General features: G+C 60.2%; 52 protein-coding genes and 2 pseudogenes (2 of these 54 only partly in view). 33 read left to right on the forward strand and 21 right to left on the reverse strand.

All coding sequences use genetic code 11. From position 1 onward, the window contains the following. The 5 genes from sciP to GGR38_RS18515 form a co-directional block, all read left to right on the forward strand. Positions 1-287 carry the 3' portion of a CtrA inhibitor SciP gene (sciP, locus tag GGR38_RS18495; protein WP_168603328.1) on the forward strand. The gene continues 13 nt to the left of window position 1, outside the view, so 287 of the gene's 300 nt are visible here — the last part of the coding sequence; the start codon falls outside the window, past its left edge; the stop codon is at positions 285-287. 199 nt (positions 288-486) lie between these two features. Then, positions 487-1686, forward strand: a complete 1200-nt coding sequence (locus GGR38_RS18500; RefSeq protein WP_183627686.1) for an efflux RND transporter periplasmic adaptor subunit — start codon at positions 487-489, stop codon at positions 1684-1686. 14 nt (positions 1687-1700) lie between these two features. Continuing rightward, complete coding sequence (locus GGR38_RS18505) at positions 1701-4880, forward strand: efflux RND transporter permease subunit (RefSeq protein ID WP_183627629.1); 3180 nt, start codon at positions 1701-1703, stop codon at positions 4878-4880. 101 nt (positions 4881-4981) lie between these two features. After that, positions 4982-6157, forward strand: coding sequence for a DUF445 domain-containing protein (locus tag GGR38_RS18510; RefSeq protein WP_183627687.1), 1176 nt, complete (start codon positions 4982-4984; stop codon positions 6155-6157). A gap of 130 nt (positions 6158-6287) precedes the next feature. Next, positions 6288-6548: a hypothetical protein gene (locus GGR38_RS18515; protein WP_183627630.1), complete on the forward strand. Its 261-nt coding sequence runs from the start codon at positions 6288-6290 to the stop codon at positions 6546-6548. Between the two features lie 44 nt (positions 6549-6592). On the opposite strand, the gene GGR38_RS18520 is transcribed toward GGR38_RS18515, so the two are convergent. The 4 genes from GGR38_RS18520 to GGR38_RS18535 are packed head-to-tail and all read right to left on the reverse strand — an operon-like array spanning position 6593 to position 12735. Further along, the gene (locus GGR38_RS18520; protein WP_183627631.1) at positions 6593-8614 is read right to left on the reverse strand and encodes an acetyl-CoA carboxylase biotin carboxylase subunit; all 2022 of its coding nucleotides are present in this window, start codon (positions 8612-8614) and stop codon (positions 6593-6595) included. 5 nt (positions 8615-8619) lie between these two features. After that, positions 8620-10758 (reverse strand): methylmalonyl-CoA mutase, encoded by a 2139-nt coding sequence (scpA, locus tag GGR38_RS18525; RefSeq protein WP_183627632.1) that lies wholly within the window; start codon positions 10756-10758, stop codon positions 8620-8622. After that, positions 10745-11194 (reverse strand): methylmalonyl-CoA epimerase, encoded by a 450-nt coding sequence (gene mce / locus GGR38_RS18530; RefSeq protein WP_183627633.1) that lies wholly within the window; start codon positions 11192-11194, stop codon positions 10745-10747. Before mce ends, scpA begins: the two co-directional genes overlap by 14 nt. A gap of 14 nt (positions 11195-11208) precedes the next feature. Next, positions 11209-12735 carry an acyl-CoA carboxylase subunit beta gene (locus tag GGR38_RS18535; protein ID WP_183627634.1) on the reverse strand — a complete coding sequence of 509 codons (1527 nt, stop codon included), beginning with the start codon at positions 12733-12735 and terminating at the stop codon, positions 11209-11211. A 116-nt stretch (positions 12736-12851) separates the two neighbouring features. Here GGR38_RS18535 and GGR38_RS18540 point away from each other — a divergent pair, with 116 nt between their 5' ends. Beyond that, the gene (locus GGR38_RS18540) at positions 12852-14252 is read left to right on the forward strand and encodes a helix-turn-helix domain-containing protein (protein ID WP_183627635.1); all 1401 of its coding nucleotides are present in this window, start codon (positions 12852-12854) and stop codon (positions 14250-14252) included. On the opposite strand, the gene GGR38_RS18545 is transcribed toward GGR38_RS18540, so the two are convergent. Further along, positions 14249-14857 carry an NAD(P)-dependent oxidoreductase gene (locus tag GGR38_RS18545; RefSeq protein ID WP_183627636.1) on the reverse strand — a complete coding sequence of 203 codons (609 nt, stop codon included), beginning with the start codon at positions 14855-14857 and terminating at the stop codon, positions 14249-14251. The two genes, GGR38_RS18540 and GGR38_RS18545, sit on opposite strands and share 4 nt — an antisense overlap. A gap of 55 nt (positions 14858-14912) precedes the next feature. On the opposite strand from GGR38_RS18545, the gene GGR38_RS18550 reads away from it, so the two are divergent. Beyond that, positions 14913-15326: a winged helix-turn-helix transcriptional regulator gene (locus tag GGR38_RS18550; RefSeq protein WP_183627637.1), complete on the forward strand. Its 414-nt coding sequence runs from the start codon at positions 14913-14915 to the stop codon at positions 15324-15326. On the opposite strand, the gene GGR38_RS18555 is transcribed toward GGR38_RS18550, so the two are convergent. Together GGR38_RS18555 and sucC are read right to left on the reverse strand one after the other, a co-directional pair. Next, a complete protein-coding gene (locus GGR38_RS18555) occupies positions 15323-17098 on the reverse strand; it encodes a sensor domain-containing diguanylate cyclase (RefSeq protein WP_183627638.1) in 1776 nt (591 codons plus the stop codon). The two genes, GGR38_RS18550 and GGR38_RS18555, sit on opposite strands and share 4 nt — an antisense overlap. A gap of 147 nt (positions 17099-17245) precedes the next feature. Then, positions 17246-18445 carry an ADP-forming succinate--CoA ligase subunit beta gene (gene sucC, locus GGR38_RS18560; protein ID WP_183627639.1) on the reverse strand — a complete coding sequence of 400 codons (1200 nt, stop codon included), beginning with the start codon at positions 18443-18445 and terminating at the stop codon, positions 17246-17248. Between the two features lie 131 nt (positions 18446-18576). Between sucC and GGR38_RS18565 the strand changes: the two genes are divergently transcribed. Then, on the forward strand, positions 18577-19362 hold the full coding sequence (locus GGR38_RS18565) for a 3'(2'),5'-bisphosphate nucleotidase CysQ (RefSeq protein ID WP_183627640.1): 786 nt from the start codon (positions 18577-18579) through the stop codon (positions 19360-19362). Positions 19363-19423: 61 nt separating this feature from the next. Here the strand turns inward: GGR38_RS18565 and rpsI are convergent, their stop codons facing one another. The 4 genes from rpsI to GGR38_RS18585 form a co-directional block, all read right to left on the reverse strand. Then, a complete protein-coding gene (rpsI, locus tag GGR38_RS18570; protein ID WP_246404990.1) occupies positions 19424-19906 on the reverse strand; it encodes a 30S ribosomal protein S9 in 483 nt (160 codons plus the stop codon). Further along, positions 19906-20385, reverse strand: a complete 480-nt coding sequence (rplM, locus tag GGR38_RS18575; protein ID WP_172340123.1) for a 50S ribosomal protein L13 — start codon at positions 20383-20385, stop codon at positions 19906-19908. Before rplM ends, rpsI begins: the two co-directional genes overlap by 1 nt. A 137-nt stretch (positions 20386-20522) precedes the next feature. After that, on the reverse strand, positions 20523-20846 hold the full coding sequence (gene cutA / locus GGR38_RS18580; protein WP_343059170.1) for a divalent-cation tolerance protein CutA: 324 nt from the start codon (positions 20844-20846) through the stop codon (positions 20523-20525). Beyond that, positions 20843-21871, reverse strand: coding sequence for a COX15/CtaA family protein (locus tag GGR38_RS18585; protein ID WP_183627641.1), 1029 nt, complete (start codon positions 21869-21871; stop codon positions 20843-20845). The genes cutA and GGR38_RS18585 overlap by 4 nt, the downstream gene beginning before the upstream one ends. 171 nt (positions 21872-22042) lie before the next feature. Here GGR38_RS18585 and GGR38_RS18590 point away from each other — a divergent pair, with 171 nt between their 5' ends. The 3 genes from GGR38_RS18590 (at position 22043) to GGR38_RS18600 (ending at position 24087) form a co-directional block, all read left to right on the forward strand. Next, positions 22043-22417, forward strand: coding sequence for a MerC domain-containing protein (locus GGR38_RS18590; RefSeq protein ID WP_183627642.1), 375 nt, complete (start codon positions 22043-22045; stop codon positions 22415-22417). Between the two features lie 18 nt (positions 22418-22435). Further along, entirely contained in the window at positions 22436-23425 is a 990-nt protein-coding gene (thiS, locus tag GGR38_RS18595; RefSeq protein WP_183627643.1) for a sulfur carrier protein ThiS, read from the forward strand. A gap of 134 nt (positions 23426-23559) precedes the next feature. After that, positions 23560-24087: a hypothetical protein gene (locus GGR38_RS18600; protein ID WP_172340128.1), complete on the forward strand. Its 528-nt coding sequence runs from the start codon at positions 23560-23562 to the stop codon at positions 24085-24087. A 179-nt stretch (positions 24088-24266) separates the two neighbouring features. Here the strand turns inward: GGR38_RS18600 and galU are convergent, their stop codons facing one another. Next, positions 24267-25163 (reverse strand): UTP--glucose-1-phosphate uridylyltransferase GalU, encoded by an 897-nt coding sequence (gene galU, locus GGR38_RS18605; RefSeq protein WP_183627644.1) that lies wholly within the window; start codon positions 25161-25163, stop codon positions 24267-24269. Positions 25164-25374: 211 nt separating this feature from the next. On the opposite strand from galU, the gene murA reads away from it, so the two are divergent. After that, positions 25375-26658 (forward strand): UDP-N-acetylglucosamine 1-carboxyvinyltransferase, encoded by a 1284-nt coding sequence (gene murA, locus GGR38_RS18610; RefSeq protein ID WP_168603348.1) that lies wholly within the window; start codon positions 25375-25377, stop codon positions 26656-26658. Between the two features lie 43 nt (positions 26659-26701). Here murA and GGR38_RS18615 read toward each other — a convergent pair whose 3' ends face one another. From GGR38_RS18615 to GGR38_RS18640, 6 genes are all read right to left on the reverse strand, one after another. Then, positions 26702-26992 carry a hypothetical protein gene (locus GGR38_RS18615; RefSeq protein WP_183627645.1) on the reverse strand — a complete coding sequence of 97 codons (291 nt, stop codon included), beginning with the start codon at positions 26990-26992 and terminating at the stop codon, positions 26702-26704. Between the two features lie 94 nt (positions 26993-27086). Further along, positions 27087-27461: a glycine zipper 2TM domain-containing protein gene (locus tag GGR38_RS24265; RefSeq protein WP_183627646.1), complete on the reverse strand. Its 375-nt coding sequence runs from the start codon at positions 27459-27461 to the stop codon at positions 27087-27089. 89 nt (positions 27462-27550) lie between these two features. Then, on the reverse strand, positions 27551-27814 hold the full coding sequence (locus GGR38_RS18625; protein ID WP_183627647.1) for a ribbon-helix-helix domain-containing protein: 264 nt from the start codon (positions 27812-27814) through the stop codon (positions 27551-27553). A gap of 349 nt (positions 27815-28163) precedes the next feature. Further along, complete coding sequence (gene phbB, locus GGR38_RS18630; protein WP_168603351.1) at positions 28164-28886, reverse strand: acetoacetyl-CoA reductase; 723 nt, start codon at positions 28884-28886, stop codon at positions 28164-28166. Positions 28887-29151: 265 nt separating this feature from the next. Then, positions 29152-29925, reverse strand: coding sequence for a hypothetical protein (locus GGR38_RS18635; RefSeq protein ID WP_183627648.1), 774 nt, complete (start codon positions 29923-29925; stop codon positions 29152-29154). Positions 29926-30032: 107 nt separating this feature from the next. Then, the gene (locus tag GGR38_RS18640) at positions 30033-30230 is read right to left on the reverse strand and encodes a hypothetical protein (protein ID WP_183627649.1); all 198 of its coding nucleotides are present in this window, start codon (positions 30228-30230) and stop codon (positions 30033-30035) included. On the opposite strand from GGR38_RS18640, the gene GGR38_RS18645 reads away from it, so the two are divergent. The 9 genes and pseudogenes from GGR38_RS18645 to GGR38_RS18685 all read left to right on the forward strand — a co-directional run bounded on the left by GGR38_RS18645 (position 30217) and on the right by GGR38_RS18685 (position 40439). Continuing rightward, positions 30217-30726, forward strand: a complete 510-nt coding sequence (locus GGR38_RS18645) for a DUF3576 domain-containing protein (protein WP_246404991.1) — start codon at positions 30217-30219, stop codon at positions 30724-30726. The two genes, GGR38_RS18640 and GGR38_RS18645, sit on opposite strands and share 14 nt — an antisense overlap. An 81-nt stretch (positions 30727-30807) precedes the next feature. Next, the gene (gene leuS / locus GGR38_RS18650) at positions 30808-33324 is read left to right on the forward strand and encodes a leucine--tRNA ligase (protein ID WP_183627650.1); all 2517 of its coding nucleotides are present in this window, start codon (positions 30808-30810) and stop codon (positions 33322-33324) included. Between the two features lies 1 nt (position 33325). Then, positions 33326-33826 (forward strand): LPS assembly lipoprotein LptE, encoded by a 501-nt coding sequence (lptE, locus tag GGR38_RS18655; RefSeq protein ID WP_183627651.1) that lies wholly within the window; start codon positions 33326-33328, stop codon positions 33824-33826. Continuing rightward, positions 33823-34854, forward strand: coding sequence for a DNA polymerase III subunit delta (gene holA / locus GGR38_RS18660; protein WP_183627652.1), 1032 nt, complete (start codon positions 33823-33825; stop codon positions 34852-34854). Before lptE ends, holA begins: the two co-directional genes overlap by 4 nt. Before the next feature lie 314 nt (positions 34855-35168). Continuing rightward, positions 35169-36455: a sugar transferase gene (locus GGR38_RS18665; RefSeq protein ID WP_246404993.1), complete on the forward strand. Its 1287-nt coding sequence runs from the start codon at positions 35169-35171 to the stop codon at positions 36453-36455. Positions 36456-36759: 304 nt separating this feature from the next. Continuing rightward, positions 36760-37599 (forward strand): annotated as a pseudogene (locus GGR38_RS18670) (IS5 family transposase); the annotation flags it as partial. Between the two features lie 211 nt (positions 37600-37810). Continuing rightward, entirely contained in the window at positions 37811-38206 is a 396-nt protein-coding gene (locus tag GGR38_RS18675) for a hypothetical protein (RefSeq protein ID WP_183627654.1), read from the forward strand. Next, on the forward strand, positions 38203-38505 hold the full coding sequence (locus tag GGR38_RS18680) for a hypothetical protein (protein WP_183627655.1): 303 nt from the start codon (positions 38203-38205) through the stop codon (positions 38503-38505). Before GGR38_RS18675 ends, GGR38_RS18680 begins: the two co-directional genes overlap by 4 nt. 5 nt (positions 38506-38510) lie before the next feature. After that, positions 38511-40439, forward strand: coding sequence for an HAD-IIIC family phosphatase (locus tag GGR38_RS18685; protein WP_183627656.1), 1929 nt, complete (start codon positions 38511-38513; stop codon positions 40437-40439). A gap of 169 nt (positions 40440-40608) precedes the next feature. On the opposite strand, the gene GGR38_RS18690 is transcribed toward GGR38_RS18685, so the two are convergent. Together GGR38_RS18690 and GGR38_RS18695 are read right to left on the reverse strand one after the other, a co-directional pair. Next, on the reverse strand, positions 40609-41133 hold the full coding sequence (locus GGR38_RS18690) for a glycosyltransferase (protein ID WP_183627657.1): 525 nt from the start codon (positions 41131-41133) through the stop codon (positions 40609-40611). Beyond that, positions 41130-41621: a hypothetical protein gene (locus GGR38_RS18695; protein ID WP_221227153.1), complete on the reverse strand. Its 492-nt coding sequence runs from the start codon at positions 41619-41621 to the stop codon at positions 41130-41132. The genes GGR38_RS18690 and GGR38_RS18695 overlap by 4 nt, the downstream gene beginning before the upstream one ends. A 264-nt stretch (positions 41622-41885) precedes the next feature. Between GGR38_RS18695 and GGR38_RS18700 the strand changes: the two genes are divergently transcribed. Both GGR38_RS18700 and GGR38_RS18705 read left to right on the forward strand, forming a co-directional pair. Then, a complete protein-coding gene (locus GGR38_RS18700; protein WP_246404996.1) occupies positions 41886-42635 on the forward strand; it encodes a metallophosphoesterase family protein in 750 nt (249 codons plus the stop codon). A gap of 147 nt (positions 42636-42782) precedes the next feature. Then, positions 42783-43055 (forward strand): hypothetical protein, encoded by a 273-nt coding sequence (locus GGR38_RS18705; RefSeq protein ID WP_183627658.1) that lies wholly within the window; start codon positions 42783-42785, stop codon positions 43053-43055. A gap of 28 nt (positions 43056-43083) precedes the next feature. On the opposite strand, the gene GGR38_RS18710 is transcribed toward GGR38_RS18705, so the two are convergent. Beyond that, positions 43084-44115 carry a PDZ domain-containing protein gene (locus GGR38_RS18710; protein ID WP_183627659.1) on the reverse strand — a complete coding sequence of 344 codons (1032 nt, stop codon included), beginning with the start codon at positions 44113-44115 and terminating at the stop codon, positions 43084-43086. 85 nt (positions 44116-44200) lie between these two features. Here GGR38_RS18710 and GGR38_RS18715 point away from each other — a divergent pair, with 85 nt between their 5' ends. The 10 genes and pseudogenes from GGR38_RS18715 to GGR38_RS18760 all read left to right on the forward strand — a co-directional run. Next, complete coding sequence (locus GGR38_RS18715) at positions 44201-46747, forward strand: O-antigen ligase family protein (RefSeq protein ID WP_183627660.1); 2547 nt, start codon at positions 44201-44203, stop codon at positions 46745-46747. 59 nt (positions 46748-46806) lie between these two features. Further along, positions 46807-47520, forward strand: a complete 714-nt coding sequence (locus GGR38_RS18720; RefSeq protein WP_183627661.1) for a polysaccharide biosynthesis/export family protein — start codon at positions 46807-46809, stop codon at positions 47518-47520. A gap of 25 nt (positions 47521-47545) precedes the next feature. Then, entirely contained in the window at positions 47546-49738 is a 2193-nt protein-coding gene (locus GGR38_RS18725) for a GumC family protein (protein WP_183627662.1), read from the forward strand. A gap of 84 nt (positions 49739-49822) precedes the next feature. Next, positions 49823-50983 (forward strand): glycosyltransferase, encoded by a 1161-nt coding sequence (locus tag GGR38_RS18730; RefSeq protein ID WP_183627663.1) that lies wholly within the window; start codon positions 49823-49825, stop codon positions 50981-50983. Beyond that, positions 50980-51981 carry a glycosyltransferase family 2 protein gene (locus GGR38_RS18735; protein WP_183627664.1) on the forward strand — a complete coding sequence of 334 codons (1002 nt, stop codon included), beginning with the start codon at positions 50980-50982 and terminating at the stop codon, positions 51979-51981. Before GGR38_RS18730 ends, GGR38_RS18735 begins: the two co-directional genes overlap by 4 nt. Beyond that, complete coding sequence (locus GGR38_RS18740) at positions 51978-53318, forward strand: oligosaccharide flippase family protein (protein WP_183627665.1); 1341 nt, start codon at positions 51978-51980, stop codon at positions 53316-53318. The genes GGR38_RS18735 and GGR38_RS18740 overlap by 4 nt, the downstream gene beginning before the upstream one ends. Continuing rightward, positions 53315-54478 carry a glycosyltransferase family 4 protein gene (locus GGR38_RS18745; RefSeq protein ID WP_183627666.1) on the forward strand — a complete coding sequence of 388 codons (1164 nt, stop codon included), beginning with the start codon at positions 53315-53317 and terminating at the stop codon, positions 54476-54478. Before GGR38_RS18740 ends, GGR38_RS18745 begins: the two co-directional genes overlap by 4 nt. A gap of 40 nt (positions 54479-54518) precedes the next feature. Next, positions 54519-54752: an acyl carrier protein gene (locus tag GGR38_RS18750; protein WP_246405001.1), complete on the forward strand. Its 234-nt coding sequence runs from the start codon at positions 54519-54521 to the stop codon at positions 54750-54752. A 455-nt stretch (positions 54753-55207) separates the two neighbouring features. Beyond that, positions 55208-55951, forward strand: a pseudogene (locus GGR38_RS24655) (MBOAT family O-acyltransferase); the annotation flags it as partial. Positions 55952-56466: 515 nt separating this feature from the next. Then, positions 56467-57003: the 5' portion of a hypothetical protein gene (locus tag GGR38_RS18760; protein WP_183627668.1), read on the forward strand. The gene runs 522 nt beyond the window's last position; only the first 537 of its 1059 coding nucleotides appear in the window; its start codon is at positions 56467-56469; its stop codon lies off the right edge, out of view.

The following is a 57003-nucleotide window of genomic DNA, read 5'->3' on the forward strand; positions in this document are numbered from 1 at the left end:
AGAAAATCCGTCCGGCCATGGTCATTGGCCCGCTCGGCGAACCGCTCACGCTGGAATCGCTGCCGCCGCCCAACACCACGCGCTGGGTTGTGCGCCGCAAGGCCGAGGTGGTCGCAGCCGTCAATGGCGGCCTGCTGACCATCGATGAGGTCTGCGAGCGCTACAGCCTGACGCTGGAGGAATTCGCCTCGTGGCAACGCGCGGTGGATCGTTCGGGCATGCAGGGTCTGCGCGTCACGCGAATCCAGCATTACCGCGACCTTTATGAGCGTCAGCTAAAATATTGATGGGTTGAAATACCTATTACCGGGCCCGGATCAGGGCTTGAAAGGGCGCAGGAGCGGGGGGCTCCTTGCGCCCTTTTGCTTATATTCGGCCCGATTGCCCGAAAAGCCCGCTTGCCTGAGGTGATATACACGGGTAATACGCTTGCCGCATGATCCGGGCGCAGACCCGGTTCGTCATACTGATGGGGTGGTGAGCGAGATGAATGTCGAGGCCAAGGTGAAGTCCGATCCGGCGGCCCAGTCCTATGATGGGCCCTATGAAGGTGGGGACGCTCAGCCCTTCCCCCGCCGCAAGGTGTTGATCGGGGCCGGGGCGGCGCTTTTGGCCATCGGCGGCATCTGGGCCTATACTCATCGCAACCCCGGCGGCGATGCCGCCCGCGCCAATCAGGCCCCTCTGGTCACCGTATCGGCCCCGGGCATCGCCACGGTTGCCGGCACGATCAACGCCAGCGGCGTGCTGGCCGCGCGCCATGACATGCCCGTGGGCGTGGTGGGCGAAGGCGGCACCGTGGTGCAAGTGCTGGTCGAACCGGGCGCATGGGTCAAGCGCGGGCAATTGCTGGCCGTGATCGACCGTCAGGTGCAGAACCAGCAGCAGGCCAGCAGCAATGCCAATATCGGCGTGGCGCAGGCCGATGCGCGCATCGCGCAGGCCAATCTGGATCGCGGGCTGAAACTGGTGGCCAATGGGTTCATTTCCAATGCCGACATCGACAAGCTGACCGCCGTGCGCGATGCGGCCAATGCGCGGGTGCGCGTGGCGCAGGCGCAATCGGGCGAGATGCAGGCCAAGATCCGCCGGTTGAACATCGTTGCGCCCGCCGATGGCCTCGTACTCGACCGCGCGCTGGAGGTGGGCCAGGTGGTCAGCCCCGGCAATGGCGTGCTGTTCCGCATTGCCGACAAGGGCGAGATGGAAATGCGCGCGCGCCTGTCCGAGAGCAATCTGGCGCATCTGGCGCTGGGGCAGGAGGTCAAGGTGCGGCCTGTGGGTTCGGAGCGTGAATTTGTCGGCCATGTCTGGCAGGTCTCGCCGGTGATTGATCCGGCCACGCGGCAGGGTGTGGCGCGCATCGCGCTGCCCTATGACCGCGACATCCGCCCCGGCGGCTTTGCCAGTGCGGAAATCCGCAGCGGTTCGATGGCGGCGCCTTTGCTGCCCGAATCGGCGCTGCAGGCCGATGCACAGGGCAGCTATGTCTATGTCGTGACCGGCGACAACAAGGCGGTGCGCCGCCGGGTCAAAGTGGCGATGGTGACTGAAAAGGGCGTGGCCATTGCCTCGGGCCTTTCGGGCGTCGAGCGGGTGGTGCTGCGCGCGGGCGCGTTTCTGACCGAGGGCGAAACGGTTAATCCGCGCAGCCAGCCCCCCCAGTCATCGTCCAAGCAAAACTGAGCGGGAGCGCCTCCATGAACTTCCGCAATCTTTCGGCATGGTCGATCCGGCATCCGGTGGTGCCCATCGTGATCTTTGTGGCGATGATGCTGATGGGCGTTATCAGCTTTGCCCGGATGGAGGTCCAGGACCAGCCCGACATCGAATTTCCCATCGTGGTGGTTTCGATCACCCAGCCGGGCGCGGCCCCGACCGAAATCGAAACCCAGATCACCCAGCGCATCGAAGGCGCGGTGCGCACGATCTCGGGCGTCTCCTCGATCAGCTCGACCGCATCGGAAGGCAACAGCCAGACGATGGTGGAATTCCAGTTGGGCGAAGACATTAACGCGGCGGTGGCCGAGGTGAAGAACGCGGTCGATCAGGCGCGCGGCAATCTGCCCGACGGCATCCTTGAGCCGCAGGTGTTCAAGGTGAACACGTCGACCAACCCCATCGCCTATTTCGCGGTTTCCGCCGAGGACATGACCATCGAGCAGCTCTCGTGGTTCATTGACGATACGGTGGCGCGGCGCCTGCTGGGCGTGGAGGGCGTGGCCGAAATCAAGCGCAACGGGGGCGTGAACCGCGAGATTCTCGTCACGCTCGATCCGGCGCGGATGCAGGCCTTTGGCGTCACCGCGCCGCAGGTCAATGCGGCGCTGCGGGCGCTCAACCTGAACGCGGCAGGCGGCAAGGCGGAAATCGGCGGCACGCGCCAATCGGTGCGCGTGCTGGGCAATGCGCAGGACGCCTTTGCGCTCAGCCAGGCCGATATTCCGGTGGCGGGGCGCGTGGTCAAACTGGCCGATATTGCCACGGTGCGCGACGCATGGGGCGAAATCACCTCGCTGGGCAAGGTCAACGGCAAGCAGGTCGTCACCTTCTCCATTGCCCGCGCGCGCGGGGCATCGGACGTGTCGGTCTATGACAAGTCGATGGTCGAATTGGCCAAGATCGCCAAGGAGCGGCCCGGCGTCCATTTCACCGAATTGTTCAATCAGGTTTCCTATACCAAGAAGCAATACGAATCCTCGATGGAATCCATGGTCGAAGGCGCCGTTCTGGCGGTGATCGTGGTGTTCTTCTTCCTGCGCGACTGGCGCGCCACGGTGGTTTCGGCCATCGCCATCCCGCTCTCGGCCATCCCCACCTTCTGGTTTATGAAGGTGTGGTTCGGCTTTACGCTCAACACGATGAGCCTTTTGGCGCTGGGGTTGGTCGCGGGCGTGCTGGTGGATGATGCGATCGTGGAGATCGAGAATATCGTCCGGCATATGCGCATGGGCAAAACCGCCTATCAGGCCGCGATTGATGCCGCCGATGAAATCGGGCTGGCGGTGGTGGCCACCACCTGTTCGATTGCGGCAGTGTTCCTGCCTGTTGGGCTGATGCCGGGCGTGTCGGGAGCGTTTTTCAAGAATTTCGGCCTGACGGTGGTAGTTTCGGTGCTGATGTCGCTGGCCGTGGCGCGAATGATCACGCCGATGGTGGCGGCCTATTTCCTCAAAAGCCATGGCACCGCCGAGCATGGCGGCGGGCGGATGATGGATTTCTATCTGCGCGTGCTGCACTGGTCGCTTGATGTGTCGGGCGCGCGGGCGTTGCGGGCGCGGCTGTTGGCGGAAAAGGGGCATTTGTCGTGGCGCGACCATCTGCGCGCCCGGCTGCGCGATCATCGCATCTGGATGATCGGCGTGGCGCTGGGCTGTTTCGCGCTGACCATCGTGCTGTTTATCGCCATGCCGACATCCATGTTCCCTGACGAGAACAGTGATTTCACCCAGTTGCGCATCGAAATGGTCCCCGGCACCACGCTGGCCCAGACCGAGGCGGTGGCTGATCAGGTGGCCGCCATCGTGCGCCGTCGGCCCGAGGCCGATCAGGTGCTGGAACGGGTGAACGAGGGCAACGCCCGCGTCATGATCATGCTGAAAAAGGATCGCAAGATCCACACCAAGCAGTTTGAGCGCGAAGTCACCCCCACGGTGCAGGGCATTGCGGATGCGCGCATCACCTTCCAGGCCAGCAACAACGGCGGTTCGTCCACCGGGCGCGGGCTGGAAATCATGCTGTCGAGTTCGGACCCGGCGCTGCTGGACAAGACGGCGGCGCAATTGGTCGAACAGATGAAGGGGATGCACGAGCTGGTCGCCCCGCGCATCAGCGGCGATATGCGACGCCCCGAAGTGGTGATCGTGCCGCATATGGATCTGGCCGCCAGCCTCGGCATCTCGACCTCCTCGCTGAGCCAGGCGATCCGCATCGCCACGATTGGCGAGATCGACCAGAACGCGGCCAAATTCTCGCTCTCCGACCGTCAGGTGCCGATCCGCGTGCGCCTGCCCGAAGAAGCGCGGCGCGATCTGTCGAACATCGCCAATCTGCCGGTGCCGACCGCCTCAGGCGGCTCGGTGCCTTTGAGCCGCGTGGCCGACATCACCTTCGGCTCCGGCCCCTCGACCATCCAGCGCTATAATCAGGAGCGCCGGACCTTCATCGGTGCGGATCTGGCGCCGGGTGTCATCAAGGGCGATGCGGAAAAGAAGGTCAAAGCGCTGCCGATCATGAAGAACCTGCCCGCGGGCGTGTCGAACACGGCCTATGGCGAGGCCAAGTGGCAGCAGGAGATGATCGTCAATCTGGCGCTGGCGGTGCCGGCGGGGATTGGGCTGGTGTTTGCGGTGCTGGTGCTGCTCTATCACCGGGTCGTCTCGCCGCTGGTCAATATGGCCTCGCTGTTTCTGGCGCCTTTGGGCGGGCTGCTCCTGCTGGCGCTGCTCGACATGCCGATCTCGATGCCGGTCTATATCGGCATATTGATGCTGTTCGGCATTGTGGCGAAAAACTCGATCCTGCTGATCGACTTTGCCATCGAGGAGATGCAGCGCGGCGCCTCCAAGTTCGAGGCGATCATCGAGGCGGGGCACAAGCGCGCCCAGCCCATCGTGATGACCACGGTGGCGATGACGGCGGGGATGATCCCGGCGGCCATGTCGCTGTCGGGCGATGCGGCATTTCGCGCGCCGATGGGCGTGGTGGTGATCGGCGGGCTGACGCTTTCCACGGTGCTGACGCTGCTGATCGTGCCTGCCGCTTTCAGTCTGGCCGACGGGTTTGAGAAACGGATCGGCCCGAAATTGCGGCGCGGCTTGCTGACCTATGAACCGGAGCATGGACGCGATGCTCATGCTGGAGTAACCCCGGCCGAGTGAGACAGGAACGCAGTTTATCGCGCTGGCTGGGCGTGGAGAGCGGGGCCGGAAACCGGCAGGCTGTTCGCGTGCGCTGGCTGGCGCATGGGTTGCTGGTGGGGATGGCGGGGCTTTACCTGCTGTCCCGCCATTTTGCGCCGCTCCATCCCGGCTGGGAATGGGCCAAGGCCTTTTCCGAAGCCGCCATGGTGGGCGCGCTGGCCGACTGGTTTGCGGTGACGGCGCTGTTTCGTCATCCGATGGGGCTGCCCATCCCGCATACGGCGATAATCCCGGCCAAGAAGGACCAGATTGCCGAGAGCATGGCGGGCTTTCTGCGCGCCAATTTCCTTACGCCTCAGGTGGTGGCGCGGCGTTTGTCGGGGCTGGATGTGGCGGGGGCCCTGGGCGGTTTTCTGGCCGATCCGGGAGAAGGCGGAGAACCGCGCCTACGTCAGGGCGCGGCGGGCCTGCTGGGCGATATGTTGCAATCGCTGCCGGGCGAGCAATTGGGCGATATGCTCAAATCCACCGTGCGCGGGCAATTGGAACGGCTCGATCTGGCGCCCTTGCTGGGGCAATTGCTGGAAGGGGCGATGGCCGATGGCCGCCATCGTGGCGTGATCGAGGCCATGCTGCGCTGGACGGGGATCACGTTGGAGGCCAACGAAGACCTGCTGCGCAAGATGATCCATGACCGGGCACATACGCTGCTGCGCTGGACCGGGCTGGACGAGACGCTGGCCAATACGATCCTTGATGGCCTGTATAAGATGCTGGCCGAATGCATTGTCGATCCGCAGCATCCGTTGCGGACCAAGCTGGAGGATCTGTTGGCGGGTCTTGCCCATGATCTGCGCCATGATCCGGCGATGCAGGCCAAGGTGGCGCGGATGAAGGCCGAGATTTTGGCCAATCGCGCGATGGGCGCGTGGATCGATGGGCTGTGGGAGCGTGCGCGCGGCGCGGCGATTGAGGCGCTGAGCCATCCGGGCGGGTTGTTGCAGGGGCGGATGGGCGCGGGGCTGGCCGGGTTTGGCGCGGGCCTCCAGACCGACGCGCGGCTGCGCCATCAGGTTAACCGATTCGCGCGCCGTTCGCTGGCCGGGCTGGCGGTGCGGCATGGGGCGGGCATTGTGAAACTGGTGTCGGACACGGTGCGCCGGTGGGATGCGCGTACCGTTTCGGAACGGATTGAGGGCGCGGTGGGGCGCGATCTGCAATTTATCCGCATCAATGGCACGCTGGTAGGTGGAATCGTCGGATTGCTGCTTCACTCTATAGAGAAGCTATTATAGGAACAATTTCGCGCCTCATGCGTTGAGGGTTGCAATCTGTGATGCGCAGATGAGCGGGATTACAGTCAACATGATTAATTTTGACTTAAAAGATGTGCAGGCTACTGCTCAGGCCATCAACTGCGATTGTATGGGCGCATGCAAACGCGGCGATGCTGTTCAGTGCCTTTACAGTAAAACGCTCGATCTGCTCAGCCGCGAGGGTGAAGACTGGCGCGCGCGGGTGGACTTGCTGCGCCCGCTGGCCATGGTGGCGGGGTTTCAGAAAACCCGCGAAGGACAGAGCGAATGCGCCGCCTTTGCCGCCCATCTGGCCGCAGGCGATGAGCCGGGCGCGCTGGCGGCCTGTCGTCGCCTGATCGAATTGGACGCCGAGCTTTCGGGCCAATAAACGGCGGGAAACCCTTTAAAGGTCCCCCGCCGCCTCGCCTTAACTTATTCCAGTTCCAGAATGATGTAATCGACCGGCAGGCTCTCGCCCGGCTTGGCGTTAATCTTGCCGATGGTGGCCGATTTTTCGGCGCGCAGGATGTTTTCCATCTTCATCGCCTCGACCACGGCCAGCGGCTGCCCCGCTTCGACCTTGTCGCCTTCCTTGACGCCCAGCGACACCAGCAGCCCCGGCATCGGACAGATCAGGAATTTCGACAGATCGGGCGGGATCTTTTCGATCATATGATCGGCCAGAGCCGCAACATGGGCGGGCAGAATCTCGACCTTGTGGATCGCGCCGCGCGTGGTCACTTTCAGCCCGGTGCGCGTCGGCTCGATTTTCAGCCCCAGCACTTCCTCGCCCACTTCGGCCACGATCAGGTGGTCGCCGGGCGTATATTCCATCGCCAGATCGACCTCTGCGCCATTCACGCGCACGCTGTCGGTATCGACGCTGACGGCGAATTTCTCACCATCGAGGCGGACCACCCATTCCGAGGGCGGGGCCAGCACATGGGCCAGTTGCCCATCGACCTGACGCGCGCGGTCGGCCCGCGCGGTGGCGATAAAGCCCGAAACCGCCGCGATATGGGCCAGCGTCTGCGCGTCGGTCGCCGCGCCGTGGAAGCCCTCGGGATATTCCTCGGCGATGAAGCCCGTGGTCAGCTCGCCGCTGCGGAAGCGGGGGTGCTGCATGATGGCCGAAACGAAGTCGATGTTGTGGCCCAGCCCCTCGATCTCGAACTGGTCGAGCGCGGCGATCTGCTTGTCGGCGGCCTCGTCGCGGGTTTCGCCCCATGTGATCAGCTTGGCGATCATGGGATCATAGAACATCGAAACTTCGCCGCCTTCATAGACGCCATCGTCGACGCGCACGCCGTCGATCCCCCGGCGGCCATTTTCCGCGCCATCGTCGGTCCATCCGTCTACCGGCGGGCGATAGCGCGAGAGGCGGCCCGTGCTGGGCAAAAATCCGCGATAGGGATCTTCGGCATAGACGCGGTTTTCAATCGCCCAGCCGTCGATCTTCACATCATCCTGCGTGATGGCCAGCTTTTCGCCATAGGCCACGCGGATCATCTGTTCGACCAGATCGATGCCGGTGATCGCCTCGGTGACCGGGTGTTCGACCTGAAGGCGGGTGTTCATTTCGAGGAAGTAGAAGCTCTCGCCGGTCTTGTCGGCGCCCGAAACGATCAGTTCGACCGTGCCCGCGCTGTAATAGCCCACCGCGCGGGACAGGGCGACGCATTGCTCGCCCATCGCCTTGCGCATCGCGGGGCTGACAAAGGGCGAGGGGGCTTCTTCCACCACCTTCTGGTGGCGGCGCTGGATCGAGCATTCGCGCTCGTTCAGGTAAAGGATATTGCCGTGCTGATCGCCCAGGATCTGGATCTCGATATGGCGCGGGTCCTGAATGAACTTTTCGATGAAGACGCGGTCATCGCCGAAGGAGTTCAGCCCCTCGCGCTTCACGCTTTCAAAGCCCTCGCGCACGTCCCTTTCGGAAAAGGCAAGGCGCATGCCCTTGCCGCCGCCGCCCGCGCTGGCTTTCATCATCACCGGATAGCCGATCTCATTGCTGATCTCGACGGCATGATCGGTGTCGCGGATTTCGCCGACAAAGCCGGGGACGACATTGACGCCCGCCGATTTGGCCAGCTTCTTCGATTCGATCTTGTCGCCCATCGCGGCAATCGCGCCCACAGGCGGGCCGATGAAGGCGATGTTTTCCTTGGCCAAAGCCTCGGCGAAGGAGGTGCGTTCCGACAGGAAGCCATAGCCGGGATGCACCGCCTCGGCGCCGGTTTGCTTACAAGCGGCAATGATCTTGTCGGCAATCAGATAGGACTGCGCGGCGGGCGAGGGGCCGATATGCACGGCCTCGTCGGCCATCTGCACGAAGGGCGCGCGGGCATCGGCGTCGGAATAAACCGCCACCGTGGCAATGCCCATCCGGCGTGCGGTCTTGATGACGCGACAGGCGATTTCGCCGCGATTGGCGATGAGGATTTTCTTGAACATGCGTCTTACTCCGCCTTTTCCAGTTCGCTGCCCAGCGGCGGCATATTGTGGCCCAACAGGCGCAGCATATCGGCCGCGCAATCGAGCACGTTGGATCCCGGCCCATAGATGCCCTGAACCCCGGCCTCGCGCAGGAATTCATAGTCCTGCGGCGGGATGACGCCGCCCGCGACGACCTTGATGTCGGGCCGGCCCGCCTCGCGCAGCAGGGCGATCAGTTGCGGGATCAGGGTTTTATGCCCTGCGGCAAGGGACGAAGCCCCCACCGCATCGACGCCCTTTTCCAGCGCCAGCGCGCAGGCTTCCTCCGGCGTCTGAAACAGCGGGCCGGAGGTCACGTCAAAACCCATGTCGGTAAAGGCCGAGGCGATGACATTGGCCCCGCGATCATGCCCATCCTGCCCCATCTTGGCCACCAGCATCCGGGGCTTGCGCTCCAGACGGCGGGAAACGGCCTCGACGCCATCGAGGATCTGCTGATAGCGGTCATCGCCCGCATAGGCTGCGCCATAGACGCCCTTGACCGGGGTCGGCACGGTGCCGTGGCGGCCAAAGACCTCCTCCATCGCGCTGCTGATTTCGCCCAGCGTGGCGCGGTGGCGGGCGGCCTCGACGGCCAGCGCCAGCAGGTTGCCATTGCCGCGCGCGCCTTCGGTGATGGCGCGCAGGGCGGCCTGACAGGCGGCTTCGTCGCGGGCGGCTTTCACTGCCTTGATCCGGGCGATCTGGGCCTCGCGCACGACATGGTTGTCGATGTCCAGCGTCTCGATCCGGTCCTCGGTCGCCAGACGATATTTGTTGACGCCGACGATGACATCCTCGCCCTTGTCCACGCGGGCTTGGCGCCCGGCGGCGGCTTCCTCGATCATCGCCTTGGGCCAACCGGCGGCGACGGCCTTGGCCATGCCGCCTTCATTCTGCACCCGGTCGATGATGCCTTGCGCGGCGTCGACCAACTGCTGCGTCAGCGATTCAATGTAGTAGGACCCGCCCAGCGGATCGACCACATTGCACATGCCCGTCTCTTCCTGAATCACGATCTGCGTGTTGCGCGCGATACGGGCGGAAAAATCGGTGGGCAGCGCAATGGCTTCATCGAGCGCATTGGTGTGGAGCGACTGCGTGCCGCCCAGCATCGCGGCCATCGCCTCGATCGTGGTGCGGATGACGTTGTTATAGGGGTCCTGCTCCTGCAACGACACGCCGCTGGTCTGGCAATGGGTGCGCAGCATCTTGCTGCGTTCATCCTTTGCGCCCAGTTTCGTCATTGCCCGGTGCCACAGCACGCGCGCGGCGCGCAGCTTGGCGACCTCCATGAAGAAATTCATGCCGATGGCGAAAAAGAAGCTGAGCCGCCCGGCGAATTTGTCGATGTCGAGGCCAGACGCCACGCCATATTTCACATATTCGATGCCGTCGGCAATGGTGAAGGCCAGTTCCTGCACCTGCGTCGCGCCGGCCTCCTGCATGTGATAGCCGGAGATCGAAATGCTGTTGAATTTGGGCATTTCGCGGCTGGTATAGCCGAAGATGTCGCTGATGATCCGCATGCTGGGTTCGGGCGGATAGATATAGGTGTTGCGGACCATGAACTCCTTGAGGATGTCGTTCTGGATGGTCCCGTCGAGCAGTTTGCGGTCAACGCCCTGCTCCTCGCCCGCGACGATGAAGAAGGCGAGGATCGGGATCACCGCACCGTTCATCGTCATCGACACCGACATTTCGCCAAGGGGAATGCCGTCGAACAGGATCTTCATGTCCTCGACCGAATCGATGGCCACGCCCGCCTTGCCGACATCGCCCACCACGCGGGGATGATCGGAATCGTATCCGCGATGGGTGGCAAGGTCGAAAGCGACCGAGAGGCCCTTTTGCCCCGCCGCCAGATTGCGGCGATAGAAGGCGTTCGATTCCTCGGCGGTGGAAAAGCCTGCGTACTGGCGGATCGTCCAGGGGCGGCCCGCATACATGCTGGCGCGCACGCCGCGCGTGAAGGGCGCGAAACCGGGCAGGCCGGGGTCCACGCTCACATCATCGGCGGTGTAGAGCGGCTTGACGGTGATGCCCTCGGGCGTCTGCCAGTTCAGGTCCCGCCCCTTCACCTCTTTGGCGGCAAGCGACTGCCAGTTATCAATGCTGCTCATGCGACCTCTCCATGATTTCGGTCAGCTGCCCCAGCATATCCTTGGGGTGCAGGAAGAAGATGGGCGTGCCATGCGCGCCGATGCGCGTGGGGCCGAGGATGCGCTTGCCTTGGGCGGTGAACCATTCCCGCGCGGCCTCGATATCCTCCACCTCATAGCAAAGGTGGTGCTGGCCGCCTGCGGGGTTCTTGGCGATGAAACCGGCGATGGGGCTGGTTTCTCCAAGCGGTTCGATCAGTTCGATCTGCGTCCCGCCATCGGTGCCCAGCGCGCCCGGTTGCCGGGGCGTGTTCACAAAGGCCACCTTCACGCCCTGTTCGGGCATGTCGAAAGGCTGCGTGATCAGCGTGGCACCCATCACATCGCGGTAATAGGCAATGGCGGCCTGCATATCAGGCACGGCCACGCCAACATGGTTGAGGCGTCCGAGTTTCATGGCATCCTCCCCGCTTAGAGCGGAATATTGTCGTGCTTCTTCCAGGGGTTCTCCAGCGCCTTGTTGCGCAATTTGCGCAGGCCCAGAGCGATCCGGCGGCGGGTCGAATGGGGGTGGATCACCTCGTCGATGAAGCCCTTGCTTGCTGCCACAAACGGGTTGGCGAAGCGGTCCTCATATTCCTTGACCTTTTCGGCCTGCGCCTCGGCGGGCAGGCCGCGGAAGATGATTTCCACCGCGCCCTTGGCGCCCATCACCGCGATTTCGGCGGTGGGCCATGCGTAATTCAGGTCGCCGCGCAGATGCTTCGACGCCATCACGTCATAGGCCCCGCCATAGGCCTTGCGGGTGATGATGGTGATCTTGGGCACGGTCGCCTCGGCATAGGCAAACAGCAGTTTGGCGCCATGCTTGATGATGCCGTTGTGCTCCTGCGCGGTGCCGGGCAGGAAGCCGGGAACGTCCACAAAGGTCAGGATCGGAATGTTGAACGCATCGCAGAAGCGCACGAAACGCGCCGCCTTCTTCGACGAATTGATGTCCAGCACGCCCGCCAGCACCAAAGGCTGATTGGCGACGACGCCCACCGTCTTGCCCTCGATCCGGCCAAAGCCGCAGATGATATTGCCCGCATGGCCGGGCTGGATTTCAAAGAAATCGCCTTCGTCCAGCGTCTTGCGGATCACTTCCTTCATGTCATAAGGCTGGGTCGCGCTGGCCGGGATCACCGTGTCGAGGCTGTCTTCAAGGCGGTCCCACGGATCGGCATTGGGGCGCTCGGGCACCTCTTCCTTGTTCGACAGGGGCAGGAAGTCGAAGAATTCGCGCGCCGTCAGCAGCGCCTCGATATCGTTTTCCAGCGCCAGATCGGCCACGCTGGTCTTGGTGCTATGCGTGATCGCGCCGCCCAGTTCCTCTTGCGTAACCACTTCATTCGTCACGGTTTTGACCACATCGGGGCCGGTGACGAACATATAGGAGCTGTCCTTCACCATGAAGATGAAGTCGGTCATGGCGGGCGAATAGACCGCGCCGCCCGCGCAAGGGCCCATGATCAGCGAAAGCTGTGGCACCACGCCCGAGGCCAGCACATTGCGCTGGAAAATCTCGGCATAGCCGCCAAGCGAGGCCACGCCTTCCTGAATGCGCGCGCCGCCCGAATCGTTAAGGCCGATGACAGGCGCACCCACCTTCATCGCCATATCCATGATCTTGCAGATCTTCATCGCATGGCGTTCGGAAACCGCCCCGCCAAACACGGTGAAATCTTGGCTGAACACGAAAACGAGGCGGCCATTGATCGTGCCGGACCCGGTGACCACGCCGTCGCCGGGGATCGTGTTGTCGGGCATGCCGAAATCGACGCAATTGTGTTCGACATACATGTCGACCTCTTCAAAGCTGCCCTCGTCGAGCAGAACCTTGAGGCGTTCGCGCGCGGTCAGCTTGCCCTTGGCATGCTGGGCATCGATCCGCTTCTGGCCGCCGCCCATCCGGGCCGCCGCCCGCCGCCGCTCCATCTCTGCCACATTCGCGCTCATCGGGTATCCTCTTGTCAAACCACGTGAGGCCGCGATGCGCCATTGCGCTTGACCCGTCCACAGTAATGTTGCAAATTTGCAAAGGAAGAATTTGCAAAAATTAGCGAGAGGACGGCATGAAAAGGCGGCTCTATGCGGGGCGATTCCTTAAAGCCCTGCGCGAGGATCATGGCCTGAAACAGGGCGCGCTGGCGCAAAGGCTGGGGATCAGCACGCCCTATCTCTCGCAGCTTGAAAATGACACGCGGCCCATGACTTTGGCGCTGGCCGAAAGGGTGCGCGAGATCTTCCCGGTGGATTGGGCCGACATGGCCGAAACCCCGGTCGAACCCATCGTCACTGAATTGCTGGAGGCCGCCGCCGATCCTTTGCTGCGCGATCTTCCCGCCGATCAGATCGAGCGGGTGGCCGACCAGTTCCCGCAATTTGCCGAGCAATTTGCCCATCTCTACCGCCTGCACAAACGCGATTCCCAACGTCTGGCCGCGATGGACGAGGCGCTGGGGGCCGACAGCGTTTCGGGCGGGCGCCTGCCGTGGGAGGAGGTGCGCGACTGGTTCCATCTGGCCGACAATTACGTCCATTTGATCGACTCCAGCGCCGAGGCCATGGCCGGCGCTCTTGCCCGCCATCTGCCCACGCCCGACACCGCGCAATTGACCGCATGGTTCGACCGACAGGGCATCACCCTGCGCCATCTGCCGGGCGCGCCGATCCGCCGCTATGACGAGGCCCGCCGCGAATTGACGCTGGACGCGGGCCAGCCCCATGAGAGTCTGCGCTTTCAACTGGCCTATCAGCTCTGCGCCATCGCGCTGGCGCAGGAGATTGCCGAGACGGTGGAGAAGGGCGGGATGCGAACGCAAACCGCGCGCAATCTGCTTTCCGTGGGGCTGACCAATTATGCGGCGGGGGCTTTGCTGATGCCCTATCGCCCGTTTCGCGATGCCGCGCGGCGGCTGCGCCATGATATTGACGGGTTGCGCCAGATTTTCGGCACCAGTTTCGAACAGACCTGCCACCGCCTGTCCAACCTGCAAAGGCCGCACCAGCGCGGCGTGCCGATCGCCTTTTGCCGGATCGACATGGCAGGTAATATTACGAAGCGCCACGCGGCCAACGGGTTGCAATTCGCCCGCTTCGGCGGCGCCTGCCCGCTATGGATCGCGCATGAGGCGGTGGCCATTCCCGACCGCATCCATCTGCAAGTGGCCGAGATGCCCGAGGGGCGGCGCTTTGTGTTCCTTGCCAAGGGGCTGGTCAAACCCTCGGACGCCTATTTCCGCCCGCCGCGCCGCTATGCGGTGGTGCTGGGGTGTGAAGTCACGCTGGCCAGCGAGTTCATCTATGCCGACACGCTCAATCTGGAATGCGAGGAGGCCGTGGCGCGGATCGGCATTTCCTGCCGTATCTGTTCGCGCCACGATTGCCATCAGCGCGCCTATCCGCCCAATGACAAAGCCATCGACATCACCACCAACCAGCGCGGCTTCATCCCCTATCGCATTCTGGATTAATAGGCGGCGGTAAAGCGCGCGCGGGGGTGGTTATGGGCTTCCAGTTCATCGACCATGGCGATGGCATAGTCGGCAAAGCTGATCTTGCTCTCGCCCGCTTCGTCCACCACCAGATCGTCCTTGCCGCCGCGATAGGTGCCAAGGCGCGGCCCTTCGAAGATGAAGGCGGCGGGCGAGAAGAAGGTCCAGTCAATGTCGGTGACGGGGCGCAGATCGTCGAGGAAGGTGATGCCGCCCATGGCCGCGCCCTTCCACGCTTCGGGGAAATCCGGTCCGTCGATCAGGCGCTCGCCCGAGGGCAGTTTCAAGCTGGCCGCGCCGCCCGTGACCAGCAAGCGGCCCACCCCCGCCTGACGCAGCGCGCCCAGCAGCGTTTCGGCCGAAACGTCGAAATGCAGCGCGCTGATGACGGCATCGACGCCTGCGATCAATCCGGCCAGAGCAGCCGGGTCCGAGGCGTCGCCCTGCACCGCGCTCACGCCATCGGCGGCGGGAATCGCTTCGGGCTTGCGGGCGATGGCCACCACCTGATGCCCGCGCGCGCTCAGTTCCCTGGTGATTTCCGATCCTGCGCGGCCGCTGGCGCCCAACACTGCAACTTTCATTTTTGATGCTCCATCAGGTTTCTAATGGAAACCAAGTGTGCTATGGGAACGCATCATGCAAGACGGCACTTTTCTTTCACTAGATTACCCCAACGTAACCACCTCAAAACGGGGCGATGTTTTCGCGCGCAATTGCCCCACGCGCCAGCTGCTCGACCGGGTGGGCGATAAATGGAGCATCCTGCTGCTCGGCATGCTGGGGGAGGGGGAGATGCGGTTCAGCGCGCTCAAGCGCCGGGTCGATGGTATCTCGCAAAAGATGCTGGCCCAGACCCTGCGCACGCTGGAGCGCGACGGGCTGATCACGCGCCATGTCGAACCCACCGTGCCGGTCAGCGTGACCTATGCGATCACCCCGCTGGGGCGCGAATTGCTGGGGGCGCTGCAATGGCTGATTGACTGGGCCGAAACGCGGATGAGCGCGGTGGCGCAGGCGCAGGTGGCCTATGACCTGCGCATGGCGGTTTAAGCTGTGATGGCCATCTGGTTGCGCCCGGCCCGCTTGGCGCTGTAAAGCGCGGCATCGGCCTGACGAAATGCCTCCTCGACCGGCAGGTCGACGCTCAGCCGGGTCAGCCCCACGCTGACGGTTGCGCGCACCAGCTCGCCCACCACCGAACGCCCCTCGCTTTCGGCCAGGCGGGTGCGCACGCGCTCGCAAATCACCCCCGCCTGTTCCAGCGAAACATCGCGCAGCAGCACGCCGAATTCCTCGCCCCCCAGCCGCGCCACCACATCGCCCGCGCGCACCGTGCCGCACAGCAAAGTGGCAAACAGCGTCAGCATCCGGTCGCCCGTTGCATGGCCGTGGACATCGTTGATCCGCTTGAAATGGTCGAGGTCGAACAGCGCCAGACAAGAGTCCCTGCCCTCTGCCACATCGCGGGCCAGCGCCCGGTCAAAGGCGCGCCGATTGGCAAGCCCGGTCAGCGGATCGGTGTTGGCCTCATGCGCCAGATTTTCGATCAGCCGTCGCCGCGCCGAATTGTCGCGGATGATCGACACCGTGCCATTGGGCACACCGCGCCGGTTCAGCGTGGCGCACATATGGCTTTCCACCCATGTCGATCCGCCATCCTTGCCAATCACCCGGCATTCGACCGCCACCGTGCCCTGCGGCTCGCACAGCGCCTGAAAGCGGGCGTCGAACACCGCCTGTTCGTCCTCGGGATGGATCAGGTCATAGGCCGAGCGGCCCACCAGTTCCTCGGCCTGATAGCCCCACAGCCGCGCCCCGGCGTCCGATACCGAGCGCAAGGTGCCGTCAATATTGACTCGCATGATGACATCGCCGGTCCGCTCGACAATCAGCCGGTGCAGCGCCTCGGCATCGCGCAGATTCTGCATCAGGCGGCGGCGCGATTCCAGCTCGGCCGCCACCGGCAGCAGGATCAACACCACGCAGGCGAAATAGATCTGCAGCACCAGCAGCTTGGTCGCCATATCCAGATGCAGCAGCATCGTTGGCCCATGGCCCGTCATTGTGCCGATCAACCCGCCGCAGATCAGCACCAGCAGCGAGGCCACCGCCCCGATCCGCCCCAGCCGGAAGGTGGCCGCCACCATCGGCACCAGCGGCACGACGACCAGCGGAACGCGGCTTTGCCCAAAGGTGGCCAGCGTGGCCAGACAGACCGCGCCCAGCAGGATCAGCGCTTCGGGCAGGCGTTCACGGTTGAATTTGGCCGTATCAAGACGGCGGCGGCGCAGCACCAGAAAGATCGGCGGGGCAAAGGTGACGAGACTGAGCGCATGGGCGCCAAACCAGTCGCGCCAGGCGTTGAAGAAGGGGATGCCCGTGGCCCCATGGGCCGCCCAAGCGCCGATAAAGGCCGAGGCGGCGGGCGCGATAAACCCGGCCACCAGCAGAAAGCTGGCCACATCACGGACCGATTCAAACCGGGTGAAGCGCGGGGCGATGCGGCGCAGCAGGCTGGCGGCCAGCCATGCCTCGAACAATCCGGCCAGAGTCAGGGGCAGCGTATGGACCCCGCCAAACCCGCGCAGCCCGATGGCCAGCGCGCCCGCCGGAAAGCACAAAAGCAGCGCCGCCGACCAGCGCCGATGCGGCATCGCTGCCAGCGCCGAGAACAGCACCGCGCCCGCCGGCCAGACAATCGCCACCCCGCCGTTAAAGCGCGTCAGTTGCAGGGCGAGCAGTGCGCTGGCGAAATAAATCGGGCACAGCAGCAGACTCTGCCCAAAATATTTCAGGAGCAAGGCGCGGACTCGGGCACTCATGGGCGCAACCTGCCATGCAAAAGTTTAAGAAAGCATCGTCACCGCAAACCATTCCGAAGGCCCTGTCGCCGCCGTCATGCCGCCGATGCAAAAAGCCCCGCAGCGCTGATGCGCCACGGGGCCTTTTTCCCGAAACTCGCGAAGGGCTTACTTGCCCTTGTTGACTTCCGCGACGATCTTCTTGGCCGCATCGCCCAGATCGTTGGCCGCCACGATGGGCAGGCCCGAATTGTTGAGCAGTTCCTTGCCCAGTTCGACGTTGGTGCCTTCAAGGCGAACCACCAGCGGAACCGACAGGTTGACGTCCTTGGCCGCAGCGATGATGCCCGCCGCGATGACGTCGCACTTCATGATGCCGCCAAAGATGTTGACCAGAATGCCTTCGACCGCCGGGTCCGACAGAATGATCTTGAACGCCGCCGTCACCTTCTCGGTGGTGGCGCCGCCGCCCACGTCAAGGAAGTTGGCCGGGAAGGCGCCATTGAGCTTGATGATGTCCATCGTCGCCATGGCCAGACCCGCGCCGTTCACCATGCAGCCGATGTTGCCGTCGAGCTTGATGTAGGCCAGGTCATACTTGCTGGCTTCGATTTCGGCCGGATCTTCTTCGGTTTCGTCGCGCATCGCGAACACGTCGGGGTGACGGAACAGCGCGTTCGAATCGAAGCTCATCTTGGTGTCGAGAACCAGCAGATTGCCGTTCACGTCTTCGACCAGCGGGTTGATTTCGAGCATTTCGCAGTCGAGCGAAACGAAGGCGTCATACAACTGCTTGGCCAGAACCTGCGCCTGCTTGTTGGTGTCGCCCTTCAGCTTGAGAGCGAAGGCGATCGAGCGGCCGTGGTGGGGCTGGAAGCCCGAGGCCGGGTCGATGGCGATCGTGGCGATCTTTTCCGGGGTGTCATGGGCAACGGTTTCGATGTCCATGCCGCCTTCGGTCGACACGATGAAGGCCACGCGGCCGGTGGCGCGGTCGACCAGCAGCGAGAGGTAATATTCCTTGGCGATGTCAACGCCGTCGGTCACATACAGGCGGTTGACCTGCTTGCCCGCTTCGCCGGTCTGCACGGTCACCAGCGTGTTGCCGAGCATTTCCTTGGCGTGCGATTCGACTTCTTCCAGGCTCTTGGCCAGACGGACGCCGCCCTTGGCATCAGCAGGCAGTTCCTTGAACTTGCCCTTGCCGCGGCCACCGGCGTGGATCTGCGACTTCACAACATAGAGCGGCCCGGGGAGCTGCTTGGCGCCTGCAACGGCTTCTTCAACGGTCAGGGCCGGATAGCCCGCCGGAATGGCAACGCCGAACTTGGCCAGCAGTTCCTTGCCCTGATACTCATGGACGTTCATCGGTGCTTCTCGCTATTGCAGGCCTCATGGCCCTTTGGTCGGCGGCGGGCTAAGCACAGGTGGCGGGCGATGGGAAGGGAAAGATGTGCTAATCATTCTTAATTGCAAATTTTCCTATCAGGGCCCCGCCCATGCTTGATCGCGCCCGCCTTGAGGCCATTGTCCGTCGCGCCGGAGAGATCGCCATGGCGCAATGGCCGGGTGATAATAAGGCTCTGGAAGTTTTCGGAAAATCGGATGGAACACCGGTATCCAGCGCCGATCTGGCGGTCGATGCCTTTCTGCGCGCGCAATTGCACGACCTGTTGCCCAGTGCGGGCTGGCTGTCGGAAGAAACCATCGACGCGCCGAATCAGCGCGAGGGAGAGCTGGTCTGGCTGGTCGACCCCATCGACGGGACGCGCGATTTCATCCGGGGCCGCACCGGCTGGGCGATCTCGGTGGCGCTGGTCAGCAATCATCGGCCCTTGCTGGCGATGCTGCACGCCCCGGCGCGCGACGAATTCTGGCAGGCCGAAGCCGGGCATGGCGCTTTTTGCAATGGCGCGCCGCTTGCCGCCTCTACACGGGGGCAATTGTCGGGCGCGCGCGTTCCCACCCGTGTTCTTCCCGCCGAGGATGCCGATATGGCGATGGTCGAGCAGCCCAATTCCATCGCCCTGCGCATCGCCATGGTGGCTGCCGACCGGGCCGATCTGGTGGCGACTCTGCGCTGGGGCTATGAGTGGGATATTGCCGCAGCCGCATTAATCGCGCGCGAGGCGGGCGCCGCGATCAGCGATGCGCAGGGGGGCAAGCTCAATTACAACAAGCTTGACCCGCGCGTGTTTGGCGTGGCCGTGTCGGCGCCCGCGATCCACGCCGATCTGATCGAGCGTCTGGCCGAGCGCGCGCATCTGCTGTCGCAGCGCGGATAGAAACGCAAAAAGGCGGCCCGTTGCCGGACCGCCCCTTTGTTTGGCAAACAGCCTGAAACGATTAACGCTTCGAGAACTGGAAGCTCTTGCGAGCCTTCGCCTTGCCGTACTTCTTACGTTCGACAGCACGCGAGTCGCGGGTCAGGAAGCCGGCGGCCTTGACCACGCCGCGCAGCGCGGGCTCGAACTTCGAGAGAGCCTGCGAGATGCCGTGCTTGACAGCGCCGGCCTGACCCGAGAGGCCACCACCCTTGACGGTGGCGACCACGTCGTACTGGCCCGAACGGTCAGCCACGCCGAAGGGCTGGTTGATCACGAGGCGCAGGGTCGGACGAGCGAAGTAAACTTCCTGATCGCGACCGTTGACGGTGATCTTGCCGGTGCCGGGCTTGATCCACACGCGGGCCACGGCGTCCTTACGACGGCCGGTGGCATACGAGCGACCCTGGGCGTCGACTTCGCGAGCGCGCAGCGGGGTGGCAGGAGCAGCGGCAACCGGAGCTGCGGTGCCGATTTCGGCCAGAGCGGAGAATTCTTCAGACATTACGCACCAACCTTGTTCTTGCGGTTGCGGGCAGCGACGTCCAGCACTTCAGGCTGGTTGCCGGCGTGCGGGTGCTCGGCACCAGCGTAGAGGTGCAGGGCGCGCATCTGCTGACGGCCCAGCGGGCCGCGCGGGATCATGCGTTCCACAGCCTTTTCCAGAACGCGCTCGGGGAAGCGGCCTTCCAGAACCTTGGCAGCGGTCACTTCCTTGATGCCGCCGGCATAACCGGTGTGCTTGTAGTACACCTTGTTCTTCAGCTTGTTGCCGGTCAGACGCACCTTGTCGGCGTTGATCACGATGACATGATCGCCGGTATCGACGTGGGGCGTGAAGGTGGGCTTGTGCTTGCCGCGCAGCGTGTTGGCGACGATGACGGCAAGGCGGCCGAGCACCAGACCTTCGGCATCGATCAGATGCCACTTCTTTTCCACCTCAGCCGGCTTGACCGACCGGGTGACCTTGGTGAGAGCCTTCATGGCTTTGGTTCCCGTATAAATGACGACCCCGCCACGCTGTCGCGGCGGGGGGTGTGGCGGGCCTAATGTTGCAAACGGCCCCAAGAGTCAAGCATTCTGGGCTTTTCAGACCACGGTAAAATAATACCGCGCCTTTTTCACCCCTTCAACGCCCCCAGCCATGCCATGGTCGCGGGCAGCGAGAGCGGGCATTCCCAGCCCAGAATCGCAGGCTCTTCATAAGGGTGCAGCTCGGACAGGCGCTCGATGCACCTCTCGCGCAGATCGGCATTGGTCTTGAAGAGCACGCCGACCTCGGCCCCTTCATGCACCGCGCCTTGCCATGCATAGACCGATTCCATCGCAGGCAGGATATTGGCGCAAGCCGCAAGGCCCGCCTCGACCAGCGCGCGCGAGGCGGCCTTTGCGCTGCCAGCCTCGGGAAAGGGGCACCAGACCAGCACAGGAACAGGTACGTTCACGACCAGCGCTCGCTGCCCAGCGCATGCATACCCCAGACCGTGGCCACCACCAGCAGCGCGCCCACCAGTTGATGCGCCACCGCCAGCGGGATCGACACGCCGCTCATCACCGTGGCGATACCCAGCAGGATTTGCGTGCCAAAGGCGCTGTGAATCGCGATCGAGGGTTCACGCCGCCCGCGCTGTTTCAGCGCCCGCGCCAGCACCACCAGCACGCCGACCACCACCCACGCCCACCAGCGATGCAGGAAATGGACAATCGCCGGATCGCCGGTGATAGCTTGCAGGAAGGTCTCGCCGGTCTGGGTCGGGCCGGGCCAGATATGGCCGTTCATCAAGGGCCATTCATCGGTGACATGCCCCGCGCGCAGGCCAGCCGTAAACGCGCCCCAAATCAATTGCACCGCCAGCACTAGCCCGGCCAGCGCGCCAAGGCCCGTCAACCGACTGCGCTTCTGTCCACGCGCCAGAGCCTGCAGATCGAGCGCCGTCCACACCAGCCCGGCCAGCGTAAAGAGCGCCACGCCCAGATGGGTGGCCAGCCGCAGGTGGCTGACCTTTACATCATGGGCGATGCCCGATTTGACCATCCACCAGCCGACCGCCCCTTGCAATCCGCCCAGCGCCAGCAGCGCGACGAGGCGCCCATGATAGCCCGCCGGAATCTGGCGCCGAATCCAGAAAATCGCCAAAGGCAGCGCAAAGACCATCCCGATCCCGCGCGCCAGCAGCCGGTGCACCCATTCCCAGAAGAAGATCATCTTATAGGTGGCCAGCGTCATGCCCGCCGGGCCGTTGATCAATATATATTGCGGGGTGGCACGATATTTGGCGAATTCGGCCTCCCACGCGGCCTGGGTCAAAGGGGGCAGGGCGCCGCTGACAGGCTTCCATTCGGTGATCGAGACGCCCGATTCGGTCAGGCGCGTGATCCCGCCCACCACCACAATGGCCGCCACCAGCGCGGCCACGGCCCAAAGCCAGCGCGCCACCAGCAAGGGACGGGCGTTGGAGGCTTGTTTCATTCCTTGATCCTGCGTTCTGGGCCATGCCTGCGTCGGGCAGGGGCGGCGGCCTTGATCCAATGAATGGCTTTTTATCGCAAGTGCCTGCCCGGGGCGGTTTTAAAAAAATGATCAGGCTTGAAAAAACGTAATCCCTTGCCACATGATACATTATCACATATCGGAGCCTGCATGTTCGCCCCCGCCCTTGCCCTGATTCGCGCCCGGCTCGACCGCCTTGGCGTTGCGCTTTCGGCGCTGTGCCTGATCCATTGCGTGTCGGGCGTGGTGCTGGTCGGCTTGCTGGGGATTGGCGGCGGGGTGCTGCTTGATCCGCGGGTGCATGAATATGGGCTGGCGGCGGCGATTGCGATCGGTGCGCTGGGCCTTGGTGTTGGCGTGGCGCGGCATGGGCGGCGTGAGCCTTTGATTATGGGCTGCGCGGGACTGGTGCTGATGGCGGCGGGGCTGGTGGTGCCGCATGGCCTGCCCGAAGTGGCGATGACCATGCCGGGCGTCATTCTTCTCGCTTTTGCCCACATCCGGAACTTGCGCCACGCGGCCTGACGCGCAATAGCGCGAGGCATGAGCAAAACGATCTCCCTGACAGTGAATGGCGAGCCGCGCCGGATTGCCCATGGCGCCAGCGTGGCCGACCTCGTGGCCGATATCGGCCTCAATCCGGCCAAGGTGGCGGTCGAGCGCAATGCGCTCATCGTCCCGCGCAGCACGCTGGCCGATGTGACGCTGGGTGATGGCGATGTGCTGGAGATCGTGCATTTTGTAGGGGGTGGTGACGTGAGTGCTGATGATACATGGACCGTTGCGGGTCGCACTTTCCGTTCGCGCCTGATCGTGGGCACCGGCAAATACAAGGATTTTGCCCAAAACGCCGCCGCGCTGGAGGCATCGGGCGCGGAAATCGTTACCGTGGCGGTGCGCCGCGTCAATGTGTCGGACCCCAAGGCGCCGATGCTGACCGACTTCATCGACCCCAAAAAGGTCACCTATCTGCCCAACACCGCCGGTTGCTTTACCGCCGAGGATGCGATCCGCACTTTGCGTCTTGCGCGTGAGGCGGGCGGCTGGGATCTGGTCAAGCTGGAGGTGCTGGGCGAGGCGCGCACGCTGTATCCCGACATGCGTGAAACGCTCAAGGCGACCGAAGTGCTGGCCAAGGAAGGCTTCCTGCCCATGGTCTATTGCGTCGATGATCCGATCGCGGCCAAGCAGTTGGAAGAAGCGGGCGCCGTGGCGGTCATGCCCTTGGGCGCGCCGATCGGTTCGGGTCTTGGCATTCAGAACAAGGTGACGATCCGCCTGATCGTCGAGGGCGCCAAGGTGCCGGTGCTGGTCGATGCGGGCGTGGGCACGGCTTCGGATGCCGCCGTGGCGATGGAGCTGGGCGTGGACGGCGTGTTGATGAACACCGCCATTGCCGAGGCCCGTGATCCCATCCGCATGGCCCGCGCGATGCGGATGGCGGTACAGGCCGGGCGCGATGCTTATCTGGCCGGGCGCATGCCCACGCGCAAATATGCCGACCCGTCCAGTCCTCTGGCGGGGATGATCTGATCTGAACAAATGCATCCGGGGGCGCTAATGAGCGCCCCTTAATAATTTCAATCAGATGGTTAACGCCTTTTTAAATGCATTGAGCGCAATTTGAACCTGAGGCCGGGAATCGTCCGGGCCGAGGGATCACGAAGATGGCACATACGGGTACGGCCACGCTCGCAATCGCCGAACTGCGCGAATTTGCCGGTTTTACGCCTTGCGAGCAGCGTTACATCAAGCGCAGCCTCGATGTGGGGCTGGGGCGTCAGGACGCTTTCAAGCTGTGGGCGCGCGATTCGGCGGAAAACGCCAGCATCCGCAGCCAGTACGTGATCTATCAGGAATTGAAGGCCTTGCGCGGCGAAAAACCCTGCGAGACCAATCTCGATGCGCTGGAAAGCTTTCTGGGCAAGCTGGTGCGTCTGACCGCTTTCGATCTGGCGCAGGAAAAGATCACCGGCTTTTCGGCCTATCGCTTCTTGTATGAGCGCCTGCTGGGCGCCGATGTGCGGCCCTGGTTGCCCTCGGCTTTCTGCGCGGCCGCGGCGCTGCCCCAGATCCGCCCCGAACGGCGCAAGAAGCTGTTGCAATCGATCAGCGAGGCGGCGGCCACTGCGCCGGGCTGGTCCACGCGCGAACCGGCCTTCTATCCCGAGTGGGTGGATAAGGAAGCGGCCTGATCGCCGCGTATACATTCGTTGCGATAAAAGGTTAAGAATTGGCGCGAAGGGCGATCCCTTCGCGCCTTTTTCTATGCCCGCCGCGCGCCTTTTCAGGAGGCAAAACAAAAGGCGCGGAAAAAGGGATTGGCCCTTTCCCGCGCCCTTGCCTGAGCTGTCGGCTAATTGTGCCGGCCTAATTATGCAGGAGCGTATTCGCCCAGCAGCTTGCGGGCCATTTCGCGCACTTCGGCGCCCATGTCCTCGCGCTGCAGCGCCAGAGCCAGCGTGGCCTCGACAAAGCCGACCTTCGAGCCGCAGTCATAGCGCTTGCCCTCAAAGGTCACGGCGTGGAACGGCTGGTGGCCGATCATCTGCGCCATGGCGTCGGTCAACTGGATTTCGCCGCCAGCGCCCTTGCCCTGCGTTTCCAGCACGGTCATCACTTCGGGCTGAAGGATATAGCGGCCCGAAATAATCAGGTTCGAAGGCGCCGCCTCCACCTTGGGCTTTTCGACAAGGCCGGTCACCTCGGTCAGATCGCCCTCGGACTTGCCCGGCGCGATCACGCCATAGGACGACACTTCGTCACGCGGCACTTCGAGCACCGAGATCAGATTGCCGCCGGTCTTGTGATAGGCCTCGACCATCTGCTTCATGCAGCCCTTCTTGCCGATCATCAGCTCGTCGGGCAGGAAGATGGCGAAGGGTTCATTGCCGATCACGGCGCGCGCGCACCAGATCGCGTGGCCCAGGCCCATCGGCACCTGCTGACGCACAGTGACCAGATTGCCCGGCTTGATCCGGGTGGGTTCGAGCACGTCGAGCGACTTGCCGCGCCCTTCCATTGTGGCTTCGAGTTCAAAGGCTGTGTCGAAATGTTCGACGATGGCGGTTTTGCCGCGGCCGGTCACAAAGATCAGCTGCTCGATGCCCGCTTCGCGCGCTTCATCGACGGCATACTGGATCAAAGGACGATCGACGATAGGCAGCATTTCCTTGGGGATAGCCTTGGTCGCGGGCAAAAAGCGCGTCCCAAGGCCTGCCACTGGAAATACCGCCTTGCGGACGGGCTTGATTTCACGCGAATGCATCATCATCTCTCGCTTTCGTTCCCGACTTCTTAGCCGAATTAGCTGTAGGTTTACCTAAAATACAAGTTCTACAACTTGGTTAATTTTTTCGACCTGCCTATTCGCAATCCGCCCCCAGCCTTTCACAATCCGCCCCCAGCCTTTCACAATCCGCCCCCAGCCTTTCACAATCCGCCCATTGCCGACAGCACAAATGGCTCCTAAACGGTGGCGTATGGACAAAATCATCATTCGCGGTGGCAAGCGACTTTCCGGAGCCATTCCGGTGTCGGGAGCCAAGAATTCGGCCCTCACCCTGCTGCCTTGTGCGCTGCTGACCGAGGAACCCCTGACCCTGCGCAATCTGCCGCGTCTGGCCGACGTGGACGGGTTCCAGCACTTGTTGAACCAGTTCGGCGTTTCTACGTCCATCGCGGGGACAAGGCCAGAGGATTTTGGTCGAGTCATGACCCTTCAGGCCACGCGCCTGACCAGCACGACCGCGCCTTATGAGCTGGTGCGCAAGATGCGCGCCTCGATTCTGGTGCTGGGCCCCTTGCTGGCCCGCGCGGGCGAGGCGACCGTGTCGCTGCCCGGCGGCTGCGCCATCGGCAATCGCCCGATCGACCTGCATTTGAAGGTTTTGGAGGCATTCGGGGCCACCATCGAGCTGACCTCGGGTTATGTCCGCGCGATTGCGCCCGATGGCGGGCTGCCCGGCGGGCGCTATGCCTTCCCGGTGGTTTCGGTGGGCGCGACGGAAAATGCGCTGATGGCGGCCAGCATGGCCAATGGCACCTGCCGCCTGCACAATGCCGCGCGCGAACCCGAAATCGTCGATCTGTGCAATCTGCTGGTGGCGATGGGCGCCCAGATTGAGGGCATCGGCACTTCGGAACTCACCATTCACGGTGTCAAGCGCCTGCATGGTGCAACCTATCAGGTTATGCCGGACCGTATCGAAGCCGGCTCCTATGCCTGCGCCGCCGCGATCACCGGGGGCGAGGTCGAATTGCTGGGCGCGCGCGCCGATGAAATGGACGCAACGCTGGCCGCGCTGCGCGAGGCGGGCGTGCATATCGAACCGCGCAAAGACAGCATTTTCGTGGCCGCCAATGGCCCGATCCGCCCCGTTACCGTTTCAACCGCGCCCTATCCCGGTTTCGCCACCGACATGCAGGCCCAGTTGATGGCCATGCTGACCCGTGCCGAGGGCACCAGCGTGCTGACCGAAACGATCTTTGAAAACCGCTATATGCACGTGCCGGAACTGACCCGCATGGGCGCGCGGATCGAGACCAAGGGTCGTGTGGCCATCGTCCATGGCGTGCCGCGTCTGACGGGGGCCGAAGTGATGGCGACCGACCTGCGCGCTTCGATGAGTCTGGTGATTGCAGGGCTCGCCGCCGAAGGGCAGACCACGGTCCACCGCCTCTATCACCTTGATCGCGGCTATGAGCGGCTGGAAGAGAAATTCGCTCTGCTGGGCGCCGAAATCGAGCGCGTCGGCGGCGATTGAGTTAAGGACCCGGCGGTTTTTGGATCGCCGGGTCAAACCTGTATTATCGGCGCGCCTCGACATAGCGGCAGCGCTTTTTCGCGGTGATCGTGCGGTCAATCGCGCGGCCCGCAAAGGCGCCGCCCACCGCGCCCGCCACCAATCCGACCGGACCGCCCAGCGCGGCATGACCCACCAGCGCGCCACCCGCGCCGCCCGCGATCAGACCCGCAGTGCCGCTCGACTTGCGGCAAACTTTGACCACGCGCTTGGCAGGGCGGGCTTCGGCCATCACGGGCGCTGCCACCACCGCCAGCGCCGAGGATATGGCGATCAACTTGATGAAATTCGGCATAAGGCATCTCCTGTTTTGACTTGGCTGGCGCCATAAAGCGCCAACCAAGTTCAACTCAAGATGAACGGTTTTTGCGACGAACTGTTCCTGAACGTTAAGGTTTGACCGGCGTTTCTACATCGCGGCACCGCTGCTTGGCGGTCAGCGTGCGCTCAAGGGCCTGTCCGGCAAAGGCGCCCGCGGCCGCACCGCCTGCCGTGCCCAGAATACCGTTGTCGATCACCTTGTTGCCCAGCACCGCACCCAAGGCCGCGCCCGCCACGGCCCCTGTGGTCGAACTGGTAGTGTCGCAAACCCGCGTTTTCTGCATGACCGGCGCGGGAGCGGGGGCCGGTGCGGGCGCAGGGGCGCTGGCCGCGACAACCGGCTTGTGCTTGACGACCTTCTTCTTGGTCGCGGCCAAGGCAGGCTGGCTGCAAAGCGCGAAAGCGAGCAGGGCGAGGCTCGAAATCCTGTGAATCTTGCGCATGAAAAATCCCCCTCCGTTTCACCCGTCATCGCAAAATTACGGAAATGCCGAAGGCCTCCGAAGCGATGGCTATGGTTAATCCCAGTATTTTAGCCTAGGGCAGACCGTGTATCAACCGCGACGAACGGTTGTGTCACCAGCCAAATTCTTACCGCCCCGGCCAGACCCGGAGGCGTTTCGCAGGCAATTCTTTCCGCATCGATTCGCGCCACCAGCGTATTCACCGAGACGCCTTCACGCGCGGCCGCCTCCCGCAGCATGTCCCAGAACAGGGGTTCAAGGCTGATTGAGGTCTTGTGCCCGGCAATCTCGACCGAGCGTTTGACGGGGGGGTGATAGGGCGGGGTGCGCATGGGGGGAGTGTAGAGGTGGAGGAGGGGAAGGGATAGGTGCCTCCGGCGGGCGTTTTATGCCTCCGGCGGGCAAAGGGACTCGTCCCTTTGCAATCCCGTTAATGGGGGACTGCCAGAGGGCATAGGGTGTGTTTGGGGTGATGTTTGAAAGCCTGCGGCGCGGGGGAGTTATCCCTGTTTGCGCCGCAGGTTTTATAAATCATTGCGTTCGGCACCCGAGCTCGAGCCCATCGCGGAACAAAGGCAGTATCGGGAGCCACGAGAGGCTAGCCCCTAGTGATATCACCTGCCTTAAAAAAACGCGGGCCTTTCGACCCGCGCCCCTTCGATCACGCAAACGGCGATCCGATCAATACATATGCTGCCCGCCGTTGATGCTCATGGTCGAGCCGGTGACGAAGCCTGCGTCCTCGCTGCACAGGAAAGCCACGCCGCGTGCGATTTCCTCGGCATGGCCAAGGCGGCCCACCGGGATCTTGGCAACGATCTTTTCCAGCACCGGGGCGGGCACGGCGGCCACCATTTCGGTGTCGATATAGCCGGGCGCGATGGCGTTGACGGTCACGCCGAACTTGGCGCCTTCCTGGGCCAGCGCCTTGGTGAAGCCGTGGATGCCCGATTTGGCGGCGGCATAGTTGACCTGGCCATACTGACCCGCCTGACCGTTGATCGAGCCGATGTTGACGATGCGGCCCCAACCGCGTTCGCGCATGCCGGGGAAGGTGGCCTTGGCCATGTTGAAGCAGCCGCCAAGGTTGACGCGGATCACTTCGTTCCAGTTTTCGAAGGTCATGCGGTGCAGCACGCCGTCGCGCGTGATGCCGGCATTGTTGACTACCACATCGACCGGGCCCAGATCGGCCTCGACCTGCGCCACACCGGCAAGGGTGGCTTCATGATCGCCCACGTCCCATTTATAGGCGGCGATGCCGGTCGCCTCGGTAAAGGCTTTGGCCTTTTCATCATTGCCCGCATAATTGGCGGCAACCGTATATCCCAGATCCTTGAGTGCGAGACTGATCGCCTCGCCAATGCCCCGCGTACCACCTGTAACGATTGCCACTCGCGTCATGCATTTCCTCCAAAAGATGTTGGCCAGAGAACATCCAAGTCACAAGTGCTATCGGCGCAATGCGACAGTGGCAAGTAAGTTGGCGGCGCGTTTCGCGCAAAAACTGCGCAGTTTAGCGCAAGAGTGGAGGTAAATTGCGATATATGCTGCATATGCGAAGTAAATTTACAAATTACGCATTTGCAGCATTGGATGGGTCACGTACAATTCGGGCGCAATTACGTGATTTCGCGCGCCAATTGTCGGTCAAATAGCACTGGGCGGATCAGAATCGGAATTGCGTACCGACAAAGACGGCCTGACTGTCCGACTTGGTGTCATTGGTGGGCTTCAATCGGTCGCGGTCCTGGGAATAGCGCACGCCCGCCGTCACGTCGAAATTGCGCGTGACGCGATAGGACCCGCCCACATCGACGCTTTGTTCGCCAAAGCTTTCCAGCGTGCGCGGCGCGCGGCCCGCCCTTTCGCGGTCGACCAGTTGAATATGGGGCGCCAGCCGCGAATCGCTGCCGCTCTCGACGCGGGGAAAGGCCGAGAGGTCGGGCATTTCATGCTTGGCATGATCGTTGCCGGGCAGCGAATAGGTCGATGTCAGCGACGAAAAGCTCTGATACCCGCGCGACAGGCCAAGATTATAGGCATTGGGCGCCACGCGCGTATTGGGTCCGGCCGGGGCAATGCGCTGGGCTGGGCCGCGCACGACAATCGCCCGCGCGGTTTCGGCATCCACCCGCACCGCCACCGTCACCGACCGGTCAGGCCGCGTGGCCAGCCCCGCCGGGGTGAAATGAAACAGCGCTTCCTTGCCCTGCATGAACTGGGCCTGCTGGCGCGCGGCCATGGCGCGGGCGGCGCGCGGGTCCAGTTCGCTGGACGAGAAATTGCCCTGATCGGCGCCGGAATCGGCGCTTTCGGCGACGGTTTCAAACCGCGTCGAAAAGGCCAGCACCGCGCTGGGCAACGCGAGCAGCCCGACAGCCCCGGCCATTACCAGAGCGGGCATCGAACTGCGCGGGGCGGAAGAAAGAATGGCCTGCATCATCGTCGCTTACATCGGGGCCGGATTCCTTTCCGGCATCGGATATTCCATACACCTCAAATTGTAAGCGCGCCATGATGAACCTTGGCTGCACGCCATTCTCATGTTCAGCCAAGGTTCACGCCGTCGCTGGCCAAGAAAGAAGCGTGCCCAACGCCCCTTGTCGCGCGCTTTTTGGCGGTTATAGAGACTTGCCAACCGATGCGCGCGCGCTGTGCGGGCAGGATGGCGACGAACCAGTTTTTTTGGGACCCAAGCATTTGGGTTTTTTGGACGGAAAGTGCAGAACCGATGATGGCCAGCAAGGCTCCTGCCCGTAAGTTGATCAGCCCGATGCTGCGTGGGGGCGCGGTGGCCCTGGCCCTGCTGGCGCTGGGCGGGTGCAAGGTCGGCAATATGCGCGTGCATAATCCGATCCATATCAAGCATCACCGCGTCACCCGCACCACGCTGACGCTGCCGCCCTCGAACCTGACCACGATCGGCGTGAATGCCTATCTGTGGCGCGCGGCGCTCGATTCGGTGTCCTTCATGCCCCTGCTGCAAAGCGATGCGAACAGCGGCGTGATCGTCACCGACTGGTATTCGAACCCGTCGAATCCGGGCGAGCGGATGAAGCTGACGATTGCGATCCTCGACAAGGATCTGCGTACCGATGCGCTGCGCGTGAGCGCCTCGCGTCAGGTGTCGAAGGACGGGTTCTGGACCGATGCGCCGGTGGCCGCCGCCACGGTTCAGCGGTTGGAGGACGTGATCCTGACCAAGGCGCGCGATCTGCGTCAGGCCACGCTGATCAAGTAAACATCAATTCTGACCGTTTGCCTCCCGCCTTGCCCCCGTACCGGCAAGTCGGGGGGCTTTCTGGTATAAAGGGCATGAGCAATGAGTGAGCGTTTCGATTCCAGTGTTGCCGATGGCAAGTGGCAGCGCGTGTGGGACGAGAAGCAGAGCTTCCGGGCCGATGACAAGAGCGCCAAGCCGCGTTCCTATGTCCTGGAAATGTTTCCCTATCCTTCGGGACGCATCCATATCGGCCATGTGCGCAATTACACAATGGGCGATGTGCTGGCCCGTTATAAGAAGATGCAGGGCTTTGAAGTGCTGCATCCGATGGGCTGGGACGCGTTCGGCATGCCCGCCGAAAATGCCGCGATGGAAAAGGGCGTTCACCCCGGCGGATGGACCCGCGACAATATCGCCAATATGAAGGCGCAGTTGAAGCGCCTTGGCTTCGCGCTCGACTGGAGCCGCGAACTGGCGACCTGCGAGCCGGAATATTACGGTCAGGAACAGTCGCTTTTCGTGGACCTCTATGCGGCGGGCCTGGTCTATCGCAAGGAATCGACGGTCAACTGGGACCCGGTCGATAACACCGTTCTGGCCAATGAACAGGTGATCGATGGGCGCGGCTGGCGTTCGGGCGCGCTCGTGGAAAAGCGCAAGCTGAACCAGTGGTTTTTGAAGATCACCGACTTTGCCGACGAATTGCTCGAAGGTTTGGACGGGCTTGAGCATTGGCCCGAAAAGGTCAAGCTGATGCAGGAAAACTGGATCGGCAAATCGCAGGGATTGCAGTTCAAGTTTCAGGGTGACGCAGAGGTCGAGGTCTATTCGACCCGCCCCGACACTTTGTTCGGCGCCAGCTTTGTCGCCATCGCCGCCGATCATCCGATTGCCCAGAAGCTGGCGGTGGATAATGCGCAAGTCGCCGATTTCATCGCGCTGTGCAAGCAGGGCGGGACAACCGCGGCTGAGCTGGAAACGGCGGAAAAGCTGGGGTTTGACACCGGCCTGCGTGTGGCGCATCCGCTCGACGCTTCGTGGCAATTGCCGGTCTATATCGCCAATTTCGTGCTGATGGATTATGGCACGGGCGCGGTCTTCGGCTGCCCCGCGCATGACCAGCGCGACATTGATTTCGCCCGCAAATATGGCCTGCCCGTCACGCGCGTGGTGGCCGATGGTGAGAATACCACCGCCGTTTTTGAGGGCAATGAGGCCTATACGGGCGCGGGCACTCTGGTGAACTCGGGCTTCCTCAACGGCATGGAAGTCGAGGCCGCCAAGGCCGCCGTCATCGCCAAGGCTGAGGCAGAAGGCTGGGGCGAGGGCAAGACCGTGTGGCGCCTGCGCGACTGGGGCGTTTCGCGCCAGCGCTATTGGGGCACGCCGATCCCCTTCATCCATTGCGAGGTCTGCGGCGTGGTGCCGGTGCCCAAAAAGCACCTGCCCGTGACCCTGCCCGAGGATGTGACCTTTGACGTGCCCGGCAACCCGCTGGACCGCCATCCCACATGGAAGCATGTCGATTGCCCGCAATGCGGCCACGCGGCGCGGCGCGAAACCGATACGCTCGACACTTTCGTGGACAGCTCGTGGTACTTCCTGCGCTTTGCCAGCCAGCCTGACGATGCGCCGTTTGACCCGGCCGAAATCGCGCGCTGGCTGCCGGTGGGGCAGTATATCGGCGGGATCGAACATGCGATCCTCCACCTGCTTTATGCTCGCTTCTGGACCCGCGCTCTGGCCCGCATCGGCAAGATCGACGTGACCGAACCCTTCGCCAGCCTGTTCACACAGGGCATGGTGACGCATGAAACATACAGCCGCGTCGATCCCGGCAATGGTCAGCCGATCTGGTATGCGCCCAGCGACATTACTCGTACCGGCGAAGGCGCGACGCTGAAGGCTGATGGCGCTCCGGTCGAAATTGGCCGCGTCATCAAGATGTCGAAGTCCAAGAAGAACGTGGTGGACCCCGACGAGATCGTCGCCACCTATGGCGCCGACGCGATCCGCTGGTTCATGCTGTCCGACAGCCCGCCCGAGCGCGATCTGCCGTGGAGCGAGGCTGGCATCGAGGGCTGCGCGCGCTTCGTGCAGCGCCTGTGGCGTTTGTTTGGCCAATATGACGCCGCCGCAACCGGCGAGGACAAGGCGGTGGACCGCAAGGCCCACCAGACCGTCCATGCCATTGCCGCCGATATTGAGGCGCTCAGCTTCAACAAGGCCGTGGCGCGCATTTACGAACTGACCGGCGTTGTCGAAAAGGCCGCGCCCAGCGCCAGCCGCAGCGCCGCGATCAAGGCGGTCCTGCTGCTGATCGCGCCGATGATGCCGCATCTGGCCGAAGAGGCCTGGGCTTCGATTTCCGAGGGCCTGATTGCCGATGCCGCATGGCCTGCGGTCGATCCTGCGCTGCTGGTCGATGATGAGGTGACCATTGCGGTTCAGGTCAAGGGCAAGCTGCGCGATACGCTGACCGTGGCCAAGGGGACCGCGAAAGAAGAGCTGGAAGCGCTGGCCTTGGCGTCCGAAAAGGTGCAGCGTGCGCTCGAAGGGGCTGCGATCAAGAAAGTGATCGTGGTGCCCGATCGCCTCGTCAATCTGGTGGTCTGATATGCGTCCTTTCCTGCCCCTGTGTCTTTTGGCCATGCTGCCCGCCTTGCAGGGCTGCGCTTTGCAACCGCTCTATGCGGGCGGGGCGCAGGCCGGTGTGGCGCAGGGGCTGGGGTCGATCTCGGTCTCGCCCATTCAGGGCAAGGCCGGGTGGCTGATGCATAATGCGCTGGTCGATCAGCTTGGCACGGCGCCCGAGGGTACCACGCCGCGCTATCGGCTGGAGGTCCGGCTCGACGATCAGTTGCTGGGTCTGGGCTTGCTGTCGAACAACACGGTGGGGCGAGAACGGCGCATCCTGCGCGCGCGCTATCAGTTGATTGATGCGGCCAGCGGGGCAATCCTGCTGGACGCCACGGCGGGGTCGGATGCGGGCATGGATGTTGTCTCGTCCGAATATGCAACGGTGGCGGCCGAGCAGACCGCATTGGAGAACCTGACGCGCGTTGTGGCTGGGCGAATCGTAACCAATCTGGCCGTTAAGCTGCGCGCGAGGCAATGAAAGCCACCCAGCGCGACTTTGGCTCGATGGCGCCCAGAGCGGCGCAGACCATGCGCGTCTTCTTCCTTTGCGGCACCGATGACGCCAGCGTGCAGGACGCGGCCTTTCGCATCGCCTCCTTGCTGCCCGATGCGGGCGAGCGGGTGGAGTTTACCGGGGCCGAGCTGAAGCGCGATCCGGTGCGGCTGGGCGATGAGGCGCGCTCGACATCCTTGTTTGGTGATACGCGCCATATCTGGGTACGATGTTCGGGCGACGAGGCGCATGATGCGGTCGAAAACCTGATCTCCAGCGATGTGACGCCCTGTCCGGTCATCATTCAGGCCGCCAATGCCAGCGACAAGTCGCGCACGGCCAAGTTGCTGGAAAAGCGCGATGATGCGCTGGTGGCAATGTTCTATCCGCCCGATCTGGCCTCGGTCACGGCCTCGGTGCGCCAGATGGCCGATGCGGCCGGGGCGCCGATGGATCGCGAGTTGGCCCAGCGTATCGCGGCTGCGGTAGGATTGGATACGCGCCTGGCGGCCTCTGAAGTTACCAAGTTGGCGCTTTATCTGGATGCCACCCCGGAAAGGCCGCGTCCGGCCACGCTGGAGGCCTTCGAAGCGGTGGGGGCCAAAACCGAAGAGGATGGGTTCACCACATTGGTGAATACTGTCCTGAATGGGGACAGCGGCAGGCTGAAGGCTGAGTTGCGCCGCATGGCTGAACTGGAGCTTAATCCGGTTGGCCTGCTGCTCGCTTTTGAGCGGCGTGTTGCCCAATTGGCACAATTGGCCGGGCGACTCGGAACCAACCCGGATATTTCCGTCTTTATGGAGGGCGAGAAGGCATCGAGACGGGTTTTTTTCAAAGATGTTCCGGACCTTAGCCGCCAGTTGCGGATCTGGCGTGGCCGCCCTCTTGCCCGACTCGCCCAGCGCCTGATGGCTCTCCACCGCAGCCTGATGGTCAATAACCAGACAGCAGAATTGCTGCTTGCTCAAGAGCTTGCGGAAATTGCCCGCTATGCCAAATCCCGTTGCTAGACGCTGTTTTGTTTAACCTTTTCGGAAAGCATTAGAGATCCGAGTTGAGGTTCAATGAATTTTTAATTTTGCTGCAATGCAGCGGTGTGTTAGTGCTTTTACTTAGGGTGACAAGACCGGAAGTGTTGGGGCCTAGCGCTCGTCACGAACCGGCGTTGATGCGGCAAAGTTAGCAGGGTGGAGCAAGCATGAACGCGCCAGTAGCACGTGTGTCCGGTTCGTTGCGCAAACGGGCCAAGGCAAGAGTAAAAGCATTGCGTATGCCGCTGATGCCTTCGTTGCAGCAGCGTCGTCTTCAATGCTACCTGACATTTATGTTGGGCGATGTTCTGGCGATTTTCGCAGGATTTGCGATTGCCGGTTATTTGCGCGCCGAAACTTTCACCGGCGCCACGGCGATGCTGTCGCAGCTGGTTCTGCCGGTCTATCTTACCATTGCGCTGTATAACGACGCCTATTCCATCGAATCCCTGCGCAGCACCAGCCATAGCGCGACCCGCTCTTTACTGGCGCTGGGCCTGTCGGCGGCCACGGTTACCTTCGTAACCTTTTACGCGCGCTCGACCGACAATTATTCGCGCATGGTGTTTACCGTCGGCGTGGTGGTGTCGGCGCTGTTCGTGCTGGTCAACCGCGTGGCGATGCGGCGCTTTGTGCGCTGGCGCTGCGGCGTGTCGGTGATCAACCAGCTGGTGATCGACGATGGCGGGCCCGATATTACCCTGCACGGCGCTTTTCACGTTTCGGCGCAGAGCTTTGCTTTGGCTCCGGTGCTCGATGATCCCCATGCGCTGGACCGGATCGGGATGATTATCCGCAATGCCGATCGTGTGGTGATCAGCTCGGTGCCTGAGCGGCGCGCGAACTGGTCGATCATCCTGAAGGGCGCGAATGTCGCGGGCGAAGTGGTCGATGACACCGTGCTCGAACTCTCGGCGCAGGGCGCCCGGATCGCCAATGGGCATGGGCTGCTGCTGGTTTCGGTGGGGCCGATGGGCTTGCGCGACAGGTTGCAGAAGCGGATGCTCGACGCCTTTGTCGCCGGTTCGGCTTTGTTTTTGCTGTCGCCGATCCTGTTGCTCGTCGCGTTGGCGATCAAGCTGGAGGATGGCGGGCCGGTCTTTTTCATCCAGCGCCGCGTGGGCCGGGGCAACCGTTTCTTTCCGATCTTCAAGTTCCGCAGCATGAGCGTGAACAAGATCGGCCAGAATGGGACCCAGTCGGCGGCCAGGGATGATAAGCGGATTACGCGCGTCGGCAAAATTATCCGTTCGACCAGTGTCGATGAATTGCCGCAACTTATCAACGTTCTGCGTGGTGATATGAGCCTTGTTGGCCCTCGCCCGCACGCCACTGGCTCGACGGCCGGGGGTAAGTTGTTCTGGGAGGTCGATCCGCGCTATTGGGAGCGTCATGCGCTCAAGCCCGGTCTGACGGGGCTGGCCCAGATTCGCGGCTATCGCGGGGCGACCGACCGCGAGGAGGATTTGACCGACCGGCTCTATGCCGATCTGGAATATCTCCATGGATGGTCGCTTTGGCGCGACATCTGGATTATGTTGATGACGCTTCGTGTAGTAGTTCATGACAGGGCGTTTTGATCCGTCAGATCTGTGTGTTTCTAGATATGGGCTATGGGCTCAGCACAGGTTAGCGAACCCATCAGTGTCTGGATCACACCCTTTCTTTCGACTGGTCGGGACGTGATCGTGGGGGCTCTTGCCCGAGATGTTTTTATCAATGGCGCAAAGGATTGGAGTCTCGCAGGTGTTGATGTGTTTGCCAAAGATGCAAACACAAGGCTCGCAGCCTAATGCGCAGGCTGTTCTACTTTAGAGCTGGCTACAAAGGTTGCTGAACAATACCAATATGTTGTGATTTATACCGTTCTGCGAGATGGAGTAAATCAGGGCATGGACTGGTATCGCCCGCGCAGGAGCATAGCCGAAAAGCATTGTGCTATTCCGGTGATATGGCGGACCAGGAGTGGCAGTCAGCAGCGCCGCTTATCTTTGCGGCCAAGCGGGGGGGGCGTTGAACAACGAATACGCGCGAAGTCCTGAACGTCTTGCTCTGTATCGCGGCGAGCGGTTGCGTCTGGCGGCTTCTGTCCTTATGCTTGCCGCTGATTTTGATAGTTCAGCGCTTTTTACGCTTGGCGCAATGTGGGGCCACGGATGCGAAGAACACAGTGTCGGTCATGAACCTACGTGAAACGAAGTTCGGCGCGCCTAGATCCAGGGGCGCGCAGCGAGCCCAAGTGCCAGTGTGATCGACAGTCAGTCGGTGAAAAACACCAAAAGCGGTGGCTCATGCGACTATGATGCGGGCAAAAAGTTCAAAGGCCGTAAGCGCCACATCCTGACCGATACCTGCGGGTTCCTTATCTCAACCCTCGTGCACACCGCCGATGTTCAGGACCGCGATTGCGCCGTCGACGTCCTCAAAGCCGTACGGAGGGTGCTTTCCCTGGCTACGCCATGTCTTTGCCGATGGTGGTGGTGCGGGAGACAAGTTCCGTGATGCCATCGCCGGAGCGGACACCGGATTATCGAGATCATCAAGCGGTTAGGCAAGACCAAGGGCTTCCGGGGCACCCCGCGTCGGTGATTTGTCGAACGAGCCTTCCCACGGCTCGGCCGATGCGGCCGCGTAGTCAAGGATTGGGAAGCAGCCATCGCCTCGGCCTGCGCAACGGCAGCATCCATCCGCACGCTCACCTGCGGAACCGCAAGAAATTGCCATACTTGCCAGCCTTCCGAGGCAGCCGTCTGGCGATTGCTCACAGATTTGAAAAGTGGCTTGCGGGATGCAATGATCGATTATGGCAGGGGAAATCGCTAGATGGTCATGCACCTGCGGGTGGCCGCGTTAACTGCCAAATTGCGCCGGAGGGTGTGGCGCGAAAAGCCATTTCCGACTTGCGCTTGCCGCCGTTATCTTCATAAGGGTCCCTATGATTGACGTGTCGCGCGCGAGATCCCGTCCGGCCATACTTCGTATGTATGATCAGGCTGTCGATCTTCTGTCCTTGGCGGGGCTTATCGGCATGATTGGGACAACGATCTACTGTATTGGTATAAGAGTGCATTATGAGCGTTCCTACGCGGCCGCACTTTTAATTGCTCTGATTGGTCTATTGGTGATGCTGATCGCATGGGCCCAGCAGGTGATCGCTGCGCGCGATCTGGCGACATGGCGCGAGATGGTCGAATGGCAGATCCGGGCAGCCCGACGCAGAGCGGAGCAGGAAGCCGACGGCGTGGAAGAGCATGATCGCTACTTTGAATGTCTGGTCGGCGCGTTGATTTCCGATATGCAATCGGCAGCGAAGGACATCCCCAATCCATGATAGAGCCATCGGACAGCCAGCTTGGCGAATCCCGCGCCCGGGTTTTGTCGCATTGGATCGCGTCATGCTTCGGTTTTTCGCTTAACCGCCTTTTGCCGCTGGTGCTGGAATGGCCTGCCCCCACGCCCAATGAGGTTTTCCCGCGCTGGTGGGTGCTGCTTGGCTCTGCTGGGCTGGCCTCAATACTCACCGTGATATTCAACTCCAATCTTCCTGTGACCGCGCGTGAATTGATGAAAAGTGCGGCGATGGGTTTCGCCATTTGTGCCATTTTTAAGATTTTTGGTTTAATCGGATGACGGGCATGGCTTCTTTTGGTGTTGAGATTGGGCTAGAATGGCTTTTGCCATGTCCGGATGATTTCCGCAGCCGGGTCGAAGGTCTGCTCACATCGGCGGCGCGTGGTGCCGATCTTAGGGCTCTGAGTTGTTATGGGCTGGGACCAAATCAACTCAACCGGTTGGCCAAGGTGGTTGACGGTTTTCAACATCAAGGGAGCGACCTCTCGCCGCTTTCGCCCTTCCGTCTGGGAGTGATGGGAAGTGGCACGCTCGACCTGTTGGTTCCGCAACTAGTGGGTAGCGCCCTGCGTCACGGTATCAATCTGAAATGCGTGAGCGCGCCTTTCGGCCAGATTGCCCAGCAGGCTTTCGATCCTGCCTCGACCCTTAATAAGGGGCATTGCGATGCGGTTCTGCTTGCGCTGGGCCACCGCGACTTGCCGCTCTCTCAGGCGGGGGAGACCGAGGGGTATGACTCAGTAGCGGCGTCGCTCGATTTTGTGCGCGGCCTACGTAACGCCTTGCGCGAACATGGCGGCGCGGTGGTCATTGTCCAGACGCTGCCGGAGCCTAATGAGCCCTTATTTGGCCATTTTGACGCTCGCCACTCAGCCTCTCTGCTTGCAAGGGTGCGTGCCTTTAATCAAGCGTTAATAGCTGAAATCGCTGATAGCGTCGATATTTTGCTTGATGTTGCTGCGATTGCCCACACTGTAGGTACGGGTAACTGGTTTTCTTTGGCCGAGTGGAATTTGGCCAAATTGCCCGTCTCGATGGCTTGTCAGCCGCTTTATGCCGACCACGTTGCCCGTGTTATCGGTGCGATGCGCGGTCAGGCACGGCGCTGTCTGGTGCTCGATCTGGACAATACACTGTGGAGCGGGATCATCGGTGATGATGGTCTGGATGGCATACGGTTGGGTCAAGGCGACCCGGTGGGCGAAGCGCATCTTGCAGTGCAGCATTATGCTCTAGCACTTTATCATCGAGGCGTCGTTCTTGCCGTCTGTTCAAAAAATGAGGAAGGCACCGCCCGGCAGGTGTTTCGTGAACACCCCGATATGATCCTGCGTGAAGAGCATATCGCGGTGTTTCAGGCCAATTGGAGTGACAAAGCCAGTAACATCCGTGCTATTGCCCAGGAGCTTTCATTAGGTCTCTCTTCCTTTGTCTTTTTGGATGACAATCCGGCCGAGCGGGCCGCTGTGCGTCAGCACTTGCCCGAAGTAGCTGTGCCGGAGCTTCCCGAAGATTCCTCTTTTTATACCCGCGTGCTGGCTGCGGCAGGCTATTTTGAGGCCATTGGTTTTTCTGCTGAAGATGCTGCGCGTACCGCCTTTTATCGCGACAATGCCCGGCGCGTGCAATTACAGGAAGCAAGCGACGATCTCGACAGCTATCTCGCTTCGCTCGACATGGAAATCCATTTTGCCCCCTTCGACAGTGTTGGGCGCGAAAGAATTGTTCAGCTTATCAACAAGAGCAACCAGTTCAATTTGACTACGCGGCGTTACACTGTGGTCGAGGTCGATGCTATGATCAAAGATCCGGCCCATGCCACGCTTCAGGTGCGATTGAAGGATCGTTTTGGTGACAATGGCATGATCAGTACCATTGTACTGCGCGAAGATCCATTATCTGGTGCGCCCGATACTTGGCAGATCGATTTGTGGTTGATGAGTTGCCGAGTCCTTGGACGGCGGGTCGAGGATGCGGTACTAAACGAGATGTGCCGTTTGGCACGTGCGCGCGGCATCCGTTGGCTCGAAGGGATCTATATCCCCAGTGATCGCAATATGATGGTGCGCGATCACTATGCTCGGTTGGGATTCGAAGCATTGGGTGCACAAGAGACTGGCGAAACCCGGTGGCGCTGGGCCACCGATAAATTAAGACCAGAAGCCCCCATGCGCATTCTCAATGGCCAGTCAGTTGGGTCCAGACTCGATTGATCTGCCCGCCTAAAGGTCCCTTATTCTGATGTAGAGACTGCCAACGAGTGATCTGATACCAATCTCTGGCTGATCATCACGGATACTCTAACGCGAAGCGATCCAGTTTTGCGGGATCAGATCATGAAGCGTCTGGCGTTATTATGGAATTTGCTTAATTCATTTATGCTTATGGGAAAAATAGTCGCCATAGGATCCGCCAAAATGGCAGAGCCTTTGCATTGGCTGCATAATTTTCAATGTTCTTGATGAAATCCTCCGGTGCGGAAGGTGGGAGGATGTTTTTACCAGCCAGTAGATCTACCCGGTCGAGCAATTCCATCAGATGGATTTCGTCGCGTGCCGCATAAATACCGGGCAAATCACCGAATCTTGTAATGGTCGAGATTTGGTGCCCATTGCGGTGTTCATGGCGTCGATGGTCACGGCCCAGAATGATGATGGGTTTGCCTAGCTCGAGTGCGTTGATGATCGAGCCGATCCCTGCATGGGAAACCATCAATGAGCATTGTGCTTGAAGTTTGCGGAACCGATCCGGTTCAAAAAATGCACAACTTTTCATTGCCGTCGGGCGATAATTCGATGGCCCGATCTGGGCAATCACTTCAACCTCCGGGTGCCGGGACGCCCATTGATCAACGGCTTCTACCAAGCGATCGAAGGGTAATTGTGTTCCAACGGATAAAAGGATCATATGATACGACCCATGTAACATATATTGTGTTTTGGGTCGGCAAGATGTTCCCATTGGGTGAGGCGCAGGTCGGCAAAACACTTGGCAATTTTGCCGCTCAAGGAAAGCTCCTCACTGTTGGCGATACTATCGGTCCATATCGTCGTTGCACCTAGAATTTTGCCCACCAGTAGTGCGATCACTCCAGGCGCGGCACCGGTCGTAATCACGACATCGGGCTGAAAGGAGCGAAGGGCTCTATAGATTCCGAAAACCGATTTAAATAGCAGATAAATCGTATCTCGCGATCCATCTGAAATTTGAACCACAGGACGATCTCCCACCGGCGCTGCCAAGCCCGACGCTGTGCTGATGAATAGACATTCATAATCCATGAACGCACCAGCAAAACGGGTGAGTTCGATCCAATGTCCGCCAGCCGAAGCTATCAGGGCGACCCGCTTGGACCGAGTGGGCGAATGCTGGGTTGAATAATGCGGCGGGATCACCTGTTCGTTGCTCCGGTCAGGTCTGGATCCGTCCTTTGGATCTGATCATTGGTTTGACGGGGCTTCAAATTATGCCATTCACGGCGCTCTTGCATTGGTCCCCCACCCTGCACTCACAATCAGAGATAGCCTAGTCGATAGTCCAGTCAACTTGCAAATGGATTTGTCCCGAAACGACTTATTGTCTATGCCGTTTCGGCACACGCCATCTTGCAGGAGCGGGAGGGAGATCATTTGCACGCGTAGGATTGGGATCGAATAAAGATGCAGTTTCCCCGCAGAAAGCCCTCTTTGCCATCGACTGATCGGGGAGATCGGATTTACGCAGTTGGAGATATTCACGGGCGTTTCGATTTGCTGCTAGAGGTGATGGCAAAGATTGCGGAGCACAACGCTGGACTCAAGCCCAGCTCATCTCTGCACATCATCTTTCTGGGCGATCTGATTGATCGCGGGCCAGACAGCCTCAAGGTATTGGAATATCTGTATGATGCGCAGCGCAAGGTCGCGGGTATTATCGTGTTGCAGGGGAATCACGAAGAAATCTTGCTTAAGGTTCTCGATGGTGATTTGCGGATTTTCCGTAATTGGCTATCTTATGGTGGGGCGCAGATGCTCCAGAGCCTTGGCATAGCGCCGCCGGACCCAGATGGCGATCTTGACGCCTGCCTTTCGGAACTGCGTCGGACCATGCCTCCTTCGCTGATGAACTGGATCCGGCGTTTGCCCAATACGGCATCATCCGGCGATTATTTCTTCTGTCATGCTGGGGTGCGGCCCGGCGTGCCGCTCAAGAGGCAGGCGAAGGAAGACTTGTTGTGGATTCGAGAAGGTTTTCTTGAGGATAATTCAAATTTCGGCGCGGTTGTGGTTCATGGCCATACGATTAATCCGCAAGTAGAGATCCGCCGCAATCGAATCGGGATCGATACTGGCGCCTATATGAGTGGCATTTTGACCGCGCTTTATCTTGAGGGTGATCAGCGCGAGGTGCTTCAGGTGAAGGAAGTGTAGGAAAAAAATGCATTTCCCTTCTGCAGTGCTTGCTGCAGTGCGGCGAGAAAGTGTCGAGCCGTCAATTGACAGGTCAACAGGTAATTGCTAAAGAGATCCGCATATTTCGATTAGAATTTTTGCTTGGAAAGCTCAGGAGTTTTGCACATGCTGAAAAAGGCAGTTGCCGTAACGGCTGCTCTGATTGTTTTGGCGACCACGCAGAACGCGATGGCTAAGGATGTTCGCCCTTCCGCTGTGACGCTTAAGCCTGTTGCTGCTGCTTCGGCTGAAACGCCTGCTCCGGCTCGTGTTCGTGTTGCCAAGCGCAATGATATTTTTGGCGTGCCAGGCCTTTCCGGACTTGGTCTTGCTTTGAGCGGGGTTATCGTTACAGCGGGTATTATTGTGGCGGCCTCCTCTGGCGGCAGTCCGAGCTAATTATTTTTACGAATGATTAGGAAGGTCGTCAGTTTTCTGGCGGCCTTTTTTCTTGCCTGTCGTTGTTTTTCTCACCAACTGCAAGAATGCCTTGCAAATAAACCTGCCTACGTTTCATCTTTTGCTCGCGTGAAGTATTTCCTTTGGAAGCAAGTATGGTGATTTTTTTGAGCACGTTTAGCCCGGCTTCAGGCCTATATCCGGCGTTGCGCAAAACTATTGTGGCGATTAGATCGGCTTTGGATTCCTGGCTAATCTTCAAGGGTATGACCTTAATAAGACACTTTGGGGCTGCTAGGTTGCCCTTGATCGCTGCAACTTGATTGAGCAGATTGTGACTCATTTCATGTGCGATCACAAAGGCGACTTCGTCGTCGCTGGTAAGATAGGGTAATAAGTCCGCGCCAATCACGCTGTTGCGCCCGTCGCTCCAGGCATCAATGCCCCCCGCCTGCTCGACCTGCACGTGCCCAGCACAGCCGATGGGAGCGACAAGCGTAATCCCCACTGTAGTACCCTGTCGCTGCACCGCCAATTTTTGGGCCCCTTCCTGCAAACGCTTCGCAAGCCATAGCTCTAACGCTTCCGTCCTTGCGGAACTGGCTTTTTTTCTGATGAGATTGCCATATAGTGTTGAGGTTGGTGTTGATCCAACTGATAGGATCCTATCCCCGCCGAGTAGCCCCGCCCGTTCGGCCGCAGTGCCTGGCACTACTGCCAGAACACCTAAATCATTGCCTAGAGCATATCGTCTCTCAATAGTCGGGCGTGCGGCGAGATTGTAGCTTGCGATGTCGTGCAGCATCATGCCTGTAACAGGTTCGGTTTGCGGACAGCATTCCAAATTGGTCAACGCAAGGCGATTATAGATACCCTTTGCCAGAAGATCTTGCTGCATAGGAGAAAGCTCGCTTCTTTCCAACGGCATGGCGGCGAGCAGAAGCGATTCGTGGCCCGTCGGTAAGTTACACATTGCGAAGAGCCATGACCCAGCTAGGAACGACTTTCGCAAAGTTCCGTTACGGACATGGCATAAATGAAGTGTGGCAGGGCGAGTCATATCTTAGCATCCCTACTTAAGCGCTAAGCGGCAAGGCATTATCGCGCGGAGATCATCTAATGCGCAGGAGAGCGGAGAGAATCGCATGAGGCTGATCAACTACGCGGCGAGCTGGCGTAAAACCCTATCCGATAGTCTGATCTTGGTATTTGTCGGGGCATCTCTGATGCTGGGCGGGGCGGGGCGTAACCATCCATTGCTGGAAACAGTTCTGCAATTGTTGGCGCTGGCGGTGCTGTTTCGTGTTATGGTCGCGCCGAACCGACCACTTTTGCAAGGTGCTTTACGCGGCCTTGTACTGGTTGCGGCTGCTGCGGCAGGATGGTTTGCTTTGCAAATGCTACCTTTGCCTCCTTCACTATGGCAGACCTTGCCGGAAAGAGCGATACCCGCACAGATCGATGCGGCGATCGGATGGTCGGTCTGGCGCCCGTTCAGTCTGACGCCCGATGTGACGGGGGCCTATATTTTGGCACTCCTGCCGCCGCTGGCGGCGGTGATGGGCGGCGTTCTGCTGCGTGATGACGAGCGTAAAAGGTTGCTGGCGCTGATTGCGGCGCTGGCGCTGGCGATGGCGCTACTTGGAATTCTTCAGCTCGCTTCTGGAGGTGAAAGTCTGTTGCTGCCCTTTAAAACGACACATGATAAATTCGGCATCGGGTTATTCGTTAATCGTAATCATCAGGCATGTTTTCTGCTGATGGCTATGCCACTGACCCTAACAATTGCGCGGTCAGCTCGAGACGCAGTGTGGCGCTGGGCGGGTTTTGCGACTTTGGTGATGCTTGCATTGGGCGTCGTGGCGACGGCATCGCGGACTGGACTATTTCTGCTTCCCATTGTCGGATGCAGTCTGTTGTATCAGGTTGGTACGCTGTATAACCGCACAGGATTGAGAGCTGCCTTACTCGCAATGGTCGGTTTTGCAGCGCTGGTCTGGTTTACGCCAGCCTTCCAGTTAGTCCTAGCGCGCTTTTCTATCGTCGCCGATGACAGTCGTCTGGATTATTGGAACAATACATTGTATTTATTGGGGAAAATATTCCCATCGGGCGGCGGCGGCGGGAGCTACCGACAGATTTATGCCGCATCCGAGCCACTGGCGCAGGTGCAGGTCGAATATGTTGAGCATGCGCATAACGACTACTTGGAATGGCTGCTTGAAATGGGCTGGCCGGGGATTGTGGTGATGCTGGCGCTGCTGATCGTCGTGGTCGTGGGCTTTCGTCAGATGGTGATGCATCATGCCGGGGATAGTAACCGCGTGGCTATGGCTCAGGCAGGGTTGATTGGTTTGCTCGTTCTGATGGCATGCAGCATGACCGATTTCCCCCTGCGTATGCCTGCGCTGGCGGTTTTGGGCGGCGTGATGTTGGCTTTGATCATGCCGGCATCTTTTCAGCCGCCTCGCCCGCGAGCAAGAATATCTGTAGCACTGGCGGCCGGTATGGGGTTGCTGCTGGCGGTCCCAGTGATACTCGTGGGTGGAGCTAAGTATGCATTATATAATAATAAAAGTGGTTTATCTGTTCGTCTTGCGCCATGGATCGCTTCTGCGTGGAGCTCCTATGCCACGCAGCGCCAGCTTGCTGGAGACTCTCTGCAGGCCCAGGCCTTTGCTTTGCATGCTCTGCGTATCGAGCCGATGGATGCTGAAGCGATCAGCAATTTAGCAATAGCGCGCCTACGCGCGGGCAATACAGCAGGAGCGGCGGCGGTGATGCTGGCGGGCGCGCAGTTGGGATGGCGCGATCCAATAGTTCAGGCTTGGCTGGTCGATCAGGGAATAGCTCAAGAGCGGTATGATATAACGGCGCACGGGCTTAATGCATTGCTGCGAATTCATGCGCCGTCCGATCGTCCTTTCGCCATGTTGAACATGCTGCTGCAGAAGCCCGGCGGGCGCGCTGCGCTGGTCGAAACTCTGGCCGAGCGTCCCGGCTGGCGGGTGGGATTTCTCAACTACCTGGCCAAAGATGTGTCTGAAGAGTTTGACGCCATCGAGGTGCTGCTGATCGATCTTGCGCGGGCGGGCGCGCCGGTCAATGAAGATGAGACGGCCTTGATGCGCTGGAGCGCCGCTGACAAGGGTGATTTCCGCAAAGTTGCCCGCCTGTGGAAACTAGGGGGAGGGCAGGGGCTTGTCGGCCATCCTGAATTCAATATGCGAGGTGGACCTTTACCCCCAGTTGCAGCCCCCATGGTGTGGCGCGCGCCGCCTTTACCGGGAGTCAGTATTAATCTCGACCAGCTTTCGGGCGCCCAGCTTGCAAACGGGGTGACGATTGCCAGCGACGGTGTCGCTAGCGGGGTAGTGCTGGCGCAGACGTTGGCTTTACCGCAAGGACGTTACAGGGTGACACTGCGAATGAGCCAGTGGGATGGGCCTGACAATGCGAATCTCTCGCTTCGGCTGACCTGCCGTGGAGGGGAAGCCCTTGCTTTGCCTTTATTATGGCGCGACGAAGGTGATAAAGCGCAAACTGGGCAGAGCTATTTTTCGGTCGACTCCCAGTGCGACGGTCAGGATTTGGCTCTAGTACTTAGCTCTTCGCAAGGGCAGCATTTAGCTTATTCCGTTAAGTTTTTGCGAGTTGACACGGTCGCCGATCGTGGTGCAAGTGCACACTAGATTTCCAGCTGTTGCTGAAATCTTGAAATATGCTCATGTCGGCAACATCAGGATTAAGTGTGACCAAAAATCTGATAATCTTGACGCGGCAGTTATCTGGTCTGGCTATCTTGGCTGGCTTGCTGGGTGGTTGTGCTGGCACCTATCATCAGGCGCCTTTGGCTCAGGGCAAGTCTGCATTTGCGGTGATCCCGGCTGCAGCCGGGGATGGCAGCATTCCTGAATATCGGATCGGGCCAGCTGATTCAGTCGATATCAACGTGTTTCAGGAACCCGATATTTCGGTAAAAGGTTTGCAGGTCGACGCTGCAGGTAACATTTCCATGCCCTTGATTGGCCGTGTAAAGGCTGCTGGCTACACATCGATGGAGCTAGCTGATATGCTGGCGCATCGCCTGGGGGAGCGCTATTATGTCGACCCGCAGGTCACAGTGTCGGTATCGGGCTCCGTTTCGCAACGCGTAACTGTTGAAGGTCAGGTGACTGAGCCGGGGATTTACGCAATGCGGGGCACCACCACGCTGCTTGATGCCATAGCCCAAGCTAAGGGCGAAACCGAGAATGCATCGGTGCGTCAGGTTGCTGTGGTACGAGTCCAAGATGGAAAGCGCACTGGCGCTGTATTCGATCTGAATCGAATTCGTCGAGGTGAGGACAAGGACCCTCAGTTGATTCCACGCGATGTTGTCATCGTAGGGAATTCGACTGGCAAGCGCATGTGGCATGACTTGCTCAGGGCGGCGCCGTTGCTGAACGTATTTGCACAATTCTAATCTTAATTTGCGGAGCATCGAGCGAATGAAGGCGCATCTGGCCTTTCGAGACGTCCCGGATCATCTCCATGATGACGGCAGCGCGCATCGGGACGGGGAGACCTTTGGCCCGGCCACTTCGGGGCTCACGCGGGATCTCCTCGATTTCGAGGCGATGCGGCTGGCGTTTCTAATCAATCGGAAGATGATTCTGGGGATTATGGCTGGGGGGTTGCTGGTGGGTGTCGCCTCGGCCGTTTTCATGCCGCGCATATTTACTGCACGGGCCAGCATTCAGATCGATCAGCAGGCCCGCAAGGTGCTAGGCACCGAAGACAGCGAACCGCTTGCTAATGGTTCGGAAGCTGATCGCATGCTGCAAACTCAGGTCGATATTCTCAACAGTCGTGCGATGGCACGGCGAGTTTCCGATGCGCTGGGGCTGGCTGCCAGCGATACTTTTTTGGAGCAGTCAACCGGACGCGCTCCAAGCGGTCTGACCCCCGGAGAGCGTGTTGACCGCGTCATTGACACATTGCAGCGTAATCTTGATGTCGATCTCCCGCATAATTCCCGCGTCGTGGGGGTTATGTACAAGAGTCGCGATGCGGCACTTTCTGCAAAAGTTGCCAATACGTTTGTCGCTGAGTTCATTAAGGGCAATATCCAGCGAAAATTTTCGGCTTCTAGCTATTCTCTTGAATTTTTAGGTAATCAGCTAAGCGTGGCGAAGAGGCGACTTGAAGAGTCGGAGCGTACCCTTATCACTTATTCGCGCACGGCCAGCTTGATTGACACAAGCGCAGGCATGGCGGGCAAGACGGGGATTGCTCAGGGGCCGCAATCGCTGGTCACTGCCAATTTGGTTGAATTGAATGACCGATCGGCCGAAGCCAAAGCTAATCGCCTTCAGGCTGAGGAGCGGTGGCATCAGGCGAGCGGAACGCCTCTGATGCAATTGCCCGAGGTCCTCTCGAACAATGCGGTGCAGCAATTGTTGCAGCAGCGCGCGGAACAGGCCGCTAAACTTCAGGAACTGCGGGCACATCTCAAGGCTGATCACCCCAGCGTTGTTCAGGCGACGACGCAACTTAACGAACTGGACAATGAGGCCAGGACCATTGCAGAATCCATCCGTGGCTCGATCAAGAACCAATATATGGTGGCTGCGCGTCAGGACGGGGCGATGCAGTCTGCGGTCAACGGCCTGAAGAGCGCAACCCTTTCAGAGCAGGATCGCGGCGTTCGCTATAATATTCTTAAACGCGAGGTGGACACCAACCGTCAGCTCTATGACAGCCTTCTCCAGCGTTATAAGGAAGTGAGTGCGGCAGCGGGTGTAACGGTCAACAACATCTCTCAGATCGACGTGGCCGAAGCACCGCGTAAACCGACATCGCCGCGCGTGCTTATTAACATTGGTCTGTCGATCATTTTAGCGGCTGGGGCGGCGGTGCTTGCTGTCATCCTTCGTTCGCGCTTGTTCGACACAATCAATGATCCGCGCGACGTCGAACGCAGGCTGGCGCTTCCTCTTTTGGGGGTAGTGCCGATGGATCTGGGCGGTAGCCCGCTGACCACTTTGCTCAGCCCGAAATCCGATATTGCCGAGGCCTATCATGCGATTCGAACTTCCATCGAGTTGTCGTCGAGCGTGGGCCTACCCAAATCCTTGCTGTTGACCAGTAGCAGCCCGTCCGAGGGGAAGTCGACCAGCAGCTATGCTTTAGCCCGCGACTTTGCGTTGCAGGGCAAGCGCGTACTTCTGGTCGATGCAGATTTGCGCCGCCCGACGCTTCATCGCATTGTGGACGTCGATCCGGGCGTTAATGGTTTTTCCTCGGTTCTTGCGCGCAAGGTAGGCTTTCAAGATGCTGTGGTGCCTACCCTAATTGAAAATCTGTCTTTTCTGGCTAGCGGGCCGGTCCCGCCCGATCCGGCTAATCTGTTTTCGGGCACATCGCTGCGTGAATTTCTCGCCGAGGTCGGTGGCAGCTTTGATCTGTTGGTACTTGATGCCCCGCCGGTCCTGTCGATTGCGGATGCCATGGAATTGACAGCTGAAGCCAGCGCGACTGTTTTCGTGCTTCAGACTGGTGGTGTGCGGGTCAAGGCGGCGCAGCAGTCTGTGATGCGTCTGCGACGGGCAGGGGGAAATATCATCGGTGCGATTGTTAGCAAATATGATACGAAGATGGCCGGATACGATTATGCCTATAGCTATCGTTACGGCTATTGACCTCGGCGGGCTATAGGCTTCGTAGGCCATAGTGGGGGTTTCAGGGGCGACGGCTCTCATGGCGCCCAGATTGGACGGGCAGATATGGCTGTTGCAAAGGAGCTAAATGCCGTCCGGGTGATGCATATCATTACGCATCTCGACCTGGGGGGAGCTGAAGGTGTGGCCCTGCAATTACTGGAAGGATTGCATCCACGAGTTGTCGCGGCCATTTTTGCGGTGCTGCAGGCCGGAGCGTCTTCTAGCATAGGGCTGGATATGGCCCGTCGAGCTTATGATGCGGGCGCATCTGTTTATTTTGGAACAGGTCGCGGTTTCAAATCTGGCGGCGTTGTTGTGGCCGCATGGCGACTTGTGCGGGCTTTGCGCGAATTCCGCCCCGATGTAATCCATGTGCACACTGAAATTCCTGAACTTACGTTGGCCGTTGCGTGCATGATCTGGCCGCCAGTGGCGCGCATTCCTTTGCTGCGTACGGTTCATAACAGCGTTTTATGGATTTCGTGGGGTCGCATCGGTCAACTGGTGACACGCAGATTGGCGCATGGCAGGGCGATAGCCGTGTCCGATGCCGCCGCACAGGCCGATCTGGCCATAGATACAGGTAATCACCGTCCTCGTGCCGAGGTAATCTACAATGCGGTGCCTTCTCCACCCCCGATGGTTTCGACCCGAGCGCGGACACCGCTGCGCATCCTGTTCGCGGGGCGACTGGTGCATCAGAAAGGGGCGGACTTGTTACCTGCGATTATTGCAGGAGCACAGGCTAATGCGCGGCGCTGCGATGTGGAGGTCATCATTGCCGGGGATGGTGCATTTAAGCAGGAACTGAGCGCTGCTTTTGCGGGATGGTCGGGGCGCTGGCAGGTTAAGATGATCGATCCGATTAGCGGGCTTTCCCACCGGCTTGATGATTATGATATATACTTGCTGCCTTCTCGGTTCGAAGGGCTCAGTCTTTTACATCTGGAAGTTTTGGTGGCCGGGCTTCCGCTGATTACTTGTCGGGTTCCAGGAGTGGCCGAAGTTCTTCCCGCAGATTATGCGCTGGCCTGCGAACCTGAGGATACGCTTGTGCTGGCCAAACTGCTGGCGGCGGTGGTCGACGATATTGAGGCTGCGCGCGATGTGGCCTTGCGTCATAGGCCAGCCCTAAGGGAGCGGTTCGCCCCTGATCGAATGCTGTCGGCCTATCTGGAGCAGTATCGGGCGCTGGCAGGCTGTTTGGCGGAGAAAGCGACATGACCATAACGGTAGGGATCAAGGCGCTGAATGAGGAAGCCAATATTGCGTCTTGTCTCGAAAGCGTGATTGGTGAGGCCAAGGAACTGGGCGGACATGTCGTGCTGGCGGACAGCGGTTCGTCGGATCACACCGTGGCGATCGCCCGGAGCTTTGCCAGTGTGCGGATCGTTCAACTGGCTGATCCTGCTCAGCGCTGTTGCGGTGCGGGGGCTCAACTGGCGTTTCAGGCGGCGGATAGTGGAGATGATTTTTTCTATCTCATCGACGGAGATATGACGTTGCTCTCCGGATTTCTCGAAGCGGGCATGGAGTTCCTGCGCGGTAATCCTGACTATGCCGGTGTGGGAGGCAAGGTGATCGAGGAGAATGTGCAAAGCATCGAATTTGAGGCCCGTGCACGCAACGATTTGGCCAAACGCGAGAGCAATACGGGCGACGTCGATCGCCTTGATTGCGGCGGGTTGTATCGCATGAGCGCGCTGCGCCAGCTTGGGTATTTCGCGGATCGTAATCTGCATGCTTTCGAGGAATTCGATTTGGGCGCCCGGCTTGTTGCAAATGGATGGAAGCTGGGCCGGATCGAGGCCCCTGCGGTCCGTCATCGAGGCCATTCAATGGCCGCGTTGTCTTTGGTCTGGCGCCGTATTGTCAGCGGCTATGCGGGGGGAACCGGCGAGGTGGTGAGGGCGGCATTGGAGCAGCACCGGATGGGTATGTTATTGCGTGGTTTTTCCCATTTGCGCCATGCGGTGATGGTCGTGTGCTGGTGGTTGGTGTTATTGGCTTGCTTGCTCTCGGGCTGGTGGTGGGCTCTGGTCAGCATTACAGTCTTGCCGGGAATCTTTCTTAGTTATCGCCGCCGCTCGCTGCGCCATGGCGCCTATTCGTTGGCGACGTGGAACATGCACGGGGTCGGCCTGATGCAAGGTTTGATGAGGGCGCGGGTGAAACCAGACTTACCTCTGGATATGACGGTTTTGCAGGAACCGGTGGCGTGACGGGAGTCGGAGGCAGTTTCAGTGGCAAGCTTTGGTGGACGATTAGTGGTTTTCTGGCCTCGTCAATTCTTCGTTTCAGTCTTAACATCATCTTGTCGCGCCTATTGGCACCAGAGGTAATGGGGGTCATGCTGGTCGTCAATTCGGTCCGGCTGGGCATAGAATTACTGACCGATGTGGGGATCGAACAGAACATCATTCACCACCCAGATGGGGCGGAGCGCCATTTTCGTGATACGGCATGGACGATGCAGGTCTTGCGCGGCCTGTTCCTAAGCCTGCTGTTCCTTGCAGCCGCGCCGTTTCTTGCAGCGATCTATCATATCAATATTGGGATTTTTCTGCTGGCCGCATGTTCGCCGGTCATTGGTGGCCTGCACTCCACCGCCATTTTTGTACTGGTCAAGCAGATGGAGGTCAGGCGGCGCAACCAGTTCGAAATGGGCAGCGAATTGCTGGCTTTCTTCGTGTCCGTATGGCTGGCGTGGATTCTTCGATCTGTTTGGGCGCCTGCTGTGGCTTTGGTGTGCGGGGTCGCCATTCGTTCCTCGTTCAGCTATCTGTTACCCGACCCCCGCCAAACATTTTGCCTTGATTCGGAAATTAGGGCGCGGATTATCCATTTCGGCAAATGGATCATGGTCACCTCACTTGTCATGTATGCGGCCACAAATCTTGACCGCTTGTATCTTGGGCGAACGATTCCGCTGGCGTTGGTCGGTATTTATGGCATCGCGCGCGCCATGGCTGAATTACCAACAAATCTAGCCCGGCGCCTTGGTTATCAGATCATTTTTCCTGCTCTTGCCTCGGCGTCGCAAGGAGCAGAAGAGCGCGAGAAGTCCATGGCACTCACGCGCTTTTACTTCGTGCTGACGGTAAGCTTAGGGCTTGGTTTCGGAGCGGGGGTGGCTGATTGGGTTATCGCTCTGCTTTATGACCCTCGCTATGTCTCGGCGGGCTGGATTCTGAGTGTTCTGCTGGTGGGCGCGATCTTCGCTGTGCTGTCCAATATCAACGAGGCGCTTATGCTGGGCGCGGGGCGACCGGTGCTGAGCAGTCTCGCCAACGCCGCGCGATTTTGTACTCTGGCTCTGTGGATGCCGATTGGCCTCGGCAGGTGGGGTTTCCCCGGCGCTGTGCTAGCGATCGCTTTTACCGAGATATGTCAGTATGGGTACATCGGACTGGGCCTTTGGCGCATGGGCAAAGGTTATTGGCGTCAGGACGTTGTGGCGGGGGGGCTTGCTCTGGCAACCCTTGGCGGGACTTGTGCGGTTCGCTATGCCTTGGGTATCGGTATGACGTTTCCGCAAATCGGCGGGGTGGTGCCATGAAACGTTTGCTGATTGTCCATAATGCCGGCGATTATCGCGAGGCCTATCGCCGGCGGAGCCAGGATGGCAGCGAGATCTATTACGGCCACGGCTATGTGCTGGACCAGATGACCTATTTGGCGCAGCGTCATGGCGAGGCTGCGTTTCTGTGCTGTCATGCGCCGTCCTATGTTGAAACGATTGAGGGAGGCGTCACTTTAATGGGCGCTAACACGGATGGGGTTAGGCGGCCAGCGCCTGTGCTGCAGATGATCGCTGAATATGCGCCGACCCATCTGATCGTGCATGGGCCGATGAATCCCCTTTTGCGCTGGGGCCTGAAGCAGGGTTTGCGCGTCGGCTGTATTCTGGCCGACAGTTTTTCTATGCATCCGCTTGATCGCTGGTTCAGGTTTGGTCGGCTGGCGGGCCTGCTCAACGACCCGGGCGTGACGCTGGTGGGCAATCATGGAGTCAATGCCTCAAGGTCGCTGGTGAAGCTGGGCGTGCGTCCGGAAAAGGTGGTCGCGTGGGATTTTCCGCAAACCCGGCGCCCCGATCAATGGCCGGTCAAGACCGATCCCGGCACGGCGCCTCATGATTTGCTCTATGTCGGTTCAATCGGGCGGCGAAAGGGCATCGGCGATGTGATCGATGCGATGGCCTTGCTTCGGCATCGCCCCGACATCCGCCTGAAGGTGGCAGGAATCGGCCAGCAGGCCCGGTTTGAAGCGCGGGCGCGGCGCAAGGGTGTGGCCGACAGAATCGAATTTCTTGGACTGGTGCCAAACCGACAGGTCATGAACCTGATGCATGCCAGCGCCGCCGTGATCGTGCCCAGCCGCCACAGCTTTCCCGAAGGCATCCCGCTTACCCTTTATGAAGCGCTTGCTTCGCGCACGCCTGTGATCGCGTCGGATCACCCGATGTTTGCCGGTCATATCAAGCATGAGTGTGGCGCGCTGGTCTTTCCGGCTGGAAACAGCGCGTTGCTTGCGCAGCAGATCGAGCGCCTGTTGTCGGACAACGTGCTTTATTCGCATATTTCGCAGGGCGCCGCGCAAGCCTGGCAAAGAATGCAGATCCCGATAAAATGGGGCGAATTGATCGACCACTGGATGAATGACGATGAAAGTGATCGTATCTGGATGTCAAAGAACGCCCTTAGCCAAACAACATGACAGGCCGGACGAATGCCTGTCTCTTCAAGGTGAATGACAGATGGAACGAGCAGAAATCATTGAAAAACTGATGGATGTTTTTGCCGATACTTTCGACGAGGATCAGATCGATTATCGCGATGACCTGACCGCTGCCGATGTTGCGGACTGGGACAGCCTGAGTAATATTCGCTTTATGGTTGCGGTGGAACAGGCTTTTGGGCGCAAATTCACCATTGGCGATTGGCAGGGGCTGAAGCAATTGGGCGATCTGGTTGTTTTGCTGGGCGGCTGAAAGGGGGGGACTTTTTCTCCTGTGATGTACACTTCAAGAAGGAAATATCGCAGAAGAAAATATCAAGATAACAATTGGATGCGATCGGTTCGCGTAATGACTTTTATAATTATTTGTCATGAAGCTCCTATTATATCAGCGGAAATGTCTTGACCATGGCCTTCAATTCATACGGCTTTGCACTGTTGTTTTTGCCGGTGGTGTGGCTGATCTATGGTTTGGTGGCCCGGTTTGCCGGACGCCGTGGGCGTTTGATGGTCATTATTGCGGCGGGTCTGGCCTTTTATGTCATAGCCTGCGCATGGGCCTTGCCGATACTGCTGGCTTCTCTGCTGGGCAATTATTTGGTGGCCCGAATGATTATCGCCAGCAATGGGGATATACGTCGCTGCTGGTTGAGGTTGGGGGTGGGGACCAATGTTCTGGCGTTGGTGGCGCTTAAGTTTTCAGGCTTCATGGGGGCCAATCTGGCACTGCTGATCCCCGGCCCTCCTTTGTTGCGCGAGCTAGCTTTGCCGTTGGGGATTTCGTTTTTCACGTTTCAACAGATCTCGCTGCTGGTGGATCTGTCGCGCGGGCTGGTGACATCGCTGCGTCCGCTCACATATCTGGCGTCGATCCTGTTCTTTCCCTATCTGGTGTCGGGGCCGATTACCTATTTCCGCGAATTCGCCCCGCAGGTGGAAACTGAAACTCGCGATACCGTCCGGGATGGCATTGCTGGTCTTACGCTTTTTGCCACAGGTTTGTTCAAGAAAGCTGTGCTGGCCGATACATTGGTGCTTTGGGTCGATCCGATGTTTGCCGATGTTGCAGCGGGCCACCGGCCTGTGGTGGTTCAGGCGTGGGTGATGGTGCTTGGCTTTCTGTTCCAGATGTATTTCGATTTTTCGGGCTATTCGGACATGGCGGCGGGAACGGCCCGGTTGCTGGGGGTGCGCTTGCCGCTCAATTTTTACTCGCCGATTCGGGTGACAAACATCATGGACTGGTGGCGCCGGTGGCACATGAGTCTGGGGCGCTTTGTTAATGATTATATTTTTCAGTCGCTTGCTTTGCCGATGACGCGGATGGCGATGATGCGCGGATATGGGCGCTGGGGAGGGGTGGTGCTGGGCGTGCTGGTGCCGACAGCGGTGTCGATGTTTGTGATCGGAGCATGGCATGGCGGCAATTGGACCTATATCACCTTTGGTCTGCTGCATGCCTTTTACATGGTGGTGGCTGAGGCTTGGATTTTCTTACGCAAGAAGAACCGGAAACGCAAACGAGCGCCGCCAACGTCGCGTTTGGCGCATGTGCGGGGTCATGTGCTGACTATGCTATGCGTATTGATCGCGCTGGTGCCTTTTCGTGCCCCCGATATGGCCAGCGCGTTAAGGGTCTGGGCCGGGATGGCAGGGATTGGCGGGGCAGGCGTTTGGTTGCCATGGCCGGTTATGCCGACGGTGGGTGGGGCGATTGTGGCGCTGGAACTGGCCTTGTCGCTCGCTATCGTCTATGTCTTGCCCAACACGGCTCAGTGGCTTGAACAGCTTGATATTGCGCTGCCCTTTGCCGGAGCGGAAAAAATTGCGCGCGGGCTTATACCGCTGGTCTGGCGCCCCAATGCCGTCTGGGGCATTGTGACTGGTGCAATGTTGCTGCTGGGGCTGACTTTTGTTAGCCGGGGTGGCAACAGCTTTGTCTATTTCAGCTTTTGAGGATGGGTGGTTTGGCTTTGGCAAGCGGGCAACAGGACAGGGATGACGCTGTCGGCCATGGCCGCTATGCGCTGGGCATGGCGGTGGGATTTCTGGGGCTGTTGCTTGTCCTGCTGTGCCTGCCTTTTGACCGTTACCTTGCTTCTCAACGAGCGGCGGACAGCGAGATGTTTCATGCCCGTTGGATCTATGAACGTCTGCATTTCGATCCGACGCCCGTTGACGTCGCAATCATCGGTTCCTCGCGGGTTGAGGCCGGAATCAGTTCTGACCTGATGGCCCGCATCCTGAGCGCTAAGTTTCACCGCCAGATTCACGTTGTCAATCTGGCTCTGGTCAAGCCTGGGCGAGATTACCACGATTTGCTGGTTCGCGATTTGCTGGCAACTCACCCCGAAGTCAGGATGATTATCCTTTCTGATGATGGCTTCATGATTGATACTCATCCGATGTTTCAGGAAATGGCTAGCGTTGCGCAGATTGCCTCAGCCCCAATACTGATCAACAAATCATACTTCGCTAATCTTTTGGCCGTTCCTTATCGCAAT

Source organism: Novosphingobium sediminicola (assembly GCF_014196525.1).
GTDB lineage: Bacteria > Pseudomonadota > Alphaproteobacteria > Sphingomonadales > Sphingomonadaceae > Novosphingobium > Novosphingobium sediminicola.

Excerpts from the sequence above, each read along its gene's own strand:
- GGR38_RS18500 (WP_183627686.1), top strand. The coding sequence starts at position 487 with ATGAATGTCGAGGCCAAGGTGAAGTCCGATCCGGCGGCCCAGTCCTAT.
- GGR38_RS18505 (WP_183627629.1), top strand. The coding sequence starts at position 1,701 with ATGAACTTCCGCAATCTTTCGGCATGGTCGATCCGGCATCCGGTGGTG.
- GGR38_RS18510 (WP_183627687.1), top strand. The coding sequence starts at position 4,982 with ATGGCGGGGCTTTACCTGCTGTCCCGCCATTTTGCGCCGCTCCATCCC.
- GGR38_RS18515 (WP_183627630.1), top strand. The coding sequence starts at position 6,288 with ATGGGCGCATGCAAACGCGGCGATGCTGTTCAGTGCCTTTACAGTAAA.
- GGR38_RS18520 (WP_183627631.1), bottom strand. The coding sequence starts at position 8,614 with ATGTTCAAGAAAATCCTCATCGCCAATCGCGGCGAAATCGCCTGTCGC.
- scpA (WP_183627632.1), bottom strand. The coding sequence starts at position 10,758 with ATGAGCAGCATTGATAACTGGCAGTCGCTTGCCGCCAAAGAGGTGAAG.
- mce (WP_183627633.1), bottom strand. The coding sequence starts at position 11,194 with ATGAAACTCGGACGCCTCAACCATGTTGGCGTGGCCGTGCCTGATATG.
- GGR38_RS18535 (WP_183627634.1), bottom strand. The coding sequence starts at position 12,735 with ATGAGCGCGAATGTGGCAGAGATGGAGCGGCGGCGGGCGGCGGCCCGG.
- GGR38_RS18540 (WP_183627635.1), top strand. The coding sequence starts at position 12,852 with ATGAAAAGGCGGCTCTATGCGGGGCGATTCCTTAAAGCCCTGCGCGAG.
- GGR38_RS18545 (WP_183627636.1), bottom strand. The coding sequence starts at position 14,857 with ATGAAAGTTGCAGTGTTGGGCGCCAGCGGCCGCGCAGGATCGGAAATC.
- GGR38_RS18550 (WP_183627637.1), top strand. The coding sequence starts at position 14,913 with ATGCAAGACGGCACTTTTCTTTCACTAGATTACCCCAACGTAACCACC.
- GGR38_RS18555 (WP_183627638.1), bottom strand. The coding sequence starts at position 17,098 with ATGAGTGCCCGAGTCCGCGCCTTGCTCCTGAAATATTTTGGGCAGAGT.
- sucC (WP_183627639.1), bottom strand. The coding sequence starts at position 18,445 with ATGAACGTCCATGAGTATCAGGGCAAGGAACTGCTGGCCAAGTTCGGC.
- GGR38_RS18565 (WP_183627640.1), top strand. The coding sequence starts at position 18,577 with ATGCTTGATCGCGCCCGCCTTGAGGCCATTGTCCGTCGCGCCGGAGAG.
- rpsI (WP_246404990.1), bottom strand. The coding sequence starts at position 19,906 with ATGTCTGAAGAATTCTCCGCTCTGGCCGAAATCGGCACCGCAGCTCCG.
- rplM (WP_172340123.1), bottom strand. The coding sequence starts at position 20,385 with ATGAAGGCTCTCACCAAGGTCACCCGGTCGGTCAAGCCGGCTGAGGTG.
- GGR38_RS18585 (WP_183627641.1), bottom strand. The coding sequence starts at position 21,871 with ATGAAACAAGCCTCCAACGCCCGTCCCTTGCTGGTGGCGCGCTGGCTT.
- GGR38_RS18590 (WP_183627642.1), top strand. The coding sequence starts at position 22,043 with ATGTTCGCCCCCGCCCTTGCCCTGATTCGCGCCCGGCTCGACCGCCTT.
- thiS (WP_183627643.1), top strand. The coding sequence starts at position 22,436 with ATGAGCAAAACGATCTCCCTGACAGTGAATGGCGAGCCGCGCCGGATT.
- GGR38_RS18600 (WP_172340128.1), top strand. The coding sequence starts at position 23,560 with ATGGCACATACGGGTACGGCCACGCTCGCAATCGCCGAACTGCGCGAA.
- galU (WP_183627644.1), bottom strand. The coding sequence starts at position 25,163 with ATGATGCATTCGCGTGAAATCAAGCCCGTCCGCAAGGCGGTATTTCCA.
- murA (WP_168603348.1), top strand. The coding sequence starts at position 25,375 with ATGGACAAAATCATCATTCGCGGTGGCAAGCGACTTTCCGGAGCCATT.
- GGR38_RS18615 (WP_183627645.1), bottom strand. The coding sequence starts at position 26,992 with ATGCCGAATTTCATCAAGTTGATCGCCATATCCTCGGCGCTGGCGGTG.
- GGR38_RS24265 (WP_183627646.1), bottom strand. The coding sequence starts at position 27,461 with ATGCGCAAGATTCACAGGATTTCGAGCCTCGCCCTGCTCGCTTTCGCG.
- GGR38_RS18625 (WP_183627647.1), bottom strand. The coding sequence starts at position 27,814 with ATGCGCACCCCGCCCTATCACCCCCCCGTCAAACGCTCGGTCGAGATT.
- phbB (WP_168603351.1), bottom strand. The coding sequence starts at position 28,886 with ATGACGCGAGTGGCAATCGTTACAGGTGGTACGCGGGGCATTGGCGAG.
- GGR38_RS18635 (WP_183627648.1), bottom strand. The coding sequence starts at position 29,925 with ATGCAGGCCATTCTTTCTTCCGCCCCGCGCAGTTCGATGCCCGCTCTG.
- GGR38_RS18645 (WP_246404991.1), top strand. The coding sequence starts at position 30,217 with ATGATGGCCAGCAAGGCTCCTGCCCGTAAGTTGATCAGCCCGATGCTG.
- leuS (WP_183627650.1), top strand. The coding sequence starts at position 30,808 with ATGAGTGAGCGTTTCGATTCCAGTGTTGCCGATGGCAAGTGGCAGCGC.
- lptE (WP_183627651.1), top strand. The coding sequence starts at position 33,326 with ATGCGTCCTTTCCTGCCCCTGTGTCTTTTGGCCATGCTGCCCGCCTTG.
- holA (WP_183627652.1), top strand. The coding sequence starts at position 33,823 with ATGAAAGCCACCCAGCGCGACTTTGGCTCGATGGCGCCCAGAGCGGCG.
- GGR38_RS18665 (WP_246404993.1), top strand. The coding sequence starts at position 35,169 with ATGTTGGGCGATGTTCTGGCGATTTTCGCAGGATTTGCGATTGCCGGT.
- GGR38_RS18675 (WP_183627654.1), top strand. The coding sequence starts at position 37,811 with ATGATTGACGTGTCGCGCGCGAGATCCCGTCCGGCCATACTTCGTATG.
- GGR38_RS18680 (WP_183627655.1), top strand. The coding sequence starts at position 38,203 with ATGATAGAGCCATCGGACAGCCAGCTTGGCGAATCCCGCGCCCGGGTT.
- GGR38_RS18685 (WP_183627656.1), top strand. The coding sequence starts at position 38,511 with ATGGCTTCTTTTGGTGTTGAGATTGGGCTAGAATGGCTTTTGCCATGT.
- GGR38_RS18690 (WP_183627657.1), bottom strand. The coding sequence starts at position 41,133 with ATGATCCTTTTATCCGTTGGAACACAATTACCCTTCGATCGCTTGGTA.
- GGR38_RS18700 (WP_246404996.1), top strand. The coding sequence starts at position 41,886 with ATGCAGTTTCCCCGCAGAAAGCCCTCTTTGCCATCGACTGATCGGGGA.
- GGR38_RS18705 (WP_183627658.1), top strand. The coding sequence starts at position 42,783 with ATGCTGAAAAAGGCAGTTGCCGTAACGGCTGCTCTGATTGTTTTGGCG.
- GGR38_RS18710 (WP_183627659.1), bottom strand. The coding sequence starts at position 44,115 with ATGACTCGCCCTGCCACACTTCATTTATGCCATGTCCGTAACGGAACT.
- GGR38_RS18715 (WP_183627660.1), top strand. The coding sequence starts at position 44,201 with ATGAGGCTGATCAACTACGCGGCGAGCTGGCGTAAAACCCTATCCGAT.
- GGR38_RS18725 (WP_183627662.1), top strand. The coding sequence starts at position 47,546 with ATGAAGGCGCATCTGGCCTTTCGAGACGTCCCGGATCATCTCCATGAT.
- GGR38_RS18730 (WP_183627663.1), top strand. The coding sequence starts at position 49,823 with ATGGCTGTTGCAAAGGAGCTAAATGCCGTCCGGGTGATGCATATCATT.
- GGR38_RS18735 (WP_183627664.1), top strand. The coding sequence starts at position 50,980 with ATGACCATAACGGTAGGGATCAAGGCGCTGAATGAGGAAGCCAATATT.
- GGR38_RS18745 (WP_183627666.1), top strand. The coding sequence starts at position 53,315 with ATGAAACGTTTGCTGATTGTCCATAATGCCGGCGATTATCGCGAGGCC.
- GGR38_RS18750 (WP_246405001.1), top strand. The coding sequence starts at position 54,519 with ATGGAACGAGCAGAAATCATTGAAAAACTGATGGATGTTTTTGCCGAT.